This is a genomic window from Pelagibacterium mangrovi, assembly GCF_036662815.1.
Lineage (GTDB): Bacteria > Pseudomonadota > Alphaproteobacteria > Rhizobiales > Devosiaceae > Pelagibacterium > Pelagibacterium mangrovi.
Genome location: NZ_JBAFXA010000004.1, coordinates 1 through 56444 on the forward strand (window position 1 = coordinate 1; position 56444 = coordinate 56444).

57 protein-coding genes, 1 pseudogene and 1 riboswitch (1 of these 59 running past the window's edge) are annotated in these 56444 nt (G+C 62.1%); of the genes and pseudogenes, 25 read left to right on the forward strand and 33 right to left on the reverse strand.

All coding sequences use genetic code 11. The features are described from left to right. The first annotated feature begins 367 nt into the window (after positions 1-367). Entirely contained in the window at positions 368-616 is a 249-nt protein-coding gene (locus V4T21_RS07585) for a hypothetical protein (RefSeq protein ID WP_332715081.1), read from the forward strand. A gap of 222 nt (positions 617-838) precedes the next feature. Here the strand turns inward: V4T21_RS07585 and V4T21_RS07590 are convergent, their stop codons facing one another. The 3 genes from V4T21_RS07590 to V4T21_RS07600 all read right to left on the reverse strand — a co-directional run bounded on the left by V4T21_RS07590 (position 839) and on the right by V4T21_RS07600 (position 2205). Continuing rightward, complete coding sequence (locus V4T21_RS07590) at positions 839-1354, reverse strand: AAA family ATPase (RefSeq protein ID WP_332715082.1); 516 nt, start codon at positions 1352-1354, stop codon at positions 839-841. Positions 1355-1443: 89 nt separating this feature from the next. Then, a complete protein-coding gene (locus V4T21_RS07595; protein WP_332715084.1) occupies positions 1444-1794 on the reverse strand; it encodes a DUF1330 domain-containing protein in 351 nt (116 codons plus the stop codon). Beyond that, the gene (locus V4T21_RS07600) at positions 1795-2205 is read right to left on the reverse strand and encodes a hypothetical protein (protein WP_332715086.1); all 411 of its coding nucleotides are present in this window, start codon (positions 2203-2205) and stop codon (positions 1795-1797) included. 131 nt (positions 2206-2336) lie between these two features. Here V4T21_RS07600 and V4T21_RS07605 point away from each other — a divergent pair, with 131 nt between their 5' ends. From V4T21_RS07605 to V4T21_RS07660, 12 genes are all read left to right on the forward strand, one after another. Continuing rightward, positions 2337-3149, forward strand: a complete 813-nt coding sequence (locus V4T21_RS07605) for a helix-turn-helix domain-containing protein (RefSeq protein ID WP_332715087.1) — start codon at positions 2337-2339, stop codon at positions 3147-3149. Positions 3150-3275: 126 nt separating this feature from the next. After that, positions 3276-3827: an IS5 family transposase gene (locus V4T21_RS07610; protein WP_332715816.1), complete on the forward strand. Its 552-nt coding sequence runs from the start codon at positions 3276-3278 to the stop codon at positions 3825-3827. Between the two features lie 80 nt (positions 3828-3907). Beyond that, complete coding sequence (locus tag V4T21_RS07615) at positions 3908-5440, forward strand: ABC transporter substrate-binding protein (RefSeq protein ID WP_332715089.1); 1533 nt, start codon at positions 3908-3910, stop codon at positions 5438-5440. 163 nt (positions 5441-5603) lie between these two features. Beyond that, positions 5604-6545 carry an ABC transporter permease gene (locus V4T21_RS07620; RefSeq protein WP_332715091.1) on the forward strand — a complete coding sequence of 314 codons (942 nt, stop codon included), beginning with the start codon at positions 5604-5606 and terminating at the stop codon, positions 6543-6545. Further along, entirely contained in the window at positions 6545-7411 is an 867-nt protein-coding gene (locus tag V4T21_RS07625) for an ABC transporter permease (RefSeq protein ID WP_332715093.1), read from the forward strand. Before V4T21_RS07620 ends, V4T21_RS07625 begins: the two co-directional genes overlap by 1 nt. Next, positions 7412-8626 (forward strand): amidohydrolase/deacetylase family metallohydrolase, encoded by a 1215-nt coding sequence (locus tag V4T21_RS07630; protein WP_332715095.1) that lies wholly within the window; start codon positions 7412-7414, stop codon positions 8624-8626. Then, a complete protein-coding gene (locus V4T21_RS07635; protein ID WP_332715097.1) occupies positions 8623-9639 on the forward strand; it encodes an ABC transporter ATP-binding protein in 1017 nt (338 codons plus the stop codon). Before V4T21_RS07630 ends, V4T21_RS07635 begins: the two co-directional genes overlap by 4 nt. Further along, on the forward strand, positions 9636-10622 hold the full coding sequence (locus tag V4T21_RS07640) for an ABC transporter ATP-binding protein (protein ID WP_332715099.1): 987 nt from the start codon (positions 9636-9638) through the stop codon (positions 10620-10622). Before V4T21_RS07635 ends, V4T21_RS07640 begins: the two co-directional genes overlap by 4 nt. Positions 10623-10637: 15 nt before the next feature. Then, on the forward strand, positions 10638-11132 hold the full coding sequence (locus tag V4T21_RS07645) for a RidA family protein (RefSeq protein WP_332715101.1): 495 nt from the start codon (positions 10638-10640) through the stop codon (positions 11130-11132). An 8-nt stretch (positions 11133-11140) separates the two neighbouring features. Further along, complete coding sequence (locus tag V4T21_RS07650) at positions 11141-12340, forward strand: aminotransferase class V-fold PLP-dependent enzyme (RefSeq protein WP_332715110.1); 1200 nt, start codon at positions 11141-11143, stop codon at positions 12338-12340. Between the two features lie 68 nt (positions 12341-12408). Next, positions 12409-13209 carry an IclR family transcriptional regulator gene (locus tag V4T21_RS07655; RefSeq protein ID WP_332715112.1) on the forward strand — a complete coding sequence of 267 codons (801 nt, stop codon included), beginning with the start codon at positions 12409-12411 and terminating at the stop codon, positions 13207-13209. A 173-nt stretch (positions 13210-13382) separates the two neighbouring features. Next, on the forward strand, positions 13383-14795 hold the full coding sequence (locus tag V4T21_RS07660; RefSeq protein ID WP_332715114.1) for a DHA2 family efflux MFS transporter permease subunit: 1413 nt from the start codon (positions 13383-13385) through the stop codon (positions 14793-14795). A 113-nt stretch (positions 14796-14908) separates the two neighbouring features. On the opposite strand, the gene V4T21_RS07665 is transcribed toward V4T21_RS07660, so the two are convergent. The 5 genes from V4T21_RS07665 to V4T21_RS07685 are packed head-to-tail and all read right to left on the reverse strand — an operon-like array spanning position 14909 to position 21073. After that, entirely contained in the window at positions 14909-16927 is a 2019-nt protein-coding gene (locus tag V4T21_RS07665; RefSeq protein WP_332715116.1) for an aldo/keto reductase, read from the reverse strand. 24 nt (positions 16928-16951) lie between these two features. After that, complete coding sequence (locus V4T21_RS07670) at positions 16952-18037, reverse strand: ABC transporter ATP-binding protein (RefSeq protein ID WP_332715117.1); 1086 nt, start codon at positions 18035-18037, stop codon at positions 16952-16954. 10 nt (positions 18038-18047) lie between these two features. Continuing rightward, the gene (locus tag V4T21_RS07675; protein ID WP_332715119.1) at positions 18048-18884 is read right to left on the reverse strand and encodes a carbohydrate ABC transporter permease; all 837 of its coding nucleotides are present in this window, start codon (positions 18882-18884) and stop codon (positions 18048-18050) included. Continuing rightward, a complete protein-coding gene (locus V4T21_RS07680) occupies positions 18881-19741 on the reverse strand; it encodes a carbohydrate ABC transporter permease (RefSeq protein WP_332715121.1) in 861 nt (286 codons plus the stop codon). The genes V4T21_RS07675 and V4T21_RS07680 overlap by 4 nt, the downstream gene beginning before the upstream one ends. Before the next feature lie 57 nt (positions 19742-19798). Continuing rightward, complete coding sequence (locus tag V4T21_RS07685; RefSeq protein WP_332715123.1) at positions 19799-21073, reverse strand: extracellular solute-binding protein; 1275 nt, start codon at positions 21071-21073, stop codon at positions 19799-19801. A 106-nt stretch (positions 21074-21179) separates the two neighbouring features. Between V4T21_RS07685 and V4T21_RS07690 the strand changes: the two genes are divergently transcribed. Continuing rightward, positions 21180-22073, forward strand: coding sequence for a helix-turn-helix domain-containing protein (locus tag V4T21_RS07690; RefSeq protein ID WP_332715125.1), 894 nt, complete (start codon positions 21180-21182; stop codon positions 22071-22073). Between the two features lie 136 nt (positions 22074-22209). Then, the gene (betT, locus tag V4T21_RS07695; RefSeq protein ID WP_332715127.1) at positions 22210-24489 is read left to right on the forward strand and encodes a choline BCCT transporter BetT; all 2280 of its coding nucleotides are present in this window, start codon (positions 22210-22212) and stop codon (positions 24487-24489) included. Between the two features lie 33 nt (positions 24490-24522). Here betT and V4T21_RS07700 read toward each other — a convergent pair whose 3' ends face one another. After that, complete coding sequence (locus V4T21_RS07700) at positions 24523-24900, reverse strand: DUF6841 family protein (protein WP_332715129.1); 378 nt, start codon at positions 24898-24900, stop codon at positions 24523-24525. Positions 24901-25049: 149 nt separating this feature from the next. On the opposite strand from V4T21_RS07700, the gene V4T21_RS07705 reads away from it, so the two are divergent. The 5 genes and pseudogenes from V4T21_RS07705 (at position 25050) to V4T21_RS07725 (ending at position 29805) form a co-directional block, all read left to right on the forward strand. After that, complete coding sequence (locus tag V4T21_RS07705; protein WP_332715131.1) at positions 25050-25961, forward strand: LysR family transcriptional regulator; 912 nt, start codon at positions 25050-25052, stop codon at positions 25959-25961. Positions 25962-26086: 125 nt separating this feature from the next. Then, positions 26087-26950 carry a VOC family protein gene (locus V4T21_RS07710; RefSeq protein ID WP_332715133.1) on the forward strand — a complete coding sequence of 288 codons (864 nt, stop codon included), beginning with the start codon at positions 26087-26089 and terminating at the stop codon, positions 26948-26950. A gap of 10 nt (positions 26951-26960) precedes the next feature. Further along, a pseudogene (locus V4T21_RS07715) lies at positions 26961-27925 on the forward strand (glutathione S-transferase family protein). A gap of 146 nt (positions 27926-28071) precedes the next feature. Next, positions 28072-29178, forward strand: coding sequence for a hypothetical protein (locus tag V4T21_RS07720; protein ID WP_332715135.1), 1107 nt, complete (start codon positions 28072-28074; stop codon positions 29176-29178). A gap of 45 nt (positions 29179-29223) precedes the next feature. Then, the gene (locus V4T21_RS07725) at positions 29224-29805 is read left to right on the forward strand and encodes an HI_0983 family protein (RefSeq protein ID WP_332715137.1); all 582 of its coding nucleotides are present in this window, start codon (positions 29224-29226) and stop codon (positions 29803-29805) included. 7 nt (positions 29806-29812) lie between these two features. Here the strand turns inward: V4T21_RS07725 and V4T21_RS07730 are convergent, their stop codons facing one another. Next, entirely contained in the window at positions 29813-30616 is an 804-nt protein-coding gene (locus tag V4T21_RS07730) for a hypothetical protein (RefSeq protein ID WP_332715139.1), read from the reverse strand. A 5-nt stretch (positions 30617-30621) separates the two neighbouring features. Further along, on the reverse strand, positions 30622-31203 hold the full coding sequence (locus V4T21_RS07735) for an RNA polymerase sigma factor (RefSeq protein WP_332715141.1): 582 nt from the start codon (positions 31201-31203) through the stop codon (positions 30622-30624). A 221-nt stretch (positions 31204-31424) separates the two neighbouring features. Between V4T21_RS07735 and V4T21_RS07740 the strand changes: the two genes are divergently transcribed. Next, complete coding sequence (locus V4T21_RS07740) at positions 31425-31883, forward strand: c-type cytochrome (protein ID WP_332715143.1); 459 nt, start codon at positions 31425-31427, stop codon at positions 31881-31883. Positions 31884-31951: 68 nt separating this feature from the next. Here the strand turns inward: V4T21_RS07740 and V4T21_RS07745 are convergent, their stop codons facing one another. The 14 genes from V4T21_RS07745 to V4T21_RS07810 all read right to left on the reverse strand — a co-directional run bounded on the left by V4T21_RS07745 (position 31952) and on the right by V4T21_RS07810 (position 46106). After that, a complete protein-coding gene (locus tag V4T21_RS07745; protein WP_332715145.1) occupies positions 31952-33151 on the reverse strand; it encodes an ABC transporter substrate-binding protein in 1200 nt (399 codons plus the stop codon). Between the two features lie 33 nt (positions 33152-33184). Further along, complete coding sequence (locus tag V4T21_RS07750; protein WP_332715147.1) at positions 33185-34378, reverse strand: ABC transporter substrate-binding protein; 1194 nt, start codon at positions 34376-34378, stop codon at positions 33185-33187. 19 nt (positions 34379-34397) lie between these two features. Then, positions 34398-35471 carry an ABC transporter ATP-binding protein gene (locus V4T21_RS07755; protein ID WP_332715148.1) on the reverse strand — a complete coding sequence of 358 codons (1074 nt, stop codon included), beginning with the start codon at positions 35469-35471 and terminating at the stop codon, positions 34398-34400. Next, positions 35468-36544, reverse strand: coding sequence for a FecCD family ABC transporter permease (locus tag V4T21_RS07760; protein ID WP_332715150.1), 1077 nt, complete (start codon positions 36542-36544; stop codon positions 35468-35470). Before V4T21_RS07760 ends, V4T21_RS07755 begins: the two co-directional genes overlap by 4 nt. Before the next feature lie 12 nt (positions 36545-36556). Beyond that, positions 36557-37357, reverse strand: a complete 801-nt coding sequence (locus tag V4T21_RS07765) for a (2Fe-2S) ferredoxin domain-containing protein (RefSeq protein WP_332715152.1) — start codon at positions 37355-37357, stop codon at positions 36557-36559. A gap of 36 nt (positions 37358-37393) precedes the next feature. Next, positions 37394-37614, reverse strand: a riboswitch (cobalamin riboswitch). A gap of 297 nt (positions 37615-37911) precedes the next feature. Further along, entirely contained in the window at positions 37912-38877 is a 966-nt protein-coding gene (locus V4T21_RS07770; protein WP_332715154.1) for a ring-cleaving dioxygenase, read from the reverse strand. Between the two features lie 276 nt (positions 38878-39153). Further along, positions 39154-40152 (reverse strand): branched-chain amino acid ABC transporter permease, encoded by a 999-nt coding sequence (locus V4T21_RS07775; RefSeq protein ID WP_332715818.1) that lies wholly within the window; start codon positions 40150-40152, stop codon positions 39154-39156. Positions 40153-40276: 124 nt separating this feature from the next. Beyond that, complete coding sequence (locus V4T21_RS07780; protein ID WP_332715157.1) at positions 40277-41134, reverse strand: branched-chain amino acid ABC transporter permease; 858 nt, start codon at positions 41132-41134, stop codon at positions 40277-40279. Positions 41135-41140: 6 nt separating this feature from the next. Further along, positions 41141-41845 (reverse strand): ABC transporter ATP-binding protein, encoded by a 705-nt coding sequence (locus V4T21_RS07785; protein ID WP_332715159.1) that lies wholly within the window; start codon positions 41843-41845, stop codon positions 41141-41143. After that, positions 41842-42564 (reverse strand): ABC transporter ATP-binding protein, encoded by a 723-nt coding sequence (locus V4T21_RS07790; RefSeq protein WP_332715161.1) that lies wholly within the window; start codon positions 42562-42564, stop codon positions 41842-41844. The genes V4T21_RS07785 and V4T21_RS07790 overlap by 4 nt, the downstream gene beginning before the upstream one ends. A gap of 38 nt (positions 42565-42602) precedes the next feature. Then, positions 42603-43670, reverse strand: coding sequence for a maleylacetate reductase (locus tag V4T21_RS07795; protein WP_332715163.1), 1068 nt, complete (start codon positions 43668-43670; stop codon positions 42603-42605). 129 nt (positions 43671-43799) lie between these two features. Next, the gene (locus V4T21_RS07800; RefSeq protein WP_332715165.1) at positions 43800-44717 is read right to left on the reverse strand and encodes a helix-turn-helix domain-containing protein; all 918 of its coding nucleotides are present in this window, start codon (positions 44715-44717) and stop codon (positions 43800-43802) included. Positions 44718-45045: 328 nt separating this feature from the next. Next, complete coding sequence (locus V4T21_RS07805; protein WP_332715167.1) at positions 45046-45702, reverse strand: alpha/beta hydrolase; 657 nt, start codon at positions 45700-45702, stop codon at positions 45046-45048. Continuing rightward, positions 45651-46106 carry a hypothetical protein gene (locus tag V4T21_RS07810; RefSeq protein WP_332715169.1) on the reverse strand — a complete coding sequence of 152 codons (456 nt, stop codon included), beginning with the start codon at positions 46104-46106 and terminating at the stop codon, positions 45651-45653. The genes V4T21_RS07805 and V4T21_RS07810 overlap by 52 nt, the downstream gene beginning before the upstream one ends. Before the next feature lie 15 nt (positions 46107-46121). Here V4T21_RS07810 and V4T21_RS07815 point away from each other — a divergent pair, with 15 nt between their 5' ends. Next, complete coding sequence (locus V4T21_RS07815; RefSeq protein ID WP_332715171.1) at positions 46122-48065, forward strand: heavy metal translocating P-type ATPase; 1944 nt, start codon at positions 46122-46124, stop codon at positions 48063-48065. Positions 48066-48149: 84 nt separating this feature from the next. Here V4T21_RS07815 and V4T21_RS07820 read toward each other — a convergent pair whose 3' ends face one another. From V4T21_RS07820 to V4T21_RS07845, 6 genes are all read right to left on the reverse strand, one after another. Next, on the reverse strand, positions 48150-48560 hold the full coding sequence (locus V4T21_RS07820) for a DUF6152 family protein (protein WP_332715173.1): 411 nt from the start codon (positions 48558-48560) through the stop codon (positions 48150-48152). Between the two features lie 65 nt (positions 48561-48625). Beyond that, complete coding sequence (locus V4T21_RS07825) at positions 48626-49165, reverse strand: hypothetical protein (protein WP_332715176.1); 540 nt, start codon at positions 49163-49165, stop codon at positions 48626-48628. 14 nt (positions 49166-49179) lie between these two features. Further along, a complete protein-coding gene (locus V4T21_RS07830) occupies positions 49180-49758 on the reverse strand; it encodes a DUF6644 family protein (RefSeq protein WP_332715178.1) in 579 nt (192 codons plus the stop codon). Positions 49759-49774: 16 nt separating this feature from the next. After that, on the reverse strand, positions 49775-50290 hold the full coding sequence (locus tag V4T21_RS07835; protein WP_332715180.1) for a DUF6644 family protein: 516 nt from the start codon (positions 50288-50290) through the stop codon (positions 49775-49777). A gap of 127 nt (positions 50291-50417) precedes the next feature. Then, positions 50418-50939, reverse strand: a complete 522-nt coding sequence (locus tag V4T21_RS07840) for a DUF6152 family protein (RefSeq protein ID WP_332715182.1) — start codon at positions 50937-50939, stop codon at positions 50418-50420. Positions 50940-51022: 83 nt separating this feature from the next. Then, positions 51023-52420 carry a hypothetical protein gene (locus tag V4T21_RS07845; protein ID WP_332715184.1) on the reverse strand — a complete coding sequence of 466 codons (1398 nt, stop codon included), beginning with the start codon at positions 52418-52420 and terminating at the stop codon, positions 51023-51025. 317 nt (positions 52421-52737) lie between these two features. Here V4T21_RS07845 and V4T21_RS07850 point away from each other — a divergent pair, with 317 nt between their 5' ends. The 3 genes from V4T21_RS07850 to V4T21_RS07860 all read left to right on the forward strand — a co-directional run bounded on the left by V4T21_RS07850 (position 52738) and on the right by V4T21_RS07860 (position 54453). Next, a complete protein-coding gene (locus V4T21_RS07850) occupies positions 52738-53259 on the forward strand; it encodes a hypothetical protein (RefSeq protein WP_332715186.1) in 522 nt (173 codons plus the stop codon). 67 nt (positions 53260-53326) lie between these two features. Further along, complete coding sequence (locus V4T21_RS07855; RefSeq protein ID WP_332715188.1) at positions 53327-53983, forward strand: HupE/UreJ family protein; 657 nt, start codon at positions 53327-53329, stop codon at positions 53981-53983. A 17-nt stretch (positions 53984-54000) separates the two neighbouring features. Next, positions 54001-54453, forward strand: a complete 453-nt coding sequence (locus tag V4T21_RS07860) for an Rrf2 family transcriptional regulator (protein ID WP_332715190.1) — start codon at positions 54001-54003, stop codon at positions 54451-54453. Between the two features lie 221 nt (positions 54454-54674). Here V4T21_RS07860 and V4T21_RS07865 read toward each other — a convergent pair whose 3' ends face one another. Both V4T21_RS07865 and V4T21_RS07870 read right to left on the reverse strand, forming a co-directional pair. Further along, entirely contained in the window at positions 54675-55187 is a 513-nt protein-coding gene (locus V4T21_RS07865) for a DUF6152 family protein (RefSeq protein WP_332715192.1), read from the reverse strand. Positions 55188-55296: 109 nt separating this feature from the next. Continuing rightward, a protein-coding gene (locus V4T21_RS07870; RefSeq protein WP_332715194.1) for a CaiB/BaiF CoA transferase family protein crosses the window boundary here: on the reverse strand, positions 55297-56444 show its 3' portion. Its footprint extends 46 nt past the window's final position; only the last 1148 of its 1194 coding nucleotides appear in the window; the start codon falls outside the window, past its right edge; the stop codon is at positions 55297-55299.

Consider the following 56444-nt stretch of genomic DNA (forward strand, 5'->3'; position numbering starts at 1 on the left):
CCCGCACTCCGCTAATCTACGCCGCGAGGTGTGCCAAATGTTCTGACGACGGACAATCAGGCCCCTCCCAGAGGCCAGAAGTCACTCAGCCTACATTTTCCGGCGTAGCGATCTTCGATAGTTTTCCCATTCCTGATTGAGCAAGGGCCCCCTACCAGGGGCCCTTTTTTTTGTCTTCCATGATGGGAGAACTAACGCCAAATAAGTGCGGAAATTGTGCCCAGTGGAATGGGAAAACTATGCCGCTAATCCTGTGAGAACAGTCTTCCCGATAATGGGCAAACGAGTCCTCAATCAGATTTCCTGCATGTTATATTTCAATGACTTAGCATGGCCACTAATGTGAAAACTATGCGAAAAGGCACAAGTGGTTGCTGTCAATGCGCGCAAAGAATATGCATCCGGTCAGTTAGTGCAGAACCAAACGGCGCATCAGTTTCACTCAAGTGCCGAAATCAAACAAAAAGCCCCGGGAAACCGGGGCTTTTATTTTCTCACGATTTCCACCGGTCGAGCATTTTTGCACGAGATCAAAGACTGGGCTCTTGTGGGCTGGTCAACTTCCGACTCATCGGGCTCGTACGTGTTCACCGCCGAAGGTCGGAAATGGTTCTAGCTAGTGAAGTAGCCTAAGCGAATGCCAGCTTTTTCATCTTGTCGTTCTACCTCCAGGCATGCCCGGAGCGGAGGCGGACAGCTGCGGATGCAGAACCGCCACCAGAACGCTTGCAAGATGCGTCGCCGCGTTTGATCTCGGTCAAATAGAAATTTCGGCGGCTTCCTGATGGCGAGCAATGCAAAGATTGCTGGCATACGGCAAGGTGTTTGAACGGCAGCACTACCAGTTTGCTAGGATTGTCTCGACGACCTCATCGATCGTCATCTCGGAGGTATCCAACCACAGTCCGTGACGAGGGGTGTTCGATTGAAGCACTTCCGCAAGGGCGCTGGGCAGGAACTGCTCGCTATAACCGGTCTTGGCTCGGTTGGCATCGCGCTCCGCCAGGGCCTCGACACTGGGATTGAGCACCACGATGCGAGGAGCAAGGTCAGCCAGAGCTGTCGTGACGCGAACGAAATCGTCGCCCAAGAGGATGTCCTGATAGACCGTGGCAAATCCTGCCCCAATGAATCGCCGCACGGCGTCCATGGCAATATCCTGCCGCAAGTGGAGTTGCAGTACGGCTTCGTCGTCGAGCACCGGCCCCATAACGGCACCGCCCTTTGCGATCATGCGCAAAAAGGCGTCGCCGCTGACATGAGCGGACCTCTTGAAACGCCGCACAAGTTCCCTGGCGATCGTCGACTTCCCGGCCGCCATGGCTCCGGTGACAATGTAAAGCGGTGCGGCCATTCATATTTCTCGCGTTGAAAATGCGCTGTCGGGAAGAGCTGCAAGACGGCCATCTCGCAGCTCTCCCTTGTCTTCAAGCCGGCTTGCCCTCAATTATTCGAACTCCCCTCCGAGGGCAAACCTTCAAGGATATCGGTCGCCTTGTGGTCAGAATCGACCCCGTCGATGAGGAACACGTCGCCGTCCGCGCCCTGAACCCTCAACGGCACAAGTGCCCGATATGCGGCCGAATCGTACCAGCCTCGCGCTGCGCCCAGGTCGGGGAACGAGATGACGATAAGATCATCGGCAAACCGGCCTTCGAGTTCATCCCTGGGACCGCCATGGATGATGAACCGGCCGTCGAAGGGTTCGAGAGTAGCGTCGATGCCATGCAGGTAATCGAGAATTCCCTGGTTGAGTGTGACGTTGCGCAAATGGCCAATGGCATAGGCGGTCATTCAGCTGGTCCTTTGTGTGAGGGTAAGCGGGCTGTTGTTTGCACTGAACTCGGCAAGGGCCAACAGGGTCACGAGGCCGGCTTGTGCTCCCAGCAGAACCCAACCCAAAGGGTTGGGCGAGATCACCCCCGCCAACGGTAGCGCGAGGCTGGCGATCACCCAGGCGCAATTGCCCAGGATAACGATATTTGCCGCCCAATTGGGCACCGGCGCCAACCGTGCCGCAACCGCCATGAAGGTGGCGATGGGCAGAAGCAGGATGCCTGCCCAAAACAGAAGCGGCATCGGCAGCCCGGTCCATGCGCTGATTGGCCCCGATGCAGCGATCAGCGCGACGCCCATGATGCTGCAAGCCAGAGCATCGAGATTGAGGAGATTGGAGAGAGACGGAAGACTATGATTGTTGGCCATTCTATTTGCCTTTCAGGGTTGGCATCCGAATTGTGCAACCGCACAGACCGTCATCATCGTGTGCTTGCGTACTGGCGTCGATTACCTCAGGGGTAATGGCCCATGACCCCAGGGGGTGCTATCAAGTCGGCATGATGGAAAAGCAGCACAGTCCGGGGGATCTTCTGCGTCAGTGGCGCCAGCGTCGGCGATTCAGCCAGTTGGCGCTCGCAGTTGAAGCCGAGATTTCCCAGCGACATTTGAGCTTTATCGAATCCGGTCGCTCGCGGCCGAGCCGCGATATGCTGATCCATCTTGCCGGTCATCTCGATGTTCCGTTAAGGGAACGAAACATCCTCCTTTTGGCCGCCGGTTTCGCTCCTGCCTATGGCGAAAGGTCGCTGGCCTCGCCAGAACTCGCTGCCGCCCGGGATGTCATCGACCACCTGCTCCGTGGCCACGACCCGCATCCCGCCCTCGCCGTCGACCGGCACTGGACGCTCCTGTCCAACAACAAGGCCGTCGGTGTCCTCACGCGGGGCGCTTCAAGCCACCTGCTGGACGGAGAAGTCAATGTCCTGCGTCTCAGCCTGCATCCGGCCGGACTGGCACCGCGGATCGTCAATTTCAGGGAATGGCGAAGCCACATCCTTTCGCGCCTGGAGCACGATATTGAGATTTCCGGAGACCTCCAGCTCGTCGCGCTGCTCGAAGAACTCAGGTCATACCCGGTTCCCTCCGCACATGCCTCTCCCAGCCGCAACACGCCGGCGCGTGATCGCCTTATAGCGATACCGCTCATCATCGACAGTGAGAAAGGACCGCTCGAATTTCTCAGCACAACAACGGTCTTCGGCACCGCAGTGGATGTCACTCTGGCTGACATTGTCATCGAGAGCTTTTTCCCTGCCAATGCACAGACGGCAAGCACAATGGCGATCCTGATGTCTGAGGACGCCAGGTAAGCAAAGTCTCATTCTGCCATTCTCAGCCCAAGTAGGTCAAACTGCACAAACAGCAGATCGCGCATCCCTTGCTCAACCGGGTATGGGCCGTTGTAGTGAGTAATAGCCTGGACGCTGGGTGGAGACCTGCGTGTTCGGAGCAATGCTCGAAACGCTGGCAGAGATGGTCGAGCGGGGCCGAAGCGCCGACATGATCGACAGCACCATGCCCGCCGTGATGCGAAAGGCTGCCCCCTCAGCTTCGTCCTGACGCCCAGGCAAACGCACGACATCCAGGGCTTGGCGCCTTTGCTCCGGATGATTTCCGGCCGGATCGAGGGCTTCCTCGCCGACAAGAGCTATGATGCCTGCGCCATTCGCGAAGAGATCGCCAGCGCCAACATCGAAGCTGTCATCCCTTCAAAAAGCAACAGGCGTGATCCGATCCCACACGACAAAGCTAAATACAAATGGCGCAACCAGATCGAGCGCCTCTTCAACAAGCTCAAGAATTGGCGCCGCATCGCCACTCGCTACGACGAGACCAAGGAGTCCTATCTCGGATTCGTCGCCATCGCCGCAGTCAAACTATGGATACCCTTTGTCCACGAGCGCTGGTTCTCATTCGGCGGCAACGGTTGGATACTGTCTGCGGCACTACGACCGACAGAACTCCGTACTCAACTCATTCCAACTTGACGTAGCTCCATCCCTCTGCTCTCATGACAAAACAATGATATGTATTACTTAGTTACGTAACATTGAAAAGGGAGAAGACCATGAATTCCATTCTAAAGGCAGCGGCCATCGCTGCCCTGGCCAGCATCGCGTTGCCCAGTTTCGCCATGGCCCAAACCGAAGGCGGCGCGATCGACGTTGCCACCATCGGCGAGCCGCCTACCCTCGATCCCATGACTTCCACGGCCGATCTGGTCGGAATCATCACCCAACACATGTTCGAAACGCTCTATACGTTCGACGCCAATTGGGCCGTGGTGCCGCTCTTGGCCGCCGACATGCCGGAGATTTCCGAGGACGGAACGGTCTACACCATCGCCCTGCGCGAAGGCGTCACCTTCCATGACGACTCGGACATGACCGCAGAGGACGTCGTCGCCTCGCTTGAGCGCTGGCTGCGCATCGCCAGCCGCGGCATGCAGACCGCCGAAATGGTCGAAAGCGTGGAAGCGGTCGACGATCTCACCATCGAAATCACCCTGAGCGGTCCCTATGCGCCGCTGCTTTCGCTGCTTTCGCTCAACAATTCGGCCGCGATCATCATCCCCTCCGAAATCGCCTCGGAAGACGTGATGGAAGACTTCGTGGGCACCGGTCCCTATCAGCTCGGCGAGCGCCGGCCCGATCAGTATATCCAGCTCACCCGCTTCGAGGACTACGCCTCGCGCGACGAAGATCCCAACGGATATGGCGGCGGCCGTCACCAATATCTCGATGAGATCCGCTTCGTCCCGGTTGCCGACCCCAATACTCGCATCGAGGGCGCCGTCGCCGGCCAGTTCGATTATGTCGATTCCATCGCCGTTGAGGCCTATGACCGCATTGCGAGCGGCAATACCGATCCGGTGATGTTGGCTCCGTTCGGTTGGCCGGTCTTTGTCATGAACACCGCCGAAGGCGTCAATTCGGACATCCAGATGCGCAAGGCCATTCAGGCAGCGCTGGCGCCCCAGGACATGCTGCTCGCCGCCTTCGGCTCGGAAGAGTTCTTTGCCGTCGATGGGGCCATGTATCCAGAAGGCTATGTCTGGCACACCGAGGCCGGCACCGAGCCCTATAAGCCGATGGGCGACATGGAACTGGCAACGCAGCTTCTCGAGCAATCGTCCTATGACGGCTCCCCAATCCGCATCCTGACCTCGCGCCAATATGAGTTCCATTATACGATGGCTCAGGTGGCCGAAGCCTATCTCGAGGCTGCCGGCATGAACGTACAGCTCGACGTCGTCGAATGGGCGACCCTCACCCAGCAGCGTACCGATCCGGCGGCGTGGGACATCTACATCACCCATTCGCCCTTCCTGCCCGAGCCTTCCCTGACCGGCATCATGTCGGACAGCTCGCCCGGCTGGTGGGTGTCCGATGCCAAGCATGAGGCCCTGGGCGCCTTCAATGCCGAAGCCGATCCCGATGCACGGGTCGAGCTTTGGGCCGCGGTTCAGGAGGCGATCTATGAGGAAGTGCCGGCCTTCAAGGTGGGCAATTTCAATGCCGTAGCGGCTCAGTCGCCCGCGCTCCAAGGCGTAACCCCTGCCCCGTGGCCCTATTTCTGGAACGCCTGGATCGAGGAATAACCCCCTCCTCGTCGGGGCGCCGCCGTTGCCCGGTTCGCCCGAGACGGCGCCCCAAGGAGTTTTTTGGAACCTTGCCCCAAAGGGAGGGCCGCCTCGCGATCCTTCCGCCCGCCCATCTCGGCGGCGCGGCTCTCCCCTTCATCCTTTAAGAGGACCCGACGGAATGCTACGCGCAGCACTCAATCGTCTGATCGGCATGCTGACGGTGATGGCCATCGTGGTCACCATCGTCTTTGTCATCGTCCGCGTAACACCGGGCGATCCCGCCGCCGTCATGCTCGGTCCGGACGCCAACGCCGCCGATATCGCGGCGCTGCGCCAGCGGTTGGGGCTGGATGGCTCGATCATCGAGCAGTTCGTCGCCTATCTGGGCGGTATCCTGCGCGGCGATCTGGGCCAATCGATCTTTCTTGGTCAACCGGTAACCACGGCGCTCTGGATGCGAGCTGAACCGACCTTTTTCCTCACCATCTTCTCGCTTTCGATCGCCACCATCATCGCGCTCCCCATCGGGGTCGCCTCCGCGTATTGGCGCGGATCCTGGTTCGATCAGACGATGACCTCCCTGGCCATGTTCGCGGCCTCGGTGCCCAGCTTCTGGCTCGGATTGATCTTCATCCAGACCTTCGCGGTGGGCCTGGGCTGGTTCCCGACCTCGGGCTATGGCGGTCCCTATTCATCCCTGGGGGAACGCCTTTATCATCTGGTTCTGCCGGCAACCACGCTCGGCATCGTCTCCTCGGCACTGATCATGCGCTTCACCCGCGCTTCCATGCTCGACGTGCTCAACGATGACTACGTCCGCACCGCGCGGTCCAAGGGCATGAGCGAGTGGAGGGTCGTGGTGCGCCACGCGCTCAAGAACGCCCTGATCCCCATTCTCACGGTGATCGGCCTGACCGCCGCGCTGCTGATCTCGGGCGCCATCGTCACCGAAACGGTCTTCGCGTTGCCCGGTGTCGGCAATCTCATCGTCTCGGCGGTGCTGCGGCGCGACTATCCGGTCATCCAGGGAGCGCTTCTGATCGTTGCCGGCCTTTATGTCCTCGTCAATTTCATCATCGACATGCTTTATTTGCTGGTCGATCCGCGCGTGAGGTATTGATGGCCGCCGTCGCTGCATCCGCACCGGGCAAGACGCCCAACCTTCTCGTCCGGCTGCTCGGTCGCCCGACGGCCGCCATCGGGCTGATCGTGATCACCTTGATCGTCCTCGCGGCGGTCCTCGCCCCGGTGCTGACGCCCTATAACCCGGCCCAGCTTTCCATCGTCAATCGCCTCACGGCGCCCAACGCTCAATTTTGGTTGGGCACAGATGATCTTGGCCGCGACATCTTCACCCGCGTGCTGTACGCCGGGCAGACCTCGCTTTCAGTAGCGTTTTCGGTGGTCGTCGTGTCATCGATCCTGGGCATCATCCTAGGGCTGGTCGCGGGCTTTTTCCGCAAGGCCGATGCGCCGGTCTCTCGGGTCATCGATGCCATGATGTCGTTCCCCGACATTCTCCTCGCCATCGCGCTCGTCGCAGCCCTTGGGGCTTCGGCCATCAATGTCGTCATCGCCCTGGGCATCGTCTATGCCCCACGCATGGCCCGCGTGGTTCGCGCCTCGACCTTGGTGATCCGGGAGTTGCCCTATGTCGAAGCGGCGCGCGCCCTGGCTGTGCCCACACCGGTCATCCTGGTCCGGCACGTCCTGCGCAACATCACCTCCCCGCTTCTCGTTCAGGGCACCTTTATCTTCGCGCAGGCCATCCTCGCCGAAGCCGGTCTCTCGTTCTTGGGCGTGGGCATATCGCCCGATATTCCCACCTGGGGAACGATGATCTCCGCCGGGCGGCAGTTCATGAATTCGGCCGGCTGGCTGCTGCTGTATCCCGGCCTCGCCATCGTCGTGACGGTCCTGGCGCTCCAGCTTCTGGGCGACGGCCTGCGCGACCTTCTCGATCCCCGTCTTGCAAAGGACATCTAGATGATCGGCAACACGTTCAAACCCGCCGACAAAGCGCTCCTCATCCGCAATGCCAGTCCCGTCGGCTTTGCCGGCATAGCCGATGCGCTCGACATCCTCATCGATACCGATGGTCGGATCGCCGGGACCGGCAACGCCATTCCCGCCCCGGACGGCGCTGAAATCCTCGACGCAAAAGGCAGCTTCCTCTCGCCCGGCTGGACCGATATCCACACCCATGTTTGGTATGGCGGGACCGACATTTCGCTGCGCCCCGAACAGTGCGGCGCCCGCCATGGCGTCACAACGATGGTCGACGCCGGTTCGGCTGGCGAGGCCAATTTCCACGGCCTGCGCGAATTGATGATCGAGCCCGCTCTCGAGAACGTCTATGCGTTTTTGAACATCGGGTCGATCGGGCTGGTGGCCTGCAACCGGGTCACCGAGCTTCAGGACATGCGCTCGATCGACATCGACAGGATCGCTGCGACGGTCGAAGCCAATCGTGATGTGATCGTCGGCCTCAAGGTCCGGGCCAGCGCGGTGATTTCCGGCGGATGGGACCTCGTTCCCGTCAAGCTCGCCAAAAAGCTCGGCCGCGTGCTCAAGCTTCCCATCATGGTGCATGTGGGCGAACCGCCTCCGCTCTACGACGATATCCTGGCGCTTCTCACCGAAGGCGACATCGTTACCCATTGCTTCAACGGCAAAATCGGCGGCTCGATCCTTGAGGACGAGGACCTTTACAAGCTGGTCGAAGACGCGGCGGCGCGTGGTGTTGTGCTCGATGTGGGCCATGGCGGCGCGTCCTTCTCGTTCGAAGTCGCCAGGGCCGCGCTTGAAAAAAACATGCTGCCCCAGACCATTTCGACCGATCTGCACAACCGCTCCATGGACGGCGCCGTCTGGGACATGGGCACCACAATGTCCAAATTGCTCTCGCTCGGCATGGCGTTCGAGGATGTCGTCAACGCCGCGACCAACGCTCCACGCAAGGCTATCGGGCTCGACCACACCGATCTGCTGGCCAAGGGCAAGCCGGCGGAATTCACCATCTTCGATCTCGAACAAAGCGACGTCGAGGTAAAGGATTCCAAGGGCATCAAAGCCACCCTGCACCAGATTTTCGAACCGCGTCACGCCATCCTGGGCGCTACGGTCATTAAGGCGCATCGCTATCAGCCCACCCCCGGCGCGGCGCTGGACAACTGTCCCCATTGCGGGTGGGCGCTATGACGGACCTCGCCCCCGATACCATCCTCTCGGTGCGTGACCTGCGTACCTGGTTCAAGACCAAGAACGTCACTGCCAAGGCGGTCGACGGGGTGACGTTCGATCTCAAGCGCGGCCAGACCCTCGCCGTCGTGGGGGAATCGGGGTCGGGCAAGTCGGTGACCTCGCTTTCGATCATGGGGCTCCTTGCTCGCCCGGGCGGCATCGAAAGCGGCGAAGTGCTGTTCCGCGATTCCAAGGGCACGGTGCACGATTTAGCCCGCATGGGCCGGCGCGGCTTCCGCAAGCTGCGCGGCCAGGAGATCGCCATGATCTTCCAGGAGCCCATGACCAGCCTAAACCCGCTCTATACGGTAGGCGATCAGATCGGCGAGATGATCGCGCTACATCAATCGATCAGCCGAGAACAAGCCCGCAAACGGGCGCTCGAAATGCTGCGTCACGTCGAAATTCCAGATGCCGCCAACCGGCTCGACGACTACCCGCACCAGATGTCGGGCGGCATGCGCCAGCGCGTCATGATCGCCATGGCACTGGCCTGCAATCCTTCGCTGCTGATCGCCGACGAGCCAACCACAGCGCTGGACGTGACCATCCAGGCCCAGATCCTCGACCTGCTGCGCCGGCTGCAACAGCAATTCGGCATGTCGATCCTCTTCATCACGCACAACCTCGGCGTGGTCGCCGAAATCGCCCATGAGGTGGTGGTGATGTATGCGGGCCGGGTCGTCGAGCACGCGCCGGTCATCCCGCTATTTGCCAAGCAAAAGCACCCCTATACCGAAGGCCTTCTGGCCTGCACCCCCAATGCCGCGCGCGATCTCGATCCGGGCGGCGAGCGTAAGGCGCTCTATTCGATTCCCGGCACCGTCCCGCCCATCACCAACCTGCCCGCCGGTTGCGCCTTCGAACCGCGCTGCCGCTATGCGATTGCCGCCTGCAGCAAGGCCCCGCCCCCGCTCGACCCTGCCGGTCCAGAGCGCCTGTCGCGTTGTCTGAGGAGTGCCGAGATATGAGCGCCTTGCTGGAGAACCCTCAACCGCTTCTAACCGTCGAAGGCCTCGTCAAGCATTTCACCGGACGAGGCGGAAAAACCGTCCACGCAGTCGAAGACGTGAGCTTTACCATCAAGCGCGGCACAACCGTTGGCCTTGTGGGAGAATCGGGTTCGGGCAAGACCACGGCCGGGCGCACCCTGCTGCGTCTCATCGAACCCACGGGGGGTAAGGCGGTGTTTGACGGCACCGACATCTTCGCCCTGTCGGAAAAAGAGATGCGCGCTTTCCGTCAACGTATGCAGATCATTTTCCAGGACCCGTTTTCGTCCCTCAATCCCCGCATGCGCGTCGAGGCGATCATCGGGGAAGCACTCGACGCGTGCGGTTATCCCAAAGGGCAAAAGCGCAAGGACCGCGTGGCCGAGCTCCTGACGCTGGTGGGCTTGCAGCCTGAGCACGGCCGCCGCTTTCCCCATGAATTCTCCGGCGGGCAGCGCCAGCGCATCGGCATCGCCCGGGCCCTCGCCGTCGAACCCGAATTCGTCGTTGCCGACGAGCCGGTTTCGGCGCTCGATGTTTCGGTCCAGGCCCAGGTGCTCAATCTCCTGGGCGATCTGCAAAAGCGTCTGGGTCTCACTTTGCTGTTCATCGCCCACGATCTATCGGTCGTCGAATATCTCTGCGACGAGGTGGTGGTGATGTATCTGGGCCGCGTCATGGAACGGGGTCCCTCGCGCGTCGTCTACGCCGAGCCGCGCCACCCCTACACCCGGGCCCTGCTGGCCACGGCCCCGATCCCGGACCCCACACGCCGACGCGAACACGTGCCGCTCATGGGCGACATTCCCAGTCCCATCAACCCACCCTCGGGCTGCGTGTTCCGCACCCGCTGCCCACATGCCATCGAGGCCTGCGCCCAAACCGTCCCGCCTGCCGATCATCTCGGTGGCGACCACCATGTCGCCTGCATCCGCCATCAGGAGCTGGCGCAGGCGTTTTAGATTCTGGAGTATTTTATGACTGTCTCAGAGGCGACCAAGAGCGCCGGCGAAAGCCCTTACGACCGTCTCGCGGCGCTGGGGTTGAAATTGCCGCCCCCAGTGCCCCCAATCGCCAATTTCGTAAACTATGTGATCGATGGCGGTCGGCTTTACCTCTCCGGCCAGGGTCCGACCTATCCCGATGGGCGCAAGCACACTGGCAAGGTCGGAGAGAATGTTTCGGCCGCCGAGGCCTACGAGCATGCAAAGCTCACCGGCCTCAATCTCATCGCGGTCATGGACGATGCGCTGGGCGATCTTTCCCGCGTCCGCCGCATCGTCAAGATCCTGGGCATGGTCAACGCTACGCCCGATTTCGCCGAGCATCCGCAGGTCATCAATGGCTGTTCGGACCTTTTCAACGCAGTCTTTGCCGAAAAAGGCATCCACGCCCGCTCGGCAATCGGCTTTTCGTCCCTTCCCAATGCGATCACGGTGGAAATCGAAGCCATCGTCGCCATCGACAATTGAGCACGCCAATGTCCCAAACAGATATCCGTCAGAAACTCGGCCTGCGTCCCGTCATCAACTGTTCAGGCACGATGACCGCGCTGGGCGCCTCGATCGTCGTCCCCCACGCCATCGAGACCATCACGGCCATCCTGAGCCAATGGACCGAAATCTCCGATCTCCAGCGGATCGCCAGCCGCACCATCGCCCGGCTGACCGGCGCCGAAGCCGGGTGCGTAACCGCATCATGCTCGGCCGCCATAACCATCGCCTGCGCCGCAGCAATGACCGGCAAGGACCTCGCCGCCATCGAACGCCTGCCCGATACCACCGAGCTGAAAGATGAAGTGCTGATCCAGACCGGCCATATGGTGTCCTATGGCGCCCCGGTCGAACAGGGCATCCGACTCTCGGGCGCCAAGGTCGTACCCATCGGCCAGGCGACCAGCGCCCACGCCTACCAGCTCGAAGGCGCCATCACTGAAAAGACGGCCGCCGCCGTTTATGTCGTTTCCCATCATGTCGTCGATTACGGTCAGATCCCACTCAAAACCTTCTGCGACATCGCCCACAAGAAGGGCGTGCCGGTCATCGTCGATGCCGCGTCAGAATACGACCTGAAGATTTTCCTCGAAGCCGGTGCGGATCTGGTGCTCTATTCGGGCCATAAATTCCTCGGCGGACCGACCTCTGGCATTATCGCGGGCCGGAAGGATCTCGTTGCTGCCTGTTACCTGCAGAACCGCGGGGTCGGGCGCGGCATGAAAGTGGGCAAGGAAGGCATGGCCGGCGTTATCGCCGCGCTCCAAGCCTGGGAAACCCGCGACCACGCCGGCATTCGCGCGCGCGAACAGGCTGCGCTGGACGTCTGGTCGAAAGCGCTCGAAGGCCGCGACGGCATTACGGCAATCGTCGACCCCGACCCCACGTTCAATCCGCTCGACCGGTTGAAGGTCTTCATCGACCCCGAAGGTGCCAATATCTCGGCCTGGGATCTCGCCGACCGACTCGGCCAGGGCACACGCCCGGTGATCGTGCGCGACCACGAGGTCGAACACGGTTATTTCTATCTCGATCCGTGCAATTTGCACCCGGACGAAGAGCATGTCGTCGCCGAACGCCTCACCGAGGAGCTCGATGCCGCCCGCAAATCCAATCAGCCGATCGTTTCCGATATCGAGCGTCGTCGATTGGATCAGGAAGCCGCCATCCTCAACTGGCCCGATTGACCGCATACATTTACGTTCGAGGTCAAAAAATGCAATCTGGCGCGCAAGCACATATAGCAGGCGTAAAAATGAGCACTTTGGGCGAAACCCAGGACATGACGGCCAAGGCCAAACGCACCCGCACCAGCGCGCTCGATCGCATCCTGCAGACACTCGACTTCCTTCAACGCAACGACTCCCCGGCCACGGCCTACGAGATTGCGCGCGCCGTGGGCGCCCCGCTTTCGACGATCTATACTCTCGTGGAGGATCTGGTGGAAAAGGAGATGCTGGAGCGGTTCGACAACGGCACGCTCTGGTTCGGCCATAGGCTTTACCACTATGGCCTGACCTATGCGCGGCACCTCGATTTGCTCACCGTCGCCAATCACGAGATGAGTATTTTGGCCAATGCTTCGGGCGAAACTGTCCAGCTTTGCGGCCGCGATGACGATCATATGGTGGTCCTGGGCATGATCGATGGCCCTGACCATTTCCAAGTGGCCTCCCAGATTGGCTCGCGCACCCCGCTCAACTGGTCTGCTTCAGGCCGCCTGCTTGTGGGGCATCTGCCTGAAGACGAGCGGCGGACCATCTTTAGCCGTGCCAATCGGCCCTCTCCCACCGGGCGGGCCGAAACCGATATCGAAATCCTCACCGTAACATCGCGGCAAGTTCTCGAGGCCGGACTTTGCATACAGGCCGGGGAATCGGCATATTCAATCGCCTGTATCGCCGCGCCCATCCTCGATGGCGCGGGAGTCTGCCGGGCAACAATTTCGATCGTGGTGCCCGACAACAAGGTCGATCAGACCGAACCCGATCTCAAGCACCGCGTGCGCCAAAGCGCCGCCAACATCGCACGAAAACTCGGTTGGACGCAGCGATAAGCTTCCGTTGCGACCTGGCAGGAAACCGAGCAAAGAAGCCTAAAAAACCGACCGGGATCGGGCTCCCCTTCCCGGCCCGGAAGCGCTGGCTGCTCGGGCGCTGGGTGATCGACTTTAAGCTCTAGCGCCGGGATCGCGCGTCGGGCACTCTGGCTTCGACAAAAGGAAGGCTCATGACCGATCCGAACCAGGGCGAAGCGACTGCGCGAGATACGCGATGGGTATTGCCGGCGACCATACTGGGATCCAGCCTCGGGTTCATCGATGGTTCCGTGGTCAATGTGGCACTTCCCGCAATCCAGGAAGACCTCGGCGCCGGGCTCGCAATGACCCAATGGGTCGTCAATGGCTACATGCTTATGCTCGCAAGCCTCATTCTGCTTGGTGGCACGGTGGGTGACCGCTTCGGCCAGCGCAAGATTTTCCTTGGCGGGCTTGTGGGATTCGCGCTCGCCTCGATTGCGTGCGCGCTCGCGCCGACCCCGATCACGCTGATCGGCGCCCGTGTCATCCAGGGAATCGCCGCTGCATTTCTCATCCCGACCAGCCTGGCGCTTATCGGCTCGGCCTATACGGGGGACGATAGAGGAAAAGCCATAGGCACCTGGGCAGCCGCTGGTGCAATTACCACAGCTCTGGGGCCACCTTTAGGCGGCTGGCTCGTGGACGCGGTCGGATGGCGGACGATCTTCTATATCAATATTCCCATTGCCGTCGCCGCTCTGGTCATGGGCTATAAGATCGCCAGCGCGCCGGGCCACCGTACGCAACGCAATTTCGATTTCGGTGGCACCATCGTGATGGTCGCTGGCCTGGGCCTTCTTTCCTATGGCCTTATCGCTGCCGGAGAAGGCAATGGGATCGTGGGTGCCGTTGCAATGCTTGCAGCTATCCCGTTCGCTATCGCATTCGTCGTGATCGAAGCGCGCGCCAGCGAACCGCTCGTACCGCTCGCCCTGTTTTCCAACAGCCAGTTTTCCGGCGCGAACCTGCTAACGGTAACTCTTTACGCGTCGCTGTCAGGCTCGCTGTTCATCCTGCCCTTCGTGCTGATCTACGCGCAGGGATACAGTGCCGCTGCCGCCGGTGCTGCGTTACTGCCATTCTCGATCTTGCTGGGCCTGGGGTCGCGGTTTGCCGGCTCGCTCGCCAAGAGCATCGGGACGCGCATCATGCTCATTGCCGGGCCCGCAGTCACCGGGGCCGGTTACGTCGTCCTGGCACTGCTCGTTACCGCCGGGGGGTATTGGACAGCGTTCTTTCCAGGACTTTTCGTCATCGGTCTCGGCATGACCATAACCGTTGCGCCGCTAACCACGGCAGTGTTCGACGCCGCACCCGACGATGCGGGTGGCGCAGCATCGGGCATCAACAACGCAGCGTCTCGTGTCGGCGGACTGATCGCCGTGGCCGCTCTCGGCTTCGCTTTCGGTGGCTCGGACATCGCAGCTCTGCCACCCGAAGCGCTTACTCAATCCTATATCTGGATCATGATCGCTGCAGCCGTTCTGGCATTCGTCAGCGCGGCGACGGCTTTCGTAACGATAAGGGATGTCCCTGGGGAATCGGACGCAGCCCGTCTGTGAGTTGGTCGGAGGCAAAGTCCAGCGAGCGGCGCCCGTCGGGTGCCGTGGGAGCAGCATCGACCAGTCGGGGCGGCGACCGGGCCGAAATCGGCTCGCTCGCCCGCCCTATTCACTCACGCCTGGCGCCCTTCGCTCAGCCAAGCGATGTCCTCTGGGGTGAGAGTGATATTCATCGCCTCCAGGCTGTCGTCGAATTCGGCCAGCGTGCGGGGTCCGATCAGCGGGATGACCGGGAAGGGCTGGTAAAGACAATAGGCAAGCGCGACGTGGATGGGCTTTTTGCCCAGCTTGCGCGCCATCTCGATGGCCCGGTCGCGGCGGGAAAAGTTTTCCTCGGTGTACCAGACGCGCACCAGTTCCTCATTGTCGGTTTTGTCCCGCCCGGCCCTTTCGGTGAAAAAGCCCCGGCCCTGGCTCGACCAGGCGAAATTGGGGACGCCCCGCGCGGCGAACCAATTGCGCCAATCCTTGTCTGCGGCCGCGATGCAGCCTTCCCATATGGGAACGCGCATTTCGGCGAGCGAGAAATTGTTCGAGAGCGCGCCCGGCGCAGTCTTCCCGGTCCTCTGCGCATAGACGACGGCCTCGTCGAACCGCTCGCGGGTCCAGTTCGAGCCGCCGAAGGGGCCGCGGATGCGGCCGCGCTTGACCTCGGCGTCCATGGCGTCGACGAACTCGCCGACCGGAACGTCGAGATTGTCGCGGTGCATGAAATAAACATCGACATAATCGGTCTTGAGTTTTTCTAGGCTGATGTCGAGCTGCTTGGCGATGGTTTCGGGATAGGTGAGCGGAGAGTGTGCGCCCTTGCCGATCACCACGATATTTTCGCGCACGCCGCGCGAGGCCTGCCAATCGCCAAGCAGTTTTTCGGTGATCCCATTGCCGTAGATGAAGGCGGTGTCAAAGCCATTGCCGCCCGCTTCGTAAAAGGCGTCGAGCAGGATGGCGGCGCTGGAAAAAGACCGGAAATCTTCAAACCCCAAGACAACCCGGGAGATGGGTTTAGGTAGGCCCGGAACGTTGGTGCGTCCGATCCGGTCGGATTTGAGGCCAAGAGTTTCGCCCTTGAGCGTGCGGATGCGCAGGGCGGGCTTTTCGATCTCGTATTCCAGCCCGGCCGTCTGGCGCCATTTGTCCAGCACCCGCAGATTGCCCAGCGTGTCGTCCCAGCCCATGCCGGGCCAGGCGAACTCATTTTCGCCAGCAAGAATCGCTCGGCTCGCGGCCTCCGCCTCAAAGGCATAGAGCCAGCCGGCTTCCGCGACCTCGATAGGCTCGTGCCTGCCGTCGGGGCGGATGATGTCGATGATCGCCGTGCCGCCCTTGTGGCCGGTGGCAAACCAGAAATCGGTGACCTCGATCCGCCCCTTGGTGCCGAGGATGCGCAGCACATTATCTTGAGCGAGCGAGACCGAACAGGAGACTTCGGCGAGCAAGCCGCCTGGGAATTTGAGCACGGCCGCCGCCCATTCGTCGACGCCCGTCTCGCCCAGATGAGCCGCGCCCAAGACGGTTTCAGGTTCAACGAACGGCTTTCCCATCGTTGCTCCGGCGATCAGGCGGGCCATGGAGACGGGGTAGCAGCCGACATCGAGGATGCCGCCCCCGGCCGTGTCGTTGGCGTAGAGCCGGTGCTTGGGATCGAAGCGCGGCATGGCGAAGCCAAAGCTCGACTTGATGGCGCGCACCTCGCCGATCTCGCCTGCGGTGATCAGATCGATGATCCGCCGTGTCATAGGATGGTGGCGATACATGAACGCCTCGCCCATGAAAGTATTGGCTTTGCGCGCCGCATGGAACATGGCGTCGGCTTCGAACGCCGTCAGCCCCATCGGCTTCTCGCACAATACGTGTTTGCCCGCTTCTGCGGCCTTGATGGCCCATTGCGCGTGCTGAGGATGCGGCGTCGCGATATAGACGGCCTCTATTTCGGGGTCGGCCAGCAGCGCGTCATAACCATTGTGGATGCGGACACCGGGGAAATGCTCCGCGTAGTCGGACTTGGCCGGATTCCGGGCGCCGATGGCCGTGAGCGTCCCCGACTGGCTGTGCGCCAGCCCGCCGGCGAAGGCCCGAGCGATGGTGCCTGGGCCGAGAATACCCCAACGAACCTTTTGCTGCTGCGTCATGGAAGGGATCGCTTTCGAGAAGGGTTAGCGGATGCGCCGCCCGGCGCCGTCGAAGAGATAAGCGCGGGAAGCGGGAATGGTGATTGTGAGTTGCGTCTGGTCTTTCTCCGACCGCGACTGGGCGCGCTCGATGATCAATTGCTCGCCGCTCGCCATGTTGGCGTAGACATAGCTCGTTGCCCCCAGGTGTTCGGCGACGTCGACCGTTACCGTCAGCCTGTAACCGGGCTCGTCGGCCCTGCCGAAATGCTCGGGGCGGATGCCCAGGGTTACGGGGTCGCCTTGGGCCAGGGTTTCGGTCACGGGCAAGATGAGCTCCGCATCGCCGTGATTGACCAGCGCGAGCCGGACGCTGCCGGGTCGGTTTTCGAGCACGCGAGCAGCGAGAAAATTCATGCGCGGCGAGCCCACGAAGCCGGCGACGAACTGGTTGGCCGGGTCGTCATAGAGGTCGAGCGGCGCGCCGATCTGTTCGACTTTGCCCTCGCGCAGCACGACGATCTTGTCGGCCAGCGTCATGGCTTCGGTCTGGTCGTGGGTGACGTAGATCATGGTCGTGCCGAGCTCGGAATGGAGCCTCGCGATCTCCACCCGCATCTGGACACGCAATTCGGCGTCGAGATTGGAGAGCGGCTCATCGAACAGGAACACCTCCGGCTCGCGCACGATGGCCCGGCCGATGGCGACGCGCTGGCGCTGGCCGCCCGAAAGCTGGCGCGGACGGCGGTCGAGCAGCGGCTCGATCTGCAGGATCGCGGCGGCCTTTTCGACGCGACGGGCGATGTCGTCCTTGGGCCGCCTATTCATGCGCAACCCGAAAGAGAGATTCTGCTCGACGCTCATATGGGGGTAGAGCGCGTAGGACTGGAACACCATGGCGATGCCGCGATCGGCCGGCTCGATATCGTTGACTGTCCTGCCCCCGATGGCAATCTCGCCGCCCGATATGTCCTCGAGCCCTGCGATCATGCGCAGCAGCGTTGATTTCCCGCAGCCCGAGGGACCGACGAACACCACGAACTCGCCGTCTGCGACCTCGATATCGACGCCATGGATCACCTCGAACGCCCCGAAGCGTTTGACGACATTGCTCAGAATGACACCGGCCATCAGGCCCCCTCTATTTGATCGCGCCGGCGGCGATGCCGGCCACGAAATGGCGCTGGAGCAGAACGAAGACGATCAGCATCGGCACCGTGAGCACCACCGCCCCCGTCATGATGCCGCCCCAGGAAACACGCGTGAGCCCGATGAGCGAGCCGAGCGCCACGGGCGCGGTCATCATGTCGGGCCGGTTGTTGATGAGCAGAGGCCAAAGATAATTATTCCAGCTTGCAAGGAACAGGATGATGGCCAGGGCCGCGATGGTTGGGCGCGCCATCGGCAGGGCGACACGCAGGAAGATCTGCCACTCCTTGACGCCTTCGACCCGCGCCGCGTCGAAGAGTTCCCCCGGCATCATGGAAAAGGATTGCCGCATGAAAAGAACGCCCAGCGAATTGAAGAGCGGCGGCACGATCAGCGCGAACCAGGTGTTCCCGAGGCCAAAGTCGCGCGCCACCATGATGAATTGCGGGATGACCACGACGAAATAGGGCAGCGTGAGTGTGCCGAGGATGACGGCGATCACCGCCCTCTTGCCCAGGAAGTGATAGCGGGCCAGCGCCCAGCCGGCCATCGAGGTCAAAAGCACCGAGAGGATCGTATAGACCAGCGCTACGACGACCGAGATGAAGACGGTGCGCAGGAACCCCGTATCGGTTTCGAGCTGGATGAAATTGATCCAGAACTGGTCGGACGGCAGCAAATTGAGGCTGCCCGAGAAGATGGCGTTTTCCGGCTGGGTGGAAAAGACAACCATCATCCAGATCGGAAACAGCCAGAGGATGGCCAACGGCACCAGGACGGCGTGGAGCGCGAGCGTTCGGGTTAAGGTGGTGGACGATTTCGATCTCATTTGTCGTCCCTCCCCAGCCAGAGATTGAGGAGCGCGATGACCACCGCCAGCGCCGCGATGGTGTAGGCGACCGCCGAAGCGTAGCCGAAATTGAGCACGGTAAAGCCCTGCCGGTAGAGGAACAGTCCCAGCGTTTCGGTCGCCCCGCCCGGCCCACCGCGATTGGTGATCAGGAAGGGTTCGGCGAAAAGCTGCATGGTGCCGATAACCGAGAGAACAACGCAAACGAGGATGATGGGACGCAGCAGCGGCAGGGTGATGAAGAAGAATTGTCTAGTCTTCGATACCCTGTCCAGCGTTGCCGCCTCATAGACGTCCTCGGGGATCGATTGCAGGCCCGAAAGGATGATGATCGCGTTGTACCCCACCCAGCGCCAGGTAACAGCCATGATGATGAGCGCCATGGCGGCGGTCGGGTTGGAGAACCAGGCAACCGGCTCAAGTCCCACGCCGGCGATGAGCTTGTTGATGACCCCGAAATCGGCGTTGAACATCAGCCGGAACACAGCGGCATAAGCCACTTCGCCCACCACCACCGGCGCGAAGAAGGCAAAGCGCATGATACCGCGCGCCTTGAGCAGGTGTGAATTGAGCAGCACGGCTAAAAGCGTCGCCAGTGCTATCATCACGGGCACCTGGATGACGAGGATGATGAGCGTATTTTTAAGCGCATTGGCGAAGGCCGGATCGACGATCAGCCGACCCCAGTTGAACGTGGGGTTGAAGGTCCAGGGTTGGACGCGCGTGGCCATGAAGGAGAGGTAGAACGAATAGATGATCGGCCACACCCAGAAGAGCGCGAAAACCGCTAGATAGGGCGCAAGGAACCCATACGCTGTTCGCGTGCCGGCGCGCATCGGATCATCTCCTCGGAGGGTGCATGCGGGCCCGTTGGCCCGCATGCCTGTGATGGATTACTGCGCGATCGGCATGCCGGTGGCCAGCGCGATCTGATTGGCGGCGTCATCGAGCGCTGCTTGTGCACTCTCGTAACCGCCATTGAGATATTGCGTCTGGACGGTCTGGATCACGGCGTCGGCATCCCCGAAGAACGGCGTGCCGCGCGAGGGGACAACGCGGTCGAGAGTGCCCAGGATGTCGACCCAAATCGCCTGGTCGCCCCAATAGGGCTGTGTCTCTTCCACATAGGGGTCCTCGAGCGCTGAAAGCAGCGAGGGGACGAGGCCATATTCCCGGAGCATGATAACCTGGCCCTCATTGGTGCCCAGCGTGTAGTTCACATAGGCCCAGGCGGCCTCCTGGTTGTCCGAGACCGAGGTGATGGCCAGCGAGGACCCTCCCAGATTGGCGGCGCGCGGGCCGTCGGCGGTGACCGAAGGCATGAGATATACGCCCCAGAGCCCCTCTTGCTCGGGCGCATTGGTGCGGATCGTGCCTTCATACCAAGCGCCGAACAGCTGGCTGGCGACAGTCTCGGCCTGGATGGCCTGAATGCGCTCATCCCAATTGCCGGCGACAAGAATCCCTGCGTCATACATCGCCTTGACCGCATCGAGCGCGGCCACGCAACCGGGCTGGTTGACGCCAATCTCGGCGCCCTCTGCGCTGAAATAGCCGCAGCCCTGCTCATTGGCCAGCATGCGGAACCATTCGGTGTCGCCGTTGAAATCGGCCTGCGCCATGACGACACCCGGATTGGCTTCGGCGATGGCGAGCCCGGCTTCGATAAAATCATCCCAGGTCGTGATCGAAGTGGGGTCGATCCCGGCATTCTCATAGAAATCGCGCCGGTAGAACATCACCACAGGTCCCGAATCCCAAGGCATGGCATAGGCGACCTCGCCCACTTCGAGCTCGACCCGCTTGAAGTCGGGGAAACCCGACGCGATCTCCTCGGTGTAGCCAAGGTCCCTGAGGTTGGCGAAGCAATCGGGAAACTGGGCCCAGAAAATCTCCGCTTCCCCGTTTTCGATCGAGATGATGTCGGGCAGGCCCGAGCCGCCCGCCGCGCAGCCGGCCAGCGTGCGGTCGAAGACCTGCTGATTGCCGAGGTCTTGGACGGTGACGGTAACGTCGGGATATTGGGCATTGAAATCCTCGATCGTCGATTCAAGCGACGAAGCGGCGACGTCCCAACTCCAGATGGTGATCTCGCCCGATTGTGCATGGGCGTCGCCCACCGCCCCGAGCGCAAGCGCCAGCGTGGCGCACCTCATGGTTAGACGCATCGATGTTCCTCCCATTTATGTTGCCCGGATTTCGGGCTGCTCCTACACTATCGTAGTCGGAGCCGGCGTCTCGCTGAATGGGAAGGGGGAGTCGTTGGAAAGTAAGATGGGTGAGAAGCGGTACTGGAACCCGCTCAAGAGCACGGTGGAAAGCGTGCCCAACAAGCTGGTGATCAGTCACGAACAGCCGGGCATCATGGCAACGGCCCATTGGCACGCCCAGGTCGAAATCAACTATGTGTTTTCAGGTTGGGTCGATTATCAGATGCAGGGCCATGCGGTGCATCTGGCCGAGGGCGATCTTTGCCTGTTCTGGGGCGGGCTGCCCCATCAGGTGGTCGACACCAGCGAAAGCCCGCTGTTCATCGCCATCCACCTGCCCCTCGTCCACTTCTTCCGCCTGCGGCTGCCGGCCGATATCCAGCAACGCCTGATGCGTGGCGCGACGCTCCTGTCGGCTGAGCCCGATCCGGGCGACCATGGGTCCTTTGCGCGCTGGTCTGATTATCTCCGCTCTTCCGACCCGGCCAGGATTCGTCATGGTATCGATGAGTTGCTGTTGCGTATCGAGCGCGTTCAATTCGACGACTATCGGTTGCTCGACGCCACGACCATGGATGCTGCGCCCGCCGAGGCCCCGGACCGCCAGAGCTTCCACAACATCGGCGAGATCTGCTCATATATCGGCGCCAATTTCCGGCATGACATCGACTCCAGCGCCATTGCATCCTCGGTCGATATCCACCCCAAATACGCCATGAGTGTCTTCAAGAAATCCACTGGCATGACACTCAACGAATATGTGAGCCTACTGCGGCTTTCCTACGCGCAATCGCTATTGCTGCGTGATGAGACAAATGTGCTCGGGATAGCCATGGAGAGCGGCTTTGGATCACTGTCGGCCTTCAACGCCACCTTTCGTAGGCTGGCTGGAATGAGCCCAACCGACTATCGCCGCGCCGCACGCGAACACGCCACAAGTTCGCGCCTTCAACCATAGTTCTGAGGTTCGGCTGTTGGTCACCGGCTTCAGCAACCGCCGAACCATGCTATGCATATGGCTACTCCCCACCGAGTTCATCGCAGCGTTATCAGAATATAACGGGGCTGACGCTCCCCGAAGAAGGAATACCCCAATGCCGGTCGAGCCCCCGAAAGACGAAACTTCCCAACAAGCTCAGGAGCAAGGAACGGGCGCGCGCGCGACGAAGGTCCATGCGCCGTTGGAACGCAGCCGTTTCGGCGGCACCGAGCGCCGGCGCGACCGCCCCCATGACGATGACGCGCCGGTACGGCGCAGCGACCTTAGCAAGGGCCCTGAAGAACTGCTCGAAAAGCGCACCGCCACCATCAACTGGCGCGTGTTGGGGATTTCGTCGGCGGTAATTATTGCCTTTTCGATCTGGGCTATCCTGATGCCAGAGAACGCGCGCATTGCAATGAGGACGGCCGTCGATTGGATCGCGACCAACCTCGGCTGGTACTATGTGCTCACGGTTACCATCGTTGTCGGTTTCGTTCTCTGGGTTGCGTTCTCCAAGGAGGGCGACGTTCGGCTCGGTCCCGACCATTCGAGGCCGCAGTACAAGCTGGTGACCTGGGTCGCGATGCTGTTCGCCGCCGGCGTCGGCATCGACATGCTCTTTTATTCGGTCACCGGGCCGGTGGTACAATACCTCTATCCGCCCTCTGGCGAAGGCGGCACCTCAGCCGCCCTGCAGGACGCCGTGGTCTGGACGATGTTCCACTATGGCATTGCCGGTTGGTCCATGTATGCGCTGCTCGGCATGGCCATGGGGTATTTCGCCTATCGATGGGGCATGCCGCTATCGATAAGGGCCGCGCTCTATCCATTGCTCGGCAGGCGCGTGCGCGGCCCCCTGGGTGATGGCATCTCCATCATCGCGCTGGTGGGCACCGTATTCGGCGTCGCCACGTCGATGGGCATCGGCGTGGTTCTGCTCGCCGTCGGTTTTTCGCTGATCTTCGGCCTCCCCGACGGTCTGACGCTACAGATTGCGCTTGTCGTCGTCGCCGTGGGTTTGACCATCGCAGCCACCACATCGGGCGTCGACCGCGGCATCCGCTGGATCTCCGAACTGAACCTGTGGAGCGCGGCGGCGATGATGATCTACATCCTTTTCACCGGCCAAACGGCGTTTCTCTTGAACGCGTTGGTTGAGAACATCGGAAGGTTTTTTGTCACCCTTCCCGCGCGCACGCTCCAGACTTTCGCCTACGAGCCACAAGGCGCCGAGTGGATGGGCAGCTGGACCCTGTTCTTCTGGGCGTTCTGGCTTGCGTGGGGTCCCTTCGTCGGCGTCTTTCTTGCCCGCATTTCCCGCGGCCGCACGCTCCGCGAGTTCGTTATCGCCGCGATCACCGCGCCTGTGCTTTGCGACTTCTTCATTGTCTCGCTGTTCGGCAACTCGGCCATCTATGAGGTACTGCAAGGCAACACGCAATTCGCCGAGCTCGCCGTGCAAAGTCCCGAACAGGGCTGGTATGCGCTGCTGGCGATGTTCCCGGCACCGATGTTTCTGATCGGTCTCGCCACGCTCTCGGGGCTGCTGTTCTATCTCACGAGCGCCAATTCAGGAGCCATGGTGATGGCGAATTTTTCGGCCTCCATTCCCGAACCGTCCCAGGACGGTCCCAAATGGCTACGCATTTTCTGGGCGTTGATCACCGCTGTGCTCACCGTGGCGATGTTGCTCGCCGGTGGGGTGACGACGATGGAGTATGCAACACTCATCTTCGCGCTGCCGGTGACGCTGATCGCATATCTGGTCATGTCATCCTTTTACAAAGTGCTGCGGATGGAGCGGGCCGAGCGCGAAGGACAGGTGCTTCACAGGCGCTCCATCGCCCCCATAGGCGGTCACGTGCCCGAACGTTCCTGGAAACAGCGGCTGGAACAGCTCCGCGCGTTCCCATCGATGCGTCAGGCCATCCAGTTTTTGGACCGAACGGTGCGGCCGGCGCTGGACGATGTGACGGCCGAGTTCCGCAATCAGGGCTATGATGTCGAACAGAGCACCATGACCAATGCCACCGGCATCGAAGAGCCGCTGCTTCGAGTGACGCTGGAAGGCTTTCGCGCTTTCCACTACCAGGTGGTAGTGGTCGAAGCGCCCGTACCAATGTTCAGTGGCCGGATGACGCGCGAAACCGATGTCTACTATCGGCTCGAAGTGTTCACGCAAACCGGTTCGGGTGGTTACGATCTGATGGGCCTTACAAAACAGCAGGTCATCGACGACATTCTGGAGCGATACGAAGCCCACCTTGCGTTCCTCACCTTCTCCTCCGAGAACGATACGGCCTCCGTACTCACACCGGCGATATCTCCCGCCGGTCCAATCTCCACGGTGCCCAAGAGCGCGGAGGACGTCGAAGTAATCGACGACAAGTAAAGCGATGATCGTCGGGCAGGAAAGAACCGGCCCTCACAGCGTCCGGGGCATATACCCGTAGATCCTGATCGCTCCTCCGTCGCGCCTGAGCATGTACCCGCCGAATTCCTCGCCGACCGGGCGTCCATCGGCATCGCCATGCTGCCAACTGATGGCGCAAAACGCGGTGCTGCTCGAAATCGGCTGATAGGTGGTGATCGTCGGTTTCACAGCCTCGATCCCGGCATACTGCTCCATCGAACTGGAAAAGAACTGGACGATCATGTCATTGCTGTCGACGGCGATAGCGCCAGCATCCGACACCACAAGCGATGGCACCGCCCAGTAGCGGGCGATCTCGCTTCCATCCCGACTGAGAAGGGCTTGGGCATAGCGCTCGAAAAAATCCTGGGCGTCTTCTTTCTCGATCACGGCGTCTCTCCTGTGGCGCGAGGGATAGCGCCCGGAACAACGAATTTTCATCCCCGCCCGTTCCCTCCTCCAGCTCAATCCCGCCCTATGCGCTCGCTCACCGGCGGTGCTAGGCTCCGCCAGGACGTAGCTCAGGAGCGGGAAAACCATTGGACAGGTTCGAATCGGACAGGATGTTCGTCGCGGTGATGGAAACCGGCAGCTTCACCGCCGCCGCCGAAAGGCTGGGCACGAGTTCGGGCCAGGCCTCCAAGCTGGTATCGCGGCTGGAAAGCGCTCTGGGCGTGCGCCTTTTGAGCCGTACCACGCGCGCCGTTTCCCCAACTGAAGCAGGCCAGGCCTATTTCGACCGCCTCCGTCCTCTCCTTGAAGAATTCGACAATCTCGACGCCGCCATCCGGGACGCTTCGCACGCTCCACGCGGCCGGCTGCGCCTCACGGCTCCGCTGACCTTCGGCACCATGGAAATTGCGCCGGCGCTCAACGCGTTCGTCGCCAATTTCCCCGAAATCGATCTTGATGTGAACTTTTCCGATCGCATCGCAAGCCTTGTCGATGACGGTTTCGACATGGCGATCCGGGTGGGCCGAGCCGACGATTCGAGCATGATCGCGCGCAAGCTCTGCGACGTGCGCATCCTCGTCGTGGGCGCGCCGGACTATCTCGAACGAACCGGAGAACCGGAAACCCCTCAAGATCTGTCCCGCTTCGATTGCATCATCGACACCAATTTCCGCGAGCCCAACCGATGGCCGTTCCGCGATGACAAAGGCGGGCAATTCACCGCCCATGTGGACGGGCACATCCGCTATTCCAACGCCGAAGCCTGCTTGAGCGCGGCCCAGGCCGGGCTGGGGCTGGCCTGCGTCCCCAGCTTCATCGCCGGCCAAGCCCTGCACGCCGGAAATTTGCGTAGAGTTTTGAAAACCTTTGAGCCTGAACCTTACGCGGTACATGCCATTTATCCCCACAGCCGCTATCTGGCTGCAAAGGTTCGCAAGCTTGTCGACTTCCTGATCGAACGCTATCGCGGCCAGCCGCATTGGGAGAAAGGCTGGTAGATTGCTTCCATATTGGAGGCAATGATCTTCCTTTCCACCGGATTATCATCGCCACCGAAAAGCTCCATCTTCTCGTCAGCAGCCGCCGGCCCGCGCCGCCGCAATTTTCCTGAGGAGAAGACGCCATGAACACCGCTCCCGACAGTTTCGATCTCGGCAACGCGCCAATGCGGATCGGACGCGTCCGGTTGAAGGTGCGCGACCTGGCAAAGGTCGCCCGCTTTTATGAAGACGCCCTCGGCCTGCCCCGGATTGCCGAAAGCGGCGACACCATCACCCTCGGCACGGCCACCACGCCATTGCTCGAATTGGCCGGCGATCCATCCCTTGCGCCGCGCGATCCGCGCATGGCGGGCCTGTTCCACACCGCCTTCCTGCTGCCAAACCGTGCCGATCTGGGCCGCTGGGTCACCTTCGCGGTCAACAATCGCATCCCCGTTCAGGGCGCGTCCGACCATATCGTCAGCGAAGCGCTCTACCTCGCCGATCCGGAAGGCAATGGCATCGAAATCTACGCCGACCGGGCACCCTCGCGCTGGCGCACCCCCGATGGCGAAATCTACATGACCACTGAAGCGCTCGACCTGGGCGACCTCGTGGCGTCGTCCGAAGGCACCCAATGGTCGGGATTTCCCGCCGGCGGGTCCGTCGGCCACGTACATCTACAGGTCGGCGATACCGCGCTGGCCGAACGCTTCTACGGCGGCGTGCTGGGCTTCGACGTAGCCAGCCGCTATCCGGGCGCCAGCTTTTTCGGCAGCGGCGGCTATCACCACCAGATCGCCGGCAATACCTGGAACAGCCGCCAGGCCGGATCACGCCCGGCGGGAATGACAGGCCTTGAATTGGTCGAGATCGTCATGCGCGACGAGGCGGCCCGACAGGCCATTCTCGCCCGCGCCGCCGAGGCCGGCATCCCCACCCGGGCCGATGGCGCCGCCGTCACGCTCGACGACCCCTGGGGCACCCACATCACCCTGATCGCTTGAGGAAACAGCCATGCTTGTAAATGGAAAATGGACCACTGACTGGCAACCCATCCAGGCCAGCGACGAAAAAGGCGGCTTCGTGCGCCAGACCTCGAGCTTCCGCAACTGGGTCACCCCCGATGGCAGCGCCGGCCCGACCGGCGAAGGCGGATTTGCCGCCGAGGCCGGCCGCTACCACCTCTATGTCGCCCTCATCTGCCCCTGGGCGTCGCGCACCCTCATGGGGCGCAAGCTCAAGAAGCTCGACGATGTGATCTCGGTATCGGTTGTCGAACCCGCCCTCAGCGATGAAGGCTGGCGGTTCGGCGACTATCCCGGCTCCGACCGCGACGTGGTCAACGGCGCGACCTATATGCATGAACTCTATACCCGCGCCGATCCGCAGATCAGCGGCCGAGCCACGGTCCCCGTGCTGTGGGATAAGAAGCTTGGCACCATCGTCAACAATGAATCCGCCGATATCCTGCGGATGATGAATTCGGGCTTTGGCGACCTCGCCGATCAGTCGGTCGATCTTTACCCCCCGGCCTTGCGCGAGGAAATCGAGGCGCTCAACGCCCGCGTCTATCCCGGCCTCAACAACGGCGTTTACCGTGCAGGTTTCGCCACCACGCAGGAAGCCTATGAGGAAGCCTTGAGGAAGCCTTCGCGGGCGTGTTCGAAATGCTCGACGAACTCGAAAACCGGCTGAGCGATGGACGCAGCTTCCTCGGCGGCGAGCATTTCACCGAGGCCGATATCCGCCTGTTCGTGACGCTCGTCCGGTTCGATGCCGCCTATTACGGCCTGTTCAAGTGCAACCTTAAGCGCCTTGCGGACTATCCGGCGCTCAGCGCCTATGTCGCCCGCACCCTCGCCATCCCCGGCATCCGCGAAACGGTCAACATCGACCACATCAAGCGCGGCTATTATTCGGTCAAGGCGCTCAACCCCAATGGGATCGTCCCCGTAGGTCCCGAATTGGCCCTGGCCTGACGAAAACGGCGGCGCGCGGCACAAAGCTGCGCGCCGCTCCTTGTTGCCAAGATTCCCTTCACGGCACATAAAGCGCTAGCAGACCAAGCTTCGCCCCACGCCGAACGTCCTATCCACCGATAGCGAACGCAAAAAGGGATCATCGCATGCGCTCTTACTGTCTGGCCTCACTTCTCGTTCTCGCGACCGGCACGGCGGCTCACGCCGATGCCGATATGCTCGGCGATGCCCTGGGCAAATTTCCGCAGATCATCGTCACCAATCCCGAGCCGGTGCAGGCCTATTTCGTCAATATGCAGGCCATCGCGCAGGCAGGAAATGACGATGAAATTGCCCGCGGGCGCATCGACTTCGGGGTGATCGACGCGCTCACCCCCCTGATGATGGGCGACGTTGAAACATGGGAGGAGAACGCCGGCATCGGGATCGACGAGATCCGCTATTTTGCCGGCATAGGCCAGCCTCCGCAGACGATCAGCATCTGGGGCCTTGCCGATCAGGAGGTGGCGGCGGGATTGGTCGACGGACTCGCGGCCAAGGGCTTCGCGCCCCTCAACGGCAGCGCGGTGCTTGGCAATGGCGAACCCCACCGCATGGACCCCAGCCAGCGCGACGTCTCCAACCCCTGGCGCGGCCAGTTGGGTCAGGCAACGTTTGCGGCGCAGTTGGCCGATGCGGTGGTCCAGTCCACCGCGCCGGAGGGTGTAGAGCGTTTTCTGGCCGATGGCGAAAACGCCGCCGCTCATCCGGTCGTCGCCACCGCGCTCGCCGGGGTGGATGCAGCATCCGAAAGTGGCGTCGTCGTTCAGGCGATGCTGATCTCTCCCGGCTTCGGGCTGCAAGGGGCCGATATCGGCTCCATTCTCATGCAAGGCGATTTGGATATGGATGCCATGCGCAGCCAGTTGGAAGACCAGATGGCGGCGGCCGGCGAGGGCATCCCTCCCTATTTCGGAGGCATTATCGCCGACATCCAGATCGACCGCCCTGCCCTCGCGATGAGCGTGGTCTATCCCGATTGCGATATCGCCACGGCGGCATCCAAGCTGATCGAGCAACGCTGGATGGCGACCATGTCGGACATTGCGCCGGGCGAGCCGGCAAGCGAGGTGGTCGAGGGGGACGATGGCCTTTGCAGTGCCGTTGTTTTAATCGCGTCGGACAGCGAGGACGCAAGCTCCAATCCGCTGTCGCGAGCCATGTTCTCCGCGTTCATACAGCGCCAGTTCACCGTGCTCCAAATCGGGCAATGATCTTCCACCGTTTCATCAAAAATCAACCCTAGAGGCCTTCCAATCATGCTCATTTCCAAGTTGATAGCTGCGGCCGCCATGGCCGCTCTCGCGGCACCACCTGCCTTTGCCCAATCGGATATGCTGGGCATTCCGGGCCCGATTTCCTTCCAGGGCCAGGATTATGCCCTCGCCTGGACCTCGCAGCCTTCCGAAGCCTATTTCAAGCAAGAATACGTACCCGAGGGTCAGGCAGTCGAAGCCTACACCGATATGATCCTCGTGGAAGCGGTAGCAGGCGCCATCACTCCGGCTCAAGCAGCGGCAGCGCAGGTGGAAACGCTCGCCGCGCGCAAGGAAATCGATCCGGTGGTCAACCATGAGATCATCCACAACGAGGCGACCGGCGAAGTGCTGCTCGATTTCGTCGTCAGCGATTTGAGCCTCGATCCGATCGTGGTCGAATGGAATGCCTATCGCTACCTGCCGCTCGCCGAAGGTGAAGGTGTCGCGCTCGTCGCCGTCAGCCGCCGCGGCTATGGCGAAGATGGCGCCCGCGACTTTCTAGGTGGCCTCGGCACGGTCCGGGCCGAAGCGATCAACGCCCTTGCGGCATTCGATATCCCTGCGATCAGCATCGCCCGGTAAAAGACGTTTACCGCCTCTCGACGCCCTTGAGCCTTGCGACCACTTCTCCCCGATCGGTCGCATCATGGATTTCTAACGATAGTGCGCCGGATAGAACGTATCCGGCGCCACTATCGACAAAGGCATCCCATTGCTGCCGTCCCCCCTCTGGGCCGGATTGGACCAAGAGCACCGGGACATCCGACAAACCACTGTCCTGACGAAAAGCATCGGTGACGATTATGGCCTCCGACGGCTCCTTGACGCGGCGGTCGAACTGCCGCTCGATCATCCCGTCCATCAGGTAAAGCGCGACATCATCGTCCACGCTGCGCACCATGATTTCGGTGTCGCCAAAGCTAAAGCTCTGGGTAACAGCATCGTCACGCAAATCGAGCGGCAAATTCTGTGATCCGGGCGCAGGCGCGGCGCCCATGCGTACCGGCCCCTCCGGTGCCGGTCCCGCCTGGGCCTCGAGTTCGGCTTCGGCGTCAGCAACCGCCGCCGGCTCGCGCGACAGCGCAGTCTCGGAGGGAACCGAAGCCGGCGCCGGTGCAGGCTCCTGCATCGATGGCAAAAGATCGGGCCGCCCCATCAACGGAACAACGACGACCGCAGCCAAAGCGGCGAAGGCCATGGCCGAGGCCGGCATCAGCCAATTGGTGCTCCTGATCCATCCGGCAAATCCGCCCCCACCCTTCCGGCTTTCGGGCGCTCGCGCCAGCTCGGCGGAAAAGGCACGCGCGCTCATTGCCGCGACCGCGTCGATTTTCGCGGGGTCGGGCTCTGGCGTCGCAATCTGCGACAGGCGCTCGAATGGGTCCTTGTCCATGCCTGTCATAATCTATCCTTGAGAGCCTTGCGCGCGTTGTGGATATGCCAGGCCACGGTCACATCCTTGCACCCCATCACCTCCGCCGCTTCCGCGTGGCTCATGTGTTCGGCGTAAACCAGCAGCACGGCATCCCGCTGCTTTTCGGGCAATTGGCGCACCACCTGCCAAAGTTCGCTCAAGGCGAGCTCGTCTTCCTGGGTCGGTCTGCTCTCTTCGGTCGCCCCGAGCGAGATTTCCGAGGCCAGACGCTGGCGCCTCTGGCTCGAACGCTTGAGGTCGTAAACCGCATTGAGCGTGATCCGATACAGCCAACTTGTAAAGCTGGCCCTCCAATCGAAGCTCTTCAAGGCCGTGGCAAGACGCATGCATACGGTTTGCGTCACGTCCTCGGCATCGCTGCGATGCCCAAGCCAGCGAAACGCCGTCTTGAAAATAAAACCGTACTGCCGGGCCACGAGGCGCTCGAAAGCGGCGACATCACCCGCCTGGGCCAGGCGCACCAGCTCGGCCGTTTCCTCTGCATTCCGATCGATCGCCGCAACCGGCCGGCTTGCCGTTTCGGCAGAGCTGTTCGCTATGTCCATGCAACCCAAACCACGCGCAACAATCAAACCATAGCCTAGAGGTCAGGCGGTGAAAGGATCAAGCCCAAGCTTGAAACGCGCGACCCATTTCCGCCTCAACGCCGGCCTTCTCCCCCAGCAGGGTGCGACATTCTGCCCGGGATGAGGTCTTCCCTGACAATTATTCCCGTCCTATCACGCTGCGTGAAACTCGATATATGCCTACCTCACGGAGATTTACATTGAAACACATCGGCGCGCTCGTCGGCTTCACGGTGCTGGTCTTCGGCACCCTCTTTATCTTCACCCATGATTGGTCCACCCCAACCGAAGAAGACGTGGCCGTAGCCGAGGCTCCGGCTCCTGAGGCTGCGCCTGTGGAAGCCGCCGAACCCATTCCGGTCGATGAAGCGCTGCTCACCGCCGGCCAGGGCCAGTACGCCATGTGCCAGGCCTGCCACGGCCCCGCCGGCGAAGGCAGCATGGGCCCGGCCTTTGTCGCCAACGAGCATCTGGCCGACGCCGGTTTCGTGATCGAGACGCTGCTGTTCGGCCGTAACGCAATGCCGGCATTCGGCGAACGCTACGACGACGAAGAGATCGCCGCCATCGGCACCTATATTCGCAACGGCTGGGACAATGAATTCGGCGGCATCACCGTCGAAGACGTCGCCGCCGCCCGCGAGGCAGGCGCGCAATAAGCCTTTCAACGGCTTCACCGACATAAAAAGGGTCCGGTTTCCGGGCCCTTTTTGTTGAATACCGCCAGCTATGGCCGCGTAAAGCACACACCATTTTCGCCCGCGAACAGATCGGGCAACATCCCGATCGCGTAGTCGCGGATTAGCCGGTCGACATGCACATAGTTCGTGGCCCCGCATTCGGCGTAATTGTCGTCGGTCCCGGTGAGATAATTGCCCTCGGCCAGCGCCGGGAAGCTCTGATAGCGGGTGTCGGTGGCGATGGTTTCGGTGTTCACCGCCTTTTCGTAATAGATGATGAAAAAATCGGTATCGACGGCCCGCCCCAGCGAGGTCTCGAAATCGAAGGTCATCCCGTTGCCCGCTTCATTGCCTTCGGCAAAGGGGTTATCAACCCCGAGCGTCTCCAGTATCTGGCCGTTGAGCGAGCTGGCGCCATGCGCATACATAAAGGTGCAGCCCCGCTGCTCGCCGATGCAGGCGTAAGCCGCGCTGAAATCGGACGGCAACTGCCCTGCAACGGTATCCACCACTTCCTGATAGCGCGCCTCGATCGCATCGAAATGCTCATTGGCGTGCCCTTCGAGATTGTAGAACGCCGAAAGGAATTTGAGCCATTCCGAAGACCCCAGCGGCGTGGGCTCGATGCGGTTCGACACCATGATGGCCGGCAGCCCGCGTTCGCGTTCATCGGCCACTTCGGTGTAGCCCGGCCCGTATCCCGCCATGATCAGGATATCGGCTTCCAGCCCCAGCGCGGTTTCGAAGTCGATGCCGCTCGACCCCAGATTCTGCGGATCGTTCGCCACATCGAGCACCCGTCCGAACCAGTGATCGCTGCCCGCCGAATTGAGCATGCCGTTGGAAACCCCGACGATCGTGCCGAGCGCACCGATCTCGTCGAGCATCGCCAGCCCATTATTGTGGGTAATCATCGTCCGGTCGACCGGAACGTCCACCACCAGCGCGCCGTCAAGTTCGCCCGTCAGCTCGGGCGCCGGCGTCCCGCACTGCACCAGCACATAGGTGAGGTCGGGCCTGTCGGGAAATTCCGAATTGGGTACGGTCAGCACCTTGTAATTGTCGTGATAGGCGATCGACCAGAAGCTCGAATGGCGCGGCTCGACCTTGTCGGGGAAATAATCGGTGCCCGCTTCGAACGCCTCGACGCAGCTGGCCTCTGCGCCCTCCTGTGCCGAAACGGAAAATGGGGTCCCCAGGAGCAGCGCCGCGCCCATGATCGCAGTCAATCTGAATCCGTGTTTCATATTGTTTTCCCTCTCAAATTCGGTTCCAGTCCCTCACTCCGCCGGTGCTTGAAAGCAAACGCCCTCTTCGCCCGGAAACATCTCGGGCAGCAGTCCGATCGCATAGTCGCGGATCAGCTGATCGACGCGCACATAGGTCACCGCGTTGCATTGGTTGTAATTGTCGACTGTCGAGATGATGTAGTTCCCCGAAGCCAGCGCCGGCACGTTCTGGTAACGCGGATCGCTCGCCAACGCCTGGGGCGAGGCCACGTAATAGACGATGAAAAAATCGGTGTCCTGCACGCGACCCAGCGCGGCCTCATAGTCGAAATCCATGCCGTTCGGCCGGTCGTTTCCCTCGGCGAAGGGATTGCGCACGCCCATGAGCTGGAGAATCTGTCCGTTGAGCGAATTATCGCCATGGGCAAACATGAAACCGCAGCCGCCCTCCTCGCCAAGGCAGGCATAGCCGATCTCGTAATCATCGAGCCCCCCGGCGACCTCTTCCGCGATGGCCGTATAATCGGCGCTGATCGTCTCGAAGATGGCGTTGGCCTGCGCTTCTTCATTATAGAACGCGGCAACAAATTTGAGCCATTCGGACGAACCGAGCGGGGTGGGCTCGGTCCGGTTGGACACCATGATCGCCGGCAAACCCCGCTCGCTCACCGTGGTCACTTCATTATAGCCGGGTCCATATCCAGCCATGAAGATCACGTCAGGCTCCAGCGCCAGCGTCGTCTCGAAATCGAGTTCGGATTCCGATCCCACATCCAAAGGATCGCCCGCCGCAGCGACGATATCGGAATACCAGGCATCGCTTTGGGCAAACCCGAGATAGTTCCGGGTCAGTCCCACGATCGAGGGCACCTGCCCGATCTCGTCGATCATGGCCAAAGCATTCCGATGGGTTACGATTGACCTTTCGATGGGCACTTCGACCAGCAAGGCCCCTTCGAGATCGCCCGTCAGCTCGGGCGCGGGCGTGCCGCACTGCACGAGCACATAGGTGAGGCTACCCTCCGAGGAGTCCTCGGTGTCGGCGACCGTCAGCACCTTGTAATTGCCGTGATAGGACGCTTCCCAGAATTGGGAATGTTCGGCGGTGACCTTGTCGGCGAAATAATCGGCCGCCGGATCGAAATCCTCCACGCAAGCGGCCTCGCCAGCCCCGTCTTGAGCGATGGCGTGCGGCGCTCCCGTCAGCGCCGCCAATGCGGCGAGCGCCCATGTCCATTTCTGCATCGATAGAACTCCCTCGATTTTATCTTGCCGATCTCTCGGCCAGCACCCGCAAATGGGCGACAAGGCTCTCGAAATCATTGCCCCCACAAATCTTGCCATCGGCATCCAGCCGCCAGGCCACGCCCTTGTCCGCCAGCGTCTCGACGGACAGGCTGTGATGCGCGCGCGCCTCTTTCCCCACCGGCACGCAGCCGGCGCGCTCGACGGCCCGAGCCGCCCAATGGGAAGACACCCCTGCCCCCGACACCGCCACCCGCGGCCCGCCCTCATCGGCCGTGACGATGAAAGTGCCCACCTGATGGTCGAACGAAATCCCCCGCCCGGCATAAGCGCGGGCGATAGACCCGTTATGAGCGAGGTCTTCAGGGCACCCGGTCTCGAACGTGCCATCCCCATGCACCAGCCAGATCTGGTCGGCGGTGCGCAGCGCCAGTTCGAGGTCGTGCGTCGACATCAGGATCGCCAGCCCGGTTTCATCGACCAATCGCCGGAGCAACGCCGTCAGCTCCACCCGCCGCGTCAGGTCCAGAAAGGCCGTCGGCTCATCGAGCACCAAAATCGAGGGCCGCTGCGCCAGAGCCCTGGCGATCATCACGCGCTGGCGTTCGCCATCCGAGAGTTCGATCACCTGCCGGTCGGCCAGCATCCGTGCCCCCGCCGCGTCGAGCGCCCATTCGACGGTCTCGCGGTCGTCCTGATCCATCGTGGCAAACCAGCCAACATGCGGCGCCCGGCCCAGCGCCACAAGCGCGCGCACCGACATCAGCCCGACATCGACCCGGTCGGTCAAAACCACGCTCAGCCGCTGCGCCCGTTCGCGGGCCGACATGCGGGCAAGGTTCTCTCCGTCGAGCATGACGCGCCCGCCAAGCGGCCGCTGGCTACCCACGAGGCTTCGCAGCAATGTGGATTTCCCCGCCCCGTTCGGCCCGAGCAGAAACGCGAACTGTCCCTGCCGCAAGGTCGCTCGGATATCGGTGAGAACGTTGGCGGGCCGCCCCCGCGCGCCGCGATACCCAACGGTCAGATTATGGGCCTCGATCACCGGCCGCCTCGCCTGATGATCGGCACGAAATTCGGACAGAGCGTTCATGACGGCACCTGCCCCGCTTCGCGGCGTCTTCGCAGCAGCACCCACAGCACCACCGGCGCACCGACAAAGGCGGTGACCGAATTGAGCGGCAGCGAAACAGTAGTCAGCCCATTGCCCCCCGCCACATACTCGGCCAGCAGCACAAGCAGCGCCCCGACCAAAGCCGATCCGGGCAGCACCACGAAATGGTTGGAATCGCGCAAGATACCCCGCACCAGATGCGGTGCCGCCAGCCCAACAAACCCGATCGCCCCGCAATAGGCCGTCACAACCCCGGCCAGCACCGCGACGATGGCGAGCGCGGCGAACTGAATGGGCCGCACCTTGATCCCCATGGTTGCGGCGTAATTTTCGCCCAGCAGCAAAATGTTCATCGGCTTGGCGAGGATCAGCGAGGCGAGAATGACGATAATGCAGGCTGGAGCCACGACCTGCAGGTCATGCCAGCTCACGTCGCGCACCGTACCGCGCGTGAACGAGGCAAGCCCCTGCAACCGCTCGGGATCGGCGTAATAGACCAGCACGTCGACCAAGGCGCCCGAAAGGAACCCGAACATCACCCCCACGATCAGCACGGTGGTCGGGTTTCCCACCCGGCGCGCGAAGGCCAGTGCAAGCACCAGCACCAGCCCCGCCCCCGCGACCGACGCCCCCGTCACCCCGAGCTGGCGCACGATGGTCAGTCCCGACAGCCAGCCGGTGGTCGACGTCCCCAAAATAACGATGGCCGCTCCCAGCACCGCGCCCGAACTCACGCCCAGAACGAAGGGATCGGCCAGCGGATTGCGGAACAGCGTCTGCATCAGCGCTCCGCCCACACCCAGCGCCGCGCCGGCAAATATCGCGGTAATGGCCTTGGGCAGCCGCGCATCCATCACGATGACGCGGTGAATGTCCCGGCTTCCTTCGCCGCCGAGCAAAATCTGCGTCACCTCGCTGATCGGGATAAACACCGTCCCGCGCGCAAGCAGGATCAGAAAGCCCAGCACGACCAGCGCGATGAACACTGAAAAGCTGATCACCACGCGGCTGGGCCGGACACGCGCCGGCATTGGCGCCGTCAAAGTCGACATCTGGTGCCCTCCCTATGCGATCGCTGGTTTGGCCGAGGCCGAAAAAAACAGATGCTCGGGCAGCGTCGTCTCCTCGACGATCACCGAGCGCACGAACCCCTCCACCGCTTCGCTATCGGGCAGCCGATACCATTCGCCACGCGGATAGACGGCGACCATCGGCCCCTTGTTGCAGGGAAACATGCAACCGGTGCGCGTCGTGAGGCATTTGCCCGATGCACCCTGTCGGCTGATTTCCGATTTCAACGCCACCACCAGCGATGCCGCATCGCGGTAGTGGCAGCGCGGCCCGGTGCAAACCAGGATATGGTGAGAAAAATCGGGCGGCGTTTCCCAGCCCGGCTTGCCCAGACTGGTCTTGGCCGTCGTCGCGGGTTGGGCCGTCTCGATATTGTCGAGCGCCGCAATCGCCATGCGCTCGAGCACATCGCTGGTTTCGAGCACTTCCCGCCCGATCGCAACGTCCAGATCGGCCCTGTCGGTTTTCTCCAGCCAGTGCCCCACCGCGCCCGGCAGCCAGGCGCGCATGGATTCGGCGAACGGCAGCCCGATCGGCTGGATCAGGATGCGCCGATGCCCTTGCGCGACAAGGCTATCGAGCGCGTCGGGCAGGCTCTCGGAGGCTCCCTCCAGCCGCACCAGCACCGAGGGCACGGCAATCGCCGCCTCCAGCCGCGCCGCCATGGCCTTGAAGCGCCCGGCACTCAGATTGGCCTGCGAGATGGCAAAGAGAACGGCGTCCGGTTGCAGCCCGTCGGCTCCCGGAACGGGACGGACAGGCGTAACGGGCCACTGCGGCGAGCGGATGGTCATCAAACAATACTCCCGCCGAGACACCTCGCTCGGCTCAAAGGTCGTGTTGTTGCGGCAGGTCTACTGGCTCCCGGCTCAAATGCCCGCCGCCGCCTTCCCAGCCCCATGGGGCCAGTGGCAGTTTGGCGACAGGCTCGCCGGTTACAGTTGCGAGGGCAGCCACGGATTTGGCCCCGATTGGGTCGTCCGTACCGTGTTCCCTTTTAATCCGATCCGCGTTCGTCATGCGGATCGAAACCGTAACGCGCACACAATGTCAGCTTGGCTAGCAACGCGCAAGCAGCCATCGAGGGCAGTCGAAATCGATGTGTGCCATGATTGTCTCTCCTCCATGCGAAGGCTGAAACCAAAACGGGGCCCGGGACTTAACGCCCGTTTCGGCCTCGCCGGTCAGCGATCGATAAAGGCAGTGTGCCGCAAGCGCCGGCGCAAAACCTGCACATTCTGTTCCAGTTTTCTGTATAAAACTTGCACAGCCAGTTCCAGTTTTCGCCCGCCCCACGACTCGAAAGAAAAAAGGCACGGACCGAAATCCGTGCCTTTGAAATCGCCCCTTACTGCGGGACCTTGATCGGCTCCAGCGGAGCCACGATCTCGGCCCGGCGATCCTCGAACCAGGGCGGCAGCATCAGGCTCTTGCCCAGCTCCTCGATCGGCTCGTCGGTGGCAAACCCGATATCGCAGGTGGCAAATTCGGTGAGCACGCCCCCGGGCGACCGGCAATAGACCGAGTGGAAGTAGTTGCGGTCCTTCTGCTCGGAGGAGTCGGTGTAGCCAAGGCCTTCCAGCCAATCCTTGAGCTGCTTCTGGGTGTCGTCGTTTTCGACCTGGAACGCGACGTGGTGCACGGTGCCTTCACCGAACGTCCACGATCCCTGGGGCGTATCGGCGTCCTCGCGCAGGATCACCGTCTTGCACGGCCCGCCACCGTTGATTTCATACTGGTGGTAGTTCTCCTCCTGCCCGGTCTTTTCAAAGCCCAGCGCATCGACCAGATAGGCGTGCATCGAGGGGACTTCGCGTACCGACATCACGACGTTGTTGAAGCCCTTGACCGAATTGGCTTCCGAGATTTCGCTGGTCGTCCAGCCCTTGCGGGTGTCGCGATTGTCGCCGACAACTTCGTAGCCCAGCCCCACGGGATCTTCGAAATAGATCCGGTCCTTGCCGAACAGGCGCTTGACGCCCGAATGCTTCACGCCATGGCGTTCGAGGTGCTGCGCCCAGAAATCTAGGCTGTCCTCTCCCACGCTATAGGCGGTCACGGCAACCTGGCCGGTGCCCCTGCGGCCCTTGCGGCCGTCCTGGCGATACGGAAAAGTGGTCATCACGGTGCCGATTTCGGCATCCGCATTGGCGTAATAGAGGTGATAGATCGGAACCTGGCCGTCAAACAGAACGGTCTGCTTGATCATCCGCTGGCCCACGACCTGCGTCAGGAAATCGATGTCCTCCTGAGCACCGCCCACGCACGATGTGACGTGGTGGATGCCCTTCACGAGCTTATGTTCGTCGCGCATAGTATACCTTTTCTGTACCGGACCATCGCCGGACGTCTTCGCGATTGTCTCTTCCCAAACCGTCCGCCAGTCACAGGAACGGGCGGCTCTCGAGCGGATCGGTGGGGAAGGCTTGGCGTTCCCCCGTCCATGAGAAAATCTAAGCGCGGACGCTGGCTGGGACCTGCATGATCCGTTGCGAAATTCTGCACGAAACAAGCGAATGCCAGCCCTCTCGCAAGTCGTTGATAATCAACGATTTTTCGAGAGCACTGGCATCATGGAGTCGTGTAGGCTCTATTCCTCGTCGGTATGTTCGAGCCGCTTGCGCGTTGGAAACAGGTGGATATTGGTGGCCGAGGAGAACATGCCCCACAGCCCCTTGGGCGCGAACAGCATCATGACGATGGCGACCAGCCCCAAAAACATCAGATACCAGGGCCCGAACGCCGAAAACCACGAGCGCAGCAGGATGAAGACGATGGCCCCGATGATCGGCCCCTCGATGGTCCCCAGCCCGCCGATGACGACGATGAAGATCACATAGGCCGTCCAGTCCATCAGCGAGAACGCCGCATCGGGCGAGACGCGCGCCTGCTGCAGGAAATACAGCGCCCCGATCAGCCCCGCCCCGAACGCGGCGAACACATAGATCAGAAACTTTGTGCGGTTGATATCGATCCCCACGCTTTCGGCGGCGATCTCGCCATCCTTGATGGCCGAGAGCGCCAGCCCCAGCCGCGAGCGCAGCATGATATAGGCGACGATCACGATCATCACGACAACCGCCAGCGCCCCCCAATAGATGACGATCTCGCGCGCCGCCGCGGAGCGAACCCCGAACAATTCCGCGGCGAAATCGAGCCCGATCATCTCCGAAGTCGCCGCGCGCGGCAGCGCCGTGCCGGTGCCCCCGCCCAGCGCCGGCCAAATTGCGGCGATCAGCCGGAACACTTCGGCCACCACCCAGGTGACCACCGCGAAATAGGCGCCCTGCAATCGGAACACCACCAGCCCCACCGGAATGGACAGCAACGCCACGAACACCGCCGAGATCAGCACCGAAACCAGCGGATCGGCCCCCATCATGATCACGACATAGAACATGCCGTAGGCGCCCACGCCCACAAAGGCCTGCTGCCCCACCGAGATCAGGCCCGCATAGCCGGCCATAAGGTTCCAGCACTGCGCCAGCCCGATCAGCATAAGGATCAGGATCAAATCCTGAAGCAGCGCGCGGTCGACGAAACCGGGTGCGGCGAACAGGGCCAGCACCACAAGGCCCATGACGATCATGCCGATTTTCGACACTTTCGTATCCACGACGACGCGGTAATTGCCCTTGGCCGTACCGAGCGCGTCCTTGGCGTGAACCTCTTTTGTAGTATCTGATTGTGAACTCATGGCGTGCCCGCGCACCCTATTGTTTGGGGAACAGACCGCGCGGCCTGAACAAAATGATCAACAAGAAAACGATGTGCCCGAAGAGGATCTGGTACTGGGGATGGATCGCCGCCCCGATGGCCTGCGACACGCCCAGGATGATCCCTCCTGCCAGGGTGCCCCAAAGGCTACCCAGCCCGCCGATCACCACAGCCTCGAACGCGAACAGCAGCCGCGCCGGCCCCTGTGACGGATCGAAATTGGAACGCGCACCCATAAAGAACGCGGCGATCGCGATCACGATGAAAGCAAGTCCCATGGCGATGGCGAAAACCTTGTGAGGGTTGATGCCCACGATCTGCACATAGGTCCGGTTGTCCGACGTCGCCCGCAGCTTGCGCCCAAGCGCGGTCATATAAAACAGCGCCGAAAGCCCCCCGATCACCGCGACGGCGGCGATAAAGGTGAGCAGCGGCATGACGCCGATGCTGATCCCACCCACAGAGAGCGAGGCCGCCTCGATGCCGCCCAGGCTGAGCCGGCGGCTATTGGCCGAAAACCCTTCCAGCAGCCCGTTCTGGATGATGATCTGCAGCCCGAAGGTCACCAGCAGCGGCACCAGCAGGTTTTCCTCCACTGTGCGGTTGAGGATCACCCGCTGCAACGCCCAGCCCAAGGCAAACAGAAACGGCAGCGCGATCAGCATGGCCCAGAAGGGCGGGATGAAGAATGCCGTCGACAGCGCCAGCATGACATAGGCAGCCAGCACGATGAAATCGCCATGAGCAAGGTTCACCAGCCGCATGACCCCGAAGATCAGCGACAGCCCGGCGGCATAAAGCGCGTAAAGCCCGCCCAACAGCACACCCTGGATGATCGTATTGACAAACGTCATGGCCGCCTAAACCCCAAAATATGCGTTTTGTATCTGCTCGCGCGTGAGCTCGTTCGGCCGCCCTTCGAGGCTCACCCGCCCTTCCATGAAGCAATAGATCCGGTCAGACGCATCGAGCGCCGCCGTCAGATCCTGCTCCACGATCAAAACGGTCGTCCCCCGCCGCTTGATCTCGGCCACCGCCAGATAAACGTCCTTGACGACGGCCGGCGCCAGCCCGAGGCTGATCTCGTCGCACAACAGCACCTTGGGGTTGCTCATCAGCGCGCGGCCGATGGCCACCATCTGCTGCTGGCCGCCCGAAAGCGTTGTGGAGGGCTGGTTTCGCCGCTCCTTTAGAATCGGGAACAGGCCGTAAATAGCCTCGAGCGTCCAGCCCCGGTCTTCGCTCATACCGTGCGAACCGACCATCAAATTCTCTTCAACCGAGAGCGAGGGAAACAGCCTGCGCCCCTCGGGCACCAGCGCCACGCCCTTGCGCACCATGTCGAAGGCCGGCGTGCCGCCCACCGACTTGCCTTCGAGCCGGATCTGGTCGGGCTGGGAGGCGTTAAGCCCGCTCAGCGCGTTCAAGAACGATGATTTCCCCGCCCCGTTCGAGCCGATAATGGCCACCGTCTCACCGGCATTGACCACCACGTCGACGCCGAACAGCGCCTGGAAGTCGCCATAGAACACTTCGAGATTGTGTGTTTCGAGCAGAGCACTCACGATACCGCCTCCTCAATGCCCAGATAGGACCGCCGCACCGCCGGATCGGCCATCACCGCCTGGGGCTCGCCCTCTGCGATCAGCTTGCCGCGCTCGAGCACGATCAGCCGCGAGACGACCGAAAGCAGCGCGTGCACGATGTGCTCGATCCAGATGATCGTTATGCCGCGCTTGTGCAGCGAGCGGATCAGCTCGACCAGCTTGAGGCACTCGCCCTCCGTAAGTCCGCCGGCGATCTCGTCCAGCAGCAGCAGGTCGGGATTGGTGGCCAGCGCCCGCGCCAATTCCAGCCGCTTGCGGTCGAGCAGCGTGAGCTTGCCCGAAACGATATTGGCCTTGTCGGCCAGTTCGGTCATTTCGAGGATGGCGAAAGTCTCTTCAAGCCCCATCTTGGAATCGCCCGAACCGAACTCGGCCGCCACCATCAGGTTTTCAAACACCGTAAGGGTTTCGAACGGCTGGGGTATCTGGAACGACCGCCCGATCCCGCCGCGGCACCGGTCGCGCACGCTGGCGCGGGTGATCTCGTTGCCGTGAAACGAAACAGTCCCCGCGTCGGGGCGCAACACACCGGTGATCAGGTTGAACAGCGAGCTTTTTCCCGCCCCATTGGCCCCGATGATCCCCAGCGCCTCCCCCTGCCGCACGGAGAGGTCAACCCCCTCCGCCGCGACCACGGCTCCAAATCGCTTGGAAACCGATTTCAATTCGAGAAGCATTCGACCCTACCTGCCCGCTTCGCCATAAATTCCCTCCCCTAAAAGCTCGTGCCCGGCGCCCGCCCGAAAAAGGCGTCGTCGAGCAGGCCGCGCAAATCCCCCGCGTCGAGCGGCTGTGGGTTCCAATAGGGATTGTTCATCATGATCTCGACGGCACGGTCGAGATCGCTTTCCTTCATGCCCAATTCGGCCAGCGTCATGGGCGCGTCGAGCCGCTTGGCGAAGGCCCAAAGCCCCGATGCCGCCCTTTCGGACCCGAAGATTTCGGCCACCGGCGCCAGCTCCCGCGCCACGGCGCGTTCGTTGTATGCAGTGGCATGGGGCAGGATGACGGTGTGGGTTGCGGCATGCGGCATATCGAAACTGCCGCCCAAAACGTGGCAAATCTTGTGATGCAGCGCCATGCCCACCGCCCCCAGCACCGTGCCGCAGGCCCATGCGCCATAGAGCGCGTCCGAGCGCGCTTCCTTGTCATCGGGCCGCTCCACGATCACCGGCAGCGCCCGCGCCAAAGCGGCGATGCCTTCCCGCGCCACGATCGAAATGATGGGGTTGCGCTCCTGCGTATAAAGCCCTTCGACCGAATGCGCGATGGCATTAAGCCCGGAGGTCACCGTCATCCTGGACGGCAAGCTCACGGTCAGATCGACATCATAAACAATGACTTCTGGCAGTATCTTCATCGATCGCTGCGTGGTCTTGGCGCCATTTTTCGTCTCGCCCAGAACCGGCGTTGCCTCCGAACCGGCATAGCTCGTAGGAATGACGATCTGGGGCAGATCGGTGCGCAGCGCGATGGCCTTGCCCAGCCCCGTGGTCGAACCGCCGCCGATCGAAACGACGCAATCGGCGGCGATCCTTTCGACCTCTTCGAGCGCCCTTTCGGTCACCTCAACCGGCGTGTGCATGGCCGCGCCCGAAAACAGTCCCGTCGCCCTTCTCCCGAGCGCGGCGACCATCTCCCGCCCAGTCTCTTCCTGCTGCGGCGTGGTCAGCACCAGCGCCCGCGACAGCTCCATTCGCGCAAGCTCATCGCCAACCTGCGCGATGGTCCCTGAACCGAAGACCACGCGCTGGGAAAGCGCTTGATAGACAAATGGATACATAACTTCCTCCAGACGCGGGATATTTGCGCCTTTACTATTCTGGAAGCTAGTTGCTGGCGCCACCCCGCTCCTGCACGTTCTCGCAACGGAACCTGCACAAAACAATCTTTGCGCCTGTACGTCCGGGCGCTAGTTCTGGCACGATTTGCGATAGGCGGCGGGCGTGGTCTGGAAGCGGCGGCGGAACAGGCGCGTCAGGTGCTCCTGATGGGTAAACCCGCACTCGAACGCCACCTCAGCCACCGACATGCGCGTCTCGCGCAGCAGCGACTGCGCCTTGTCGAGCCGCAGATTGACCAGATACTGATAGGGTGGCGTGCCCATTTCGTTGCGGAACTGCCGCGCGAAATGGCTGGGGCTGCGATTGATCACCGCCGCGATGTCGTCCAGCCCGATGGAGCGGTCGAGGTTTTCCCGCATATAGGCGATGGCCTCGTTAACGATCGGCCCGCCCAGCGCCCCCGAGGACATCGAATCCGATGGCGAGGATTGCCGCAGCCGCGCATTGGAATAATTGCGCACCAGCCGCGAGGCGACGGCGCGTGCCAGGCAATCGACATAGAGCGCGTTGGCGTAATCTGCGTCCTCGAGCGCGAACATCACCGCCTGGAGCAGATTGTTCATCTGCAAATCGGAATCAACGAACTCACCCACCACCGAGATATTGGTCGGATCGCCGATCGCCATTTCGGCGGCGACTTCCTCGATCACTGCGCGCCGCACATAGACATGGAGCGTATCGAGCTGCTCGAACAACCGGAAGCCAAAGCTTGTGCCGCCCGGAACAAGATGGATGCCGCCCGCCGGCACCACGCATCTCTGCGCCTTGTCACCCTTCAGCCGGTCGACCGAGACCGGGCCGCTGCGGTGCAGAACCAGCAATTGGTCGTCGACTGCCGAAAAAAACGCCTCGAACGGGAATTCGCTCTGCGAGGATGCATAGATCGAATTCCAATTGTAATTGTCGCTGCTCGCCGCCGTTTTGTTCGGCTTTTGCCCAAGAACACCGTGAGTTTCGCCCACGCCAAAGGGTGCGCTTGCACGCATTTCCGCTCCTCCCACAAATCCTCCTTGCCCGGCCGCGCGCAAGCGCGGGCGAGCCCACTCCACTCTATCTTCCGGCTGTGCCATCGTTTGGGGCGGCTGGATCGAACCTGCCGGTCCCCTCGACCAGCGGCACCTCCTCGTGCCGGTCTGGCAGATTCCCATAGTGGGCGATGACCGTCCTGCACGTTACCATCGCCCTTTGGGGCCTCCAATCCCCTCCCGCGAGCCTGACTGCGGCATAGATTATTATTACAAATCAACCTAATACATTGAAATAACACGTAGATTATCGATTGCCGCATATGATGGAGACTAGACTAAAGTCGCATCACCCCGGCTGCACAAAACGCTCATCTGCGGCGTCTGACCGCACCGCCTCGATCATGCGCCGCACGGCGGCTATTTCGACATCCAGCACCCCATGCTCGCGATCCTCGAAGATTTCGAGCTCGGGCTTGGCCCCGCTCTGGCGCAGCCAGTCGAAGGTTTCCTCCACCCGGTCGCTCGGCACCCATGGATCGTTCTCGGCCGTCGTGATGTAAGCGGGCATCCCCGAAAGCACCGGCCGCAACGGCCAGACCGATCCCGCCTGCCCGATCAACCCGCCCGTCCACAGAATCGCGGCCGCGTAACGTCGGGGGTGGCGGGCCAGAAACTCCGAGGTCAGACATGCACCCTGCGAAAATCCCCCCACAACGATTCGGTCGACCGGAATCCCCTTGGCGATAAGTCCCGCGACAATCGCTTCATAATGGGCAATCGCCGCCGAAAGCGCCGGCTCGTTTTCCGCGATCGGCGCCATGAACAGCCCCGGATACCAGGTGTTTCCAGCGGCCAGCGGAAACAGAAACGTGACGTTATCGAGCCCGAGCCGTTCGGCGTGCACCTTCATGTCCTGAGGCGATTGGGTCCGCCCGTGCACCAGCACGATCGTCAAATCCTCTCCGGTGCCCAGTTTGAGGCTTTCAACGGGGTTGTCATGCATGCCGGCTTCTCCTGATTGGCATTGGCGTGACACATCGCAACTCCCCGATACATGATTGGTTCGTGCAGGTTTGCCGGAGTGATCGTGCAGGCAATCGGCGCAGGGGGGGCTAGTGTGACGGTTAGCGCGCATCCAACACCTGCAAGCCGATGCGGCGCCTGCACAACTTTGCTGCACTTCTGCACGTTCCGCGCAAAGTTCTGTCGCACCGGCGGAAAATAAGGATGAGCCTGGATTCTAGGGAGGATGATTTCGCCATGACCGATCACGCGCCAGAGCGCCCGCACAGCCACCATCACGGCCACGATCATCACCACCACCATGATCATCACGATCATGACCACCACCACGATCATGGTCATGGTCATGATCATGACCACGGGCATGGCCACCACCACGATCACGAATTCTCACCCCTGGTGATCGCCCGCATCGCGGTAGCGGGCCTCTGCGCGGCAGCCGTGCAATTGCGCCTGCCCGACGCCAACCCGCCGCTCCTGATGATCGGGTCGGACATCTTCCTCCCCTTCTCGTGGTACGCGCTGGTGGGCCTGCTGTTCGGCGGCTGGCCGCTGTTCGTGGAAGCCTGGGAATCGATCCGCCGCCGCCAGATGACCATGGAACTCTCCATGGTGATCGCCATCCTGGCCGCGACCTATACGGGCTATTTCTTCGTCGCCCTCGTCATCACCTTCTTCGTTTTGATCGCCGAAGTGCTCGAGGGCATGACGGTCGAGCGCGGCCGCCGCGCCATCCGCAATTTGCTCGAATTGCTGCCGCGCGAGGTGTCCGTGCGCCGGTCGGGCGCGGTCAACACCATCTCGACGTCAGATCTGACCATCGGCGACACGGTCCTTGTCGAACCCGGCGCGCTGGTCGCCATCGACGGCACGGTGACGGGCGGCAATTCCTTCGTCGATGAAACCCGCATCACCGGCGAATCCATGCCGGTTGAAAAAGTCAGCGGAGCGCGCGTCTTTGCCGGCTCGATCAACCAGTCCGGCGCGCTCGAAATCCGCGCCGAACGCATCGGACGCGACACAAGCTATGGCCGCATCATCGCCGCCATCGAAGAGGCCGAGCGCTCGCGCGCGCCCGTTCAGCGCTACGCCGACAAGCTCGCCGCCTATATCGTCTATGTAGCGCTGATCTTCGCGGTGATCGAATATTTCATCTCCGGCGGCAACGTCTCCTCGACCATCGCTGTGATCATCGTCGCTGGCGCCTGCGGCGTCGCGGCGGGCACCCCGCTCGCCATCCTCGGCGCCATCGGCCGCTCGGCCCGGCTGGGCGCCATCATCAAGGGCGGCACGCATCTGGAAACCCTCAGCCAGGTCGATACCATCGTCCTCGACAAAACCGGCACGCTGACTTTCGGCGAGCCCGACGTCGTCGCCATCACCACGGCGCCGGGCGTCAGCGAAGCCGAAATCCTGGCCGTTGCCGCCACAGCCGAAATCCGCTCCGAACACCCTCTGGGCAAGGCCATCATCGCCCGCGCCCGCGAGGCCGGAACGGCCATCGTCGAGCCCGAAAGCTTCAGCTACACCCCCGGCATGGGCATTTCCGCCACCGCGCAGAACGGCTCCATCGTCGTCGGCAATGCCGGCTGGATGGAGCGTAATGGCATTTCCCTCGCCGGCATTGCCCCTCGCGACGAAGCCACCACCTGGGTGCATGTGGCTCAGGCCGGCAAACTGCTCGGCGCCATCGGCATCGCCGATCGCGAGCGGCCCGAAGCCCGCCGCGCCATCGCCGCCTTCAACAAGATGGGCATCCGCACCATCCTTTTGACCGGCGACAGCGCGCCCGTCGCCAAAGCCATGGGCGAAAAGCTCGGCATCAACGACGTCCGGCCCGAACTGCTGCCGGAAAACAAACTCGATCACATCCGCGAACTGGTCGGCGGCAAGAACAAGGTCGCCATGGTCGGCGACGGCATCAACGACACGCTGGCGCTGGCCGCCGCCGATGTGGGCGTCGCCATGGGCTCGGGCACCGAAGTGGCCCGCGAGCGCGCCGATATCGTGCTCCTGGGCAATGATCTCGAACGCTTCGCCGAAACCGTCAAGATCGCCCGGCGGGCGCGCGGCATCATCCTGTTCAACTTCGCCGGCACCATCATCATCGACATTCTGGGCATCATGGCGGTCATGCTGGGCTTCGTCGGACCCGTGGCGGCGGTGATGATCCATGTGGGATCGGAACTGGCCTTCATCCTCAACTCGGCCCGCCTGCTCTCGTTCAGCAAGAAGGACAATTCCTTCGATTTCGACCTGGCCCACCTGCCCGCCAGCGGCCCCAACCTCGTCATGGGCACCCACCGCCACGAGCACTCGGCCGAACCCGCCAACGCCGCGTAAGGCCTCCGCCTGGACCCTCGGGCTCGACCCGAGGGTCCATCAGCGCAGGAAAGCCACCGGCCTTAACGCCTAACCGCAAGCCGCCTACTCCCCCGCCGGCGCCTCCAGCCCCTCGGCCCGCCCGAACGCCCTGCCTGCCGCATCGATCGAGCCCTGCCACAACCCGGCTGGCCGGTTGCCCCGCATCGGGTGAACCAGCACCGTGATCGTGTCCCCCGGCGCGATATAGTCGGGCCGGATACCCTGCGGGAAAAGCTGCGGCACGCCTTCCATTTCGATGGCCCAATCCTGCGCACTCCCGTCCTCGCCGACGATGATGAGCTGCAGCCAGGAATGGGGAATGGTGTAGTCGAAGCTCTTGACCTCCCCCACCAGAACCATCTCCTGGTCCATCAGATACATCGCATAGGAAGGGTGGCCGAATACGCTCGTCGGCACGGCGAGCGCCAGCGCCGTGGAAAGGGCAAAACCGATTGCGCGCGCTCTAAATCTCATGGGCATAAAGCCATCCAGGCGCAGATCGGGGCCGAGCTGTTCCGGCCCTGATCCAAAGCGGATCGTTACCGCGTCATCTCGATAATACCCGGCTCGAGGTCATAAGTCCCGGCCAGCGTCAATTCGATCTCGATCGGCGTATCGAAGGAATCATTGACGAAATACCAGCCGTGGATGCCCTCGAGCGGCGCACGCACGAAACCGTGGGACTCGGTGCCCATCTCGTCGCGATAGAGCATGGCGTCGCCATAGGTCCCATCGGGATTGAGTGGGTGCCCGTGCATCTCGTAATAGATCTCCTCCGACGCGGTCCAGGAATAGAGCAGCACGTCGCCCTCTTCCATCGAGACCTTATACTCCATCTGGCCGTAATTTTCGACCAGCCCGTTGACCGTGATGGTAACGGTATCGGTGCGCCAGGGCGTTTCGAAATCGGTGGTGATGTCCTCGCTCGCCCGCCCCAGCGCGTAGGGAGCGAAATCGGTTTCCATCGGGCCGCCCTCCTGCACCTGGGATAAAGCAGGAAAGGCGGCGAGGCCGATCAGCCCCGCCGCCGCAAGCGCGGCAAACAAAGGCCCGCGCGCCGAAATCGTCTTGTATTTCATGGTTTTCCTCCGATTTATCCCACGGCAGTCTGGACCAGCGATATGGCGCCGAAAAGATTGTCCAGATCAAGATCGCTCGGCGGCGGCGCCGAGAAGTTGAAGCCCTTGCTGTAGCCGATCCAGCGGCCCAGGATGATGATCAGCACCCAGAGCGAGATCGAGGCGAACCCGGCAAACCGCGCCGCCGGCGGCGTGCGCCGTTCATTGTCCCAATGGGCCATGTTGCGCGCGGTGATCATCTCGAACACCACCATGTTCAACCCGGCAAACACCAGCGCCACCATTTTGAGCTGGAACTGGAGGTTGACGTAGAAGGTGGTCGCATTGGCCGCGAACATCAAAAGTCCGGTGACGGCCGCGAGCGCGAACCCCACCCAGGTCCATTTGAGCAGATCCTGCGCCACCCGGCTGACCGGGCGGGTGACCGATTGCAGCCCGATCAGCCGCATGTCCACCATGAAGATCGTCCCGAACACCAGCGACAGGCCCACGACGTGGAAGACGTTGATGATCGGCAGCGCGTTGATCGTCTCGCGCACGAAAGTGCCAATGCCGGAATTTTCGATGGCGGCGAAAAAGCTGTAAAAGTCCATTGTCTTTCCTTCTCACCTAAGCCTGCGACGACAGGCTGCCCCAGATTTCGGCATCCCAGGCGATCAGGCGGCCCATCGCGATGATCCCCAGCCAGATGAAGAAGGAGATCACGGCAAAAAACTTGGTGACCGGCTCGACCGTTTCGGTCTCGGCCCATTTCACCTCATTGTTGCGGACGTGAATCTGGAACGCGGCGGCGATGATCAGGCCGACGGCCAGAAGGCTCATCTTGACCCAGAACGAAAAGCTCAAAAGTTCGCGGGCCGGCTCGCCCACGATCAAAAGCAGCCCGGTGGTCGCGAGCACGACGATGCATCCCCAGATCCAGGGGGCAAAGCGCCGCGTCACGGTCACCAGCGACTGGTCCTTGGCGATAAATCCCAAAATGCGCAGATCCACCATCAGCAGCGCCCCGATCAGCACGCCGAAGGTCAAGATGTGAATCGATTGAATGACCGGGATCATCCAGAGGCTGGAGGCAATCGTCTGACTAAAATCCGTGCCCGCCAGCCAGGCTGCAAATTCACGCATGGCTGTAAATCCTTGATCTCTTTGTTTTTATCGCGTTGCGGTTTGCCGTTTCGCCCGGTTTGGGCCAGCCCAATCCGTCAGTCGCCGCCGCGGCATGTCCCAAAAGCCGCGGCGTGCCGTTCCGGCATCAACCCTCTTCGTCGGGGTTGTATTCCTCTTCGAGGACACCCTCGACCGGGATTTCGCCATCGCCATGCGCTGTGGATTCAGGCAGGTCCCAGCAATGTTCGCCCGCCGCCGGAGGCGTGTTTTCAGGGCATTTGTAAAGCGCGGACTCCCCACGGTCGCCGCCCGGCTGGCCGTTGCGCAGCGGATGCAGGCCCACCGAGAAGATCGTGCCCGGAGCAAAGCCGTTGACCGAAATGCCGTCCTGGGCCGCCTGCGCCGCCCCACTCATTTCCACCGCCCATATCTGGGGCTCGCCATTGTCGTTGCGGAGCACCGCCTGGCGCGCCTCGTCGAGCGGGGCAAAAAAGATCTGCAGATGGTTCGCGTCCGGATTGATCCGCGTCACGACGCCGGTAAACACCTTGACCTGCCTGCCGTCGAACATCGCGAACGAGTGGTGCGCAAGGCTCGGCACCATGCTCGCGGCCAGAATGCCGACCATTGCAGTCCCGCCAATCAAGGCCTTTTTGATATTCATCATTTTCCTCTCTCCTTTGAGCCCGCCCGCGCCTGTGGGCGGAGAACCGGGACGCCGAGGCCCCGGTTCGCGCTGTTCATGTCGGCTTAGAACCCGAACAGGCCCTGGCCTTCAGGACGTTCCATGTCCTGCTCGAAATACTGCTCCTGAATCGCGGCCCAGGGGCGTCCGAAGCGATCGGGAACCGTGTATTCGAAAGTGGCGCCCGGCGAGACCGGCTGCGCGCGCCCGTCGATCGGGAAGATCGTCTGGTTGCACTCGATGAAGATATACGGATCGACTTCATCGAACTGATCGAGTTGCTGATACCACTGGATCTGACGCGTCGGCACCACCGTCGCTTCAGGATCGTAGAAGATCGCCTCGTGGTGCAGGCCCGTGAAGTCCTCGGTCTCCATCGGCGTGAAGATTTCGATGATCTGGAGCTGGTTGGAATGCTCGTAAGCATTGTGCGTTGCCCAGCCCTGGATGTTGGACGTCCAGGTGATCAGCGCATCGCCATCCCAGAACCCGACCGACTCGCCGTACCAGCGCGGCACGTCCTGGCCCAGACGCGGCACCGCGCCTTCCATGTTGAACTCACGGCCGATATTGTACTGCAGCAGGAAGTTGTCGGCGGTACCCATCAGCCACTGCACGAGGTTCTCGGTGACCATGAGCTGGTGCGGCTGCTGTACCGAATACTGGTGCCACCGGCGCATCATGCCTTCCGGCCAGCAATACTGGCTCGGCCACTGCGCGGCGTTGGTATTGCCCTGGTGATAGGCTTCCTGAACCACGCGGGTCTGGTATTGCTCGGTCAGCACCGAAAGCATGGTCGGAATCTGGGTGATCCGGCCCCACCACCAGTTTTCATAACCCCATTCCTGGTTCGGCCCGGTGCCGCCCAGGCGCTGATAGCGGCCGCTCCAATTGGGCGGCGGGTTGTCATAGTCGTAGTCGGTCGGCCCGCCATTGGCTTCGGCCTCGGCCATCAGAGTCTCGTAATGGTCCTGAGCCGTCTCGAATTGATAAGGGCTCACGATACCTTCGCGCGGATAACCGCGATCGCAGAAACCCCAGGAGGTGGTCAGCGGCGGGTTGTCGCCATTGGCCGTGTTGCCGCCATAGGCACCCCACATCGATTCATTGGCCAGCGGCGAGTTACAGCGGAAGTAACGCGGATCGCTCCAAAGCTCTGCATCGATGTAGAAATCGTCCGACGTGTAGAGATCGCGTTCCAGCGCCTCGATGCCCTCGGGGGCGTCGCCGTCGCTGGCGGCCACGTTATCGCCGGATGCGCCGACCTGCTGGTATTCGCGCGCATCGACATAAGCCCAGCCCCGGCCGGCGCTGTCGCCTTCATAGGGATCGTAAAAGGTCAGATCGGGGTTGGCCTCGATCATTTCCGCTTCGCTGGCCCACTGGGCCATGGCCGGGCCGGCCGCCAATGCCAGCGCGATCGCCGATGCGGCTGTCGCAAAGCCAATTCTGGTAATCGTCATATCGTCCTCCCACGGATGTCCCAACACCGGCGGCTCCACCTCGGACACACGGTTTGGGATGCACGCTCGCAAGCGTCCGAGCCGATCATGTCCAAGCCCCCCGATGCTGACCTGCATGTTAGCGATCCGAGTTCTGCACAAAACATGCAAAGCGCCGGCCACCCCCTCATATACTTAAGTATTACAACAACTTGACCGCCCCGGCATCGTCCCGGCGCGGATAATATAAGGAAATTGCCTGCTTTGTGCAGGCCAACGCCCGCCGCGCGTTGTTGACTGGAAGGGCTAACCCAGTTCCATCCGGGAGACCCCAGGAAATGACGACGACATCCAAGCTCTTCGGCGCCGCCCTGGCCGCCGCCTTCGCCCTTGCCACCGCCCCCGCCTTCGCACAGGAAGCGCTCGAGGTTTCCTTCACCGACGCCGAGTGGACCGGCGATACCGTCCCCGAGGGCCAGCATTGCAGCCTGCAGGGCGGCTCGGGCGCCACCCCCGCGCTCACCATCTCGGGCGTGCCCGAAGGCACGACCGAAATCCACGTCGCCTATTCGGATGAAACCTATCAGCCCATGAACGATGGCGGCCATGGCACCGTCGGGTTCACCGTCACCCCCACCGACGGCACCGTTTCGCTCCCAAGCGTTCCGGGTGAAACCGACGAATTGCCCGAACCCGCCTTCGTCGCCGCCCCCAACGCCACCGAGGGCGATTTCCTCGCCGAAGGCTACATGCCCCCCTGCTCGGGCGGCAACGGCAACACCTATTCCGCCGATATCACCGCCCTCGACGACCAGGGCACCGTGATGGCCACCGGCGAAATCACGCTCGGCACCTACTAAGTTTATTTGCCTTGGAAAGCGCCGGAGCCTCCCGCTCCGACGCTTTCGCTCCGGATCGGAAGCGACAATGACCAGACCGCACTCAAAATCAAAGCTCTGCGCGGCACTCCTTGCCAGCCTTTGCGCTCTCGCGCCGGCAACGCCTGCCCAAGCCCATCACGCTTTAGGCGGCAACCTGCCGATCACCTTCGAAACCGGATTGCTCTCCGGCCTCGCCCACCCGATCATCAATTTCGACCATTTCGCCTTCATCGCGGCGGTCGGCGTTTTTGCCGCCGTAACGCAGGCTTCAAAACTCCTGCCATTGTGGTTCGTGCTCGGCACCGTTGCCGGGTGCCTTCTGGCGGTCGGCGGCTTCACCATTCCGCTCAATGTCTGGCTGGTGCACGCCGCGCTGGTTGCGCTGGGCCTGGCTCTGGCCTTGGGCAAACAGCGCATGCCCGTCCTCGATACCGCCGCCTTTTCCATCGCCGGGGTGCTGCACGGCAGCGTCTATGCCGAAGCGATCATCGGCACCGTTTCGTCCTCGCTCGGCGGTTATCTTCTGGGCTTTGCCATCATCCAGACACTGGTTGCCAGCGGCGCGATGTTTGCCGCCTATGCGCTCTGGTGCGGCGACAGGCTCTATGCCAACGCCCGCGTCATCGGCGGCGTTGTCGCGGGTGTGGGGCTCACCGTACTGGTCCAGACCGGCGTCTCGGCCCTCTTCCCCTCCCTGGTCTAGAGCCGGAGGAAAAAGTCTTGCGACTATCGACACAAACAAATTTCGCGGTCCGCACCCTCGTCTATTGCGCGGCCAGCGATAGCGAACTCCACAGGGTCGGCGACATCGCCAAGGCGTTCGGCATTTCGGATATGTTCCTGTTCAAGATCATCGTGCCGCTCACCCGCAACCAGTTGCTCGAAACCGTGCGCGGACGCCGTGGCGGCGTGCGGCTCGCCCGCCCCGCAAGCACGATCAACCTGCTCGACGTCATCACGTTGACCGAGGACAATTTTACGCTCTCGGACAGTTTCACTGGCAACCGCGAGGACCGCAGCGCCTACACCAGCGCTCTGGATCGCGCCTTGCAGGCATTCCAGGCCGTGCTCGCCGAATATACCATCGCCGACCTCGCCGCCAACCCCGACCTCGAGGCCACGCTCAACATCATCCCCCTGCATCGGGGGAAACAGGGGGTGCGCAAAGCTTAGCGTTTCAGCGCACTACCTTGCCCCACTCACATTGTCATTCCGGGAGTGAGAAGCGGTTCGGCGGAGCCGAAGTCGAAGCTCCGGTGGAGCTTTGACAGCGCACGAACGCCCTGAGAGCTAAGCTCGAAGGGCCTCCCGGAATCCAGCAGCAGCATCAACCCAGGACCCCGAGCACAGATCAGCCCGCCGCCGCCACAACCCGGCGGCGGCGGGCCTACCCATCACTCCGGAACGTATTCCTCGTCCAGTTCCCCGGCCACGGGAATTTCCCCATCGCCATGCGCAGTGGCCTCGGAGATATCCCAGCAATGCCCGCCCGCCGCCGGAGGCGTGTTCGCAGGACATTTGTAAAGCGCCGATTCCCCACGGTCCCCGCCCGGCTGCCCATTGCGCAGCGGATGCAGTCCCACCGAAAAGATCGTGCCGGGCGCAAAGCCGTTGACCGAAATGCCGTCCTGGGCCGCCTGCGCCGCCCCGCTCATCTCGACGGCCCAGATCTGGGGCTCGCCATTGTCGTTGCGCACCACCGCCTGCCGCGCGTCATCGAGCGGCGCGAAGAAAATCTGCAAATGGTTGGCGTCGGGGTTGATCCGCGTCACGACCCCCGTGAACACCTGCACCTGGCTGCCGTCGAACATCGCGAACGAGTGGTGCGCAAGGCCCGGCACGACACCGCCCGCCAGAATGCCAACCGCCACGGCCCCGCCAATCAGGGCCTTTTTCGTGTTTCTCATTTCCCTCTCTCCTTTGAACCCATTCCCTCTCCCAAAGGAACGGGCGACACGGCCGCTCCGAAAGCCGGAACGGAACCATTCGATGCCGGCAAAGCCGGAGTCCTGACTTTCACTGCGCCGCCTCGGTCGTCCGCCGAACGTTCGCCGCAAGGCCGGGCCAACCCTTGCCCTCGGCCACGCTCTTGCGGATCGCCTCGCCGTCGGCATCCAGCCGCGGCGCGGGGCGCACGTTGAGGAACGGCTTGCCGTCCACGGTCACCGCAGGCCGCACCGCCCGGTCGGCAGCGTCCTCACCGGTCTTTTCCATAGGCACGATGAGGTTGAGGTGATCGACCTGCGGGTCTTCCACCACCTCCGCCACCTCATTCACCGCCGCAAACGGCACGTCGAATTTTTCCATGATCATGGCCCATTCGGCCCGGTCCCGCCGCGCGGTGATGGCATTGAGCTCCTCCCCCAGCGCCTCGTAATTGTCGATGCGCGCCAAACGCGTGGCAAAGCGCGGGTCCTCGCGCAGATGAGCCGCGTCGAAAGCTTCGGTCAGCTCGTCCCAGAATTTCTCCGGGCTCGACAGATGGATCGCCACCAGCTTGTCGTCGCGCGTCTTGAGAATATGGGCCTGCGCCAGTCTTGGACGATCCATACCCACCGGCGCCTGACCCAGCGCGAACAGCGCCGTAAACGGCTCGATGGCGAAATGGGTCATCGCCTCAAGCATCGAAACCTCCACCAGCCGCCCCTTGCCGTCGCTCCCCCGGCTCACCAGCGCGCCCAGCGCGCCATAAGCGGCATAAATGCCGGTGATGGAATCCGCCAGCGCCGGCCCCAGAAACCGCGGATGCTCGCGGTCGGTCACGATGCCCAGGAACCCGCTCAGCGCCTGCGCCACGGAATCATAGCTGGGCCGATCGCGATAAGGCCCGTCCTTGCCAAATCCCGAAATCGAGCAATAGACCAGCCGGGGATTGATCTTCGACAGCCGCTCATACCCCGCCCCCATCCGCTCGGCCGCGCCGGGGCGGAAGTTCTGGATAAAGACATCCGCCTCGGCCACCAACCCGTCGAAAATTTTCTTGTCGTCGTCCGATTTGAGGTTCAGCGCCACAGACCGCTTGTTGCGGTTATAGGCCTGGAAGTGCGGCGAATAATGCCCTTCCTGATAGGTGCGATACGGGTCGCCATCCCCCGGCGATTCCACCTTGATGACGTCGGCCCCAAGATCGGCGAGCATCATGCCCGCGCACGGGCCTGTAATGA

Bases quoted from the DNA above. Each gene is read 5' to 3' on its own strand.
- V4T21_RS07590 (WP_332715082.1), bottom strand. From the start codon at position 1,354: ATGGCCGCACCGCTTTACATTGTCACCGGAGCCATGGCGGCCGGGAAG.
- V4T21_RS07595 (WP_332715084.1), bottom strand. From the start codon at position 1,794: ATGACCGCCTATGCCATTGGCCATTTGCGCAACGTCACACTCAACCAG.
- V4T21_RS07600 (WP_332715086.1), bottom strand. From the start codon at position 2,205: ATGGCCAACAATCATAGTCTTCCGTCTCTCTCCAATCTCCTCAATCTC.
- V4T21_RS07605 (WP_332715087.1), top strand. From the start codon at position 2,337: ATGATGGAAAAGCAGCACAGTCCGGGGGATCTTCTGCGTCAGTGGCGC.
- V4T21_RS07615 (WP_332715089.1), top strand. From the start codon at position 3,908: ATGAATTCCATTCTAAAGGCAGCGGCCATCGCTGCCCTGGCCAGCATC.
- V4T21_RS07620 (WP_332715091.1), top strand. From the start codon at position 5,604: ATGCTACGCGCAGCACTCAATCGTCTGATCGGCATGCTGACGGTGATG.
- V4T21_RS07625 (WP_332715093.1), top strand. From the start codon at position 6,545: ATGGCCGCCGTCGCTGCATCCGCACCGGGCAAGACGCCCAACCTTCTC.
- V4T21_RS07630 (WP_332715095.1), top strand. From the start codon at position 7,412: ATGATCGGCAACACGTTCAAACCCGCCGACAAAGCGCTCCTCATCCGC.
- V4T21_RS07635 (WP_332715097.1), top strand. From the start codon at position 8,623: ATGACGGACCTCGCCCCCGATACCATCCTCTCGGTGCGTGACCTGCGT.
- V4T21_RS07640 (WP_332715099.1), top strand. From the start codon at position 9,636: ATGAGCGCCTTGCTGGAGAACCCTCAACCGCTTCTAACCGTCGAAGGC.
- V4T21_RS07645 (WP_332715101.1), top strand. From the start codon at position 10,638: ATGACTGTCTCAGAGGCGACCAAGAGCGCCGGCGAAAGCCCTTACGAC.
- V4T21_RS07650 (WP_332715110.1), top strand. From the start codon at position 11,141: ATGTCCCAAACAGATATCCGTCAGAAACTCGGCCTGCGTCCCGTCATC.
- V4T21_RS07655 (WP_332715112.1), top strand. From the start codon at position 12,409: ATGAGCACTTTGGGCGAAACCCAGGACATGACGGCCAAGGCCAAACGC.
- V4T21_RS07660 (WP_332715114.1), top strand. From the start codon at position 13,383: ATGACCGATCCGAACCAGGGCGAAGCGACTGCGCGAGATACGCGATGG.
- V4T21_RS07665 (WP_332715116.1), bottom strand. From the start codon at position 16,927: ATGACGCAGCAGCAAAAGGTTCGTTGGGGTATTCTCGGCCCAGGCACC.
- V4T21_RS07670 (WP_332715117.1), bottom strand. From the start codon at position 18,037: ATGGCCGGTGTCATTCTGAGCAATGTCGTCAAACGCTTCGGGGCGTTC.
- V4T21_RS07675 (WP_332715119.1), bottom strand. From the start codon at position 18,884: ATGAGATCGAAATCGTCCACCACCTTAACCCGAACGCTCGCGCTCCAC.
- V4T21_RS07680 (WP_332715121.1), bottom strand. From the start codon at position 19,741: ATGCGCGCCGGCACGCGAACAGCGTATGGGTTCCTTGCGCCCTATCTA.
- V4T21_RS07685 (WP_332715123.1), bottom strand. From the start codon at position 21,073: ATGCGTCTAACCATGAGGTGCGCCACGCTGGCGCTTGCGCTCGGGGCG.
- V4T21_RS07690 (WP_332715125.1), top strand. From the start codon at position 21,180: ATGGGTGAGAAGCGGTACTGGAACCCGCTCAAGAGCACGGTGGAAAGC.
- betT (WP_332715127.1), top strand. From the start codon at position 22,210: ATGCCGGTCGAGCCCCCGAAAGACGAAACTTCCCAACAAGCTCAGGAG.
- V4T21_RS07710 (WP_332715133.1), top strand. From the start codon at position 26,087: ATGAACACCGCTCCCGACAGTTTCGATCTCGGCAACGCGCCAATGCGG.
- V4T21_RS07720 (WP_332715135.1), top strand. From the start codon at position 28,072: ATGCGCTCTTACTGTCTGGCCTCACTTCTCGTTCTCGCGACCGGCACG.
- V4T21_RS07725 (WP_332715137.1), top strand. From the start codon at position 29,224: ATGCTCATTTCCAAGTTGATAGCTGCGGCCGCCATGGCCGCTCTCGCG.
- V4T21_RS07730 (WP_332715139.1), bottom strand. From the start codon at position 30,616: ATGGACAAGGACCCATTCGAGCGCCTGTCGCAGATTGCGACGCCAGAG.
- V4T21_RS07735 (WP_332715141.1), bottom strand. From the start codon at position 31,203: ATGGACATAGCGAACAGCTCTGCCGAAACGGCAAGCCGGCCGGTTGCG.
- V4T21_RS07745 (WP_332715145.1), bottom strand. From the start codon at position 33,151: ATGAAACACGGATTCAGATTGACTGCGATCATGGGCGCGGCGCTGCTC.
- V4T21_RS07750 (WP_332715147.1), bottom strand. From the start codon at position 34,378: ATGCAGAAATGGACATGGGCGCTCGCCGCATTGGCGGCGCTGACGGGA.
- V4T21_RS07755 (WP_332715148.1), bottom strand. From the start codon at position 35,471: ATGAACGCTCTGTCCGAATTTCGTGCCGATCATCAGGCGAGGCGGCCG.
- V4T21_RS07760 (WP_332715150.1), bottom strand. From the start codon at position 36,544: ATGTCGACTTTGACGGCGCCAATGCCGGCGCGTGTCCGGCCCAGCCGC.
- V4T21_RS07765 (WP_332715152.1), bottom strand. From the start codon at position 37,357: ATGACCATCCGCTCGCCGCAGTGGCCCGTTACGCCTGTCCGTCCCGTT.
- V4T21_RS07770 (WP_332715154.1), bottom strand. From the start codon at position 38,877: ATGCGCGACGAACATAAGCTCGTGAAGGGCATCCACCACGTCACATCG.
- V4T21_RS07775 (WP_332715818.1), bottom strand. From the start codon at position 40,152: ATGATCGTCATGGGCCTTGTGGTGCTGGCCCTGTTCGCCGCACCCGGT.
- V4T21_RS07780 (WP_332715157.1), bottom strand. From the start codon at position 41,134: ATGACGTTTGTCAATACGATCATCCAGGGTGTGCTGTTGGGCGGGCTT.
- V4T21_RS07790 (WP_332715161.1), bottom strand. From the start codon at position 42,564: ATGCTTCTCGAATTGAAATCGGTTTCCAAGCGATTTGGAGCCGTGGTC.
- V4T21_RS07795 (WP_332715163.1), bottom strand. From the start codon at position 43,670: ATGTATCCATTTGTCTATCAAGCGCTTTCCCAGCGCGTGGTCTTCGGT.
- V4T21_RS07800 (WP_332715165.1), bottom strand. From the start codon at position 44,717: ATGCGTGCAAGCGCACCCTTTGGCGTGGGCGAAACTCACGGTGTTCTT.
- V4T21_RS07805 (WP_332715167.1), bottom strand. From the start codon at position 45,702: ATGCATGACAACCCCGTTGAAAGCCTCAAACTGGGCACCGGAGAGGAT.
- V4T21_RS07820 (WP_332715173.1), bottom strand. From the start codon at position 48,560: ATGAGATTTAGAGCGCGCGCAATCGGTTTTGCCCTTTCCACGGCGCTG.
- V4T21_RS07825 (WP_332715176.1), bottom strand. From the start codon at position 49,165: ATGAAATACAAGACGATTTCGGCGCGCGGGCCTTTGTTTGCCGCGCTT.
- V4T21_RS07830 (WP_332715178.1), bottom strand. From the start codon at position 49,758: ATGGACTTTTACAGCTTTTTCGCCGCCATCGAAAATTCCGGCATTGGC.
- V4T21_RS07835 (WP_332715180.1), bottom strand. From the start codon at position 50,290: ATGCGTGAATTTGCAGCCTGGCTGGCGGGCACGGATTTTAGTCAGACG.
- V4T21_RS07840 (WP_332715182.1), bottom strand. From the start codon at position 50,939: ATGATGAATATCAAAAAGGCCTTGATTGGCGGGACTGCAATGGTCGGC.
- V4T21_RS07845 (WP_332715184.1), bottom strand. From the start codon at position 52,420: ATGACGATTACCAGAATTGGCTTTGCGACAGCCGCATCGGCGATCGCG.
- V4T21_RS07850 (WP_332715186.1), top strand. From the start codon at position 52,738: ATGACGACGACATCCAAGCTCTTCGGCGCCGCCCTGGCCGCCGCCTTC.
- V4T21_RS07855 (WP_332715188.1), top strand. From the start codon at position 53,327: ATGACCAGACCGCACTCAAAATCAAAGCTCTGCGCGGCACTCCTTGCC.
- V4T21_RS07865 (WP_332715192.1), bottom strand. From the start codon at position 55,187: ATGAGAAACACGAAAAAGGCCCTGATTGGCGGGGCCGTGGCGGTTGGC.